Raw genomic sequence first — 56,324 nt, forward strand, 5'->3', positions numbered from 1 at the left:
GCACGATCACGATCGACGATGATGGCCACAGCGCTGACTGCCGTCGGAGCAGCAATTGTGGTCGCGACCAGCGCGTGCGGAGGAGGAGACACCGTGAGCAACGCCAGCACCCCTAAGATGCCCGCCAATCCCACGGTGTGGCAGTTCATCGACACTGCCACCGCCCACATGCCCTTGACCCAGGAATCCACCTCCAAGCTGCTGGATACCCCCGCCGAGCAGGTTCTGTCCCAACGTTGGGAAACCGAACCCATCACCCTGGGCACACACCTGAAAAACGTCGCCTCCACCATCTTCTACACCGACGACCAACAGTGGGAACGCACCTACTTGAAGTTCACCCCCGACACCTGCATCACCCTCGACGGACTCAAAGCCGAGTACCCCGACGTTGTCCTTGAGCGAATGGCCTCCGGCCACTCATCAAAGGAAGTCAGTGAGTACGGCGCAACCCGTGAGAAGACGCACTACATCTTCACAATCGAAGCCGGTAGCGGTTGCCTCACCGGAGTGGATTTGTCTCCGAAGTCGTAGCGGCCGATCCGGTCCACCCCCACAGGGATCAGATCCCTGTGGGGGTGGAGCACTTCGCGGAGTCGCGAGAATCTCTCATCTGTTTCGAGAAACCAACGGCGAAGTGCGAGAACAGAGGCGCTGAGCCGTATCTCCTGACCGGATACCGCTCAGGACAGGTGCTCGACCTCCCCGCCGGCGGTCCCTACCCCGTTGTACTCGGTCGTGAACGACCGACGCTTCCGCGAGATGTGAACATCGCGATCGTGGCTATCACAACAACCTGAAGGCCCACGTTGCACAGCGAGTTCTGGCGCCGCTCAGTGCTGTGGGTGTAAGGGGTCGGGATGCTTGTTCGTGGTTTGATCTTCGTGTCGTCGGTGTGTATTGCGTTGGCGACGTTGATATCTGATGCTGGGGTGAGTTCGGCTGCGCCGACGCCGTTGGCGACGAAGTACGACTCGCTGGTCACCGATGATGGTTGGAAGATCGAGTTGCGCGCCAGCGAGTTGGCCGTCAACCCGATGAGCAATATCGCCAACAGCTTTGCCTCACGTGAGGGTTGGGTGTCGGCACGGGTCGGTGCCCTGATCACCCCGGCGAAGGGGCGCCAACCGTCCCAGCCGGTGCAGTCGGCGATCCTCGAGCAGTTCCTCGTCGTCGGGTGCCAGGTCGATGTCAGCGACGGGGCGACGTTTGGGTTCGGTTCGTCGATCGGTCCGAACGCGAACGTCACGATCAGCGGCGTCCCCGGCGTGACGGTCGGTGGGTCGGCGTCGGTGAGCCCGTCGATCTCGGCCAAGCTCAAGCCGGGACGAATCACCGAGATCTCGTTGGGCAAGAAGACATTACAGACAAATCGTGCCTCGATCCGCGCGAAGCGGGTCCATGTGAGGGTGGATGGCTGCGCGGGTCCGACGACGGTGCGCGTGATTGTGCGGTTCTCGGCGTCGACGCCGACCGCTGACGACACGATCAACATCCACTCCGCCCGTATGTGGCTCTAATTAGCAGACGTCGATCGGGGGATCGGGACATGAGCGATGTTTGTCTGAGGAGCGCGTTCGGGCGCAGGAGAACCCCAGCGGTCGCATCAATCGTTGTGCTCGCAGTGCTGGCTGTGCTGGCCACATTGCTGGTGCCGGCTGACCCGGCGAGCGCGGAAACCCCAGCTGAGCGGTGTGCGCGTGAGACGGCCGCTTACAACAGTGCGTGGGCGCAGACTTGGGCGGCATCCAATGGCCGTCCGGCCTCGGAGGCGCCGCCACCGCCGGTCCCGTACGTCTGCCACGATCCGGGGCCGACAACGACCACGACTTCGCAGCCCCCGGTGGTGACTGCACCGACGGTGCCCAGCGACACCAACGTGCCCGACGGGCCGGGCCCCAATATGGGAGCCCACGCGCCCACTGACATCCCACTTCCCGGCTCGACGCCAATCGTGCCGATACCTACGGCCGGGGCTCGCGACCTGGGTGGTGACGGCGATCGGGAGGGTGGCGACCCGCGCCGGACTGACCCGTCTCGTGAGCGGCCTATTCCCGACCTCGGTTCGTTCCGGCACAACGTGGATGACGACTACGACACCAACGAGATCGTCGGCGGCCCATGGGAAGACACGTGCGGCAACAAGGTTCCGCTGCGGCGTGGATATTGGAATGGAAAGCGTGGCCGCGGCTGGGACAAGATCTACCACTACCACAAGATGACGAACATGGACGTTGTCCAAGAGACGATCGAATCCAACTGCGGCGAGCATGATCAGAATGACACCCGTGGCCGGACCTTGATCTATCGACAAGACTTCTACCGCCAGGAGTGCTCGTATCTGACACCCGGAACGCTCATCTGTGAGAAGAAGCCACCACCAGTCACCTATCGTGCCGTCGTCCAGATGTCGGACACGCTGCCGAACGGCGATAAGATCCCTGGCGGCGCGTCCGGTGTCACCACGGCGTACTGCGAGGGATACGTAGAGTGCCCGGGTTGGATGTCATCGCCCAAACAGATCGATAAGGTGAGCGGCATACCGTTGAATGGAAATGATGGTGGGGATGCGCCGGTCGCATGACATGAAATCTCCGACGTGCTTCGTGACGGAGGCAATCGAACTGGGCTTATCTGCATACCGGGGGGCCGACGGTGACCAATGAGGTTTCTCCGGTGGCAGCTGCGGTTGTGCGTATTGCTGCGGTTTCGGGGCCGAGCACGCGGGATGTCATTCTGCTTGCCTGCTGGTCGCACGGACCGCTCCTCTTCGTCGTCTTCCGCTCGAAAGTTCTGCCGAACCCCGGCCAGCCGGTGGGCATCGTTTGCGACCTCAGGCAGTTGCCAACTGAGGACGTGGACGCTGCTGCCTTTCACGTGCTGGCATTCGAAATGGTCGAACCGCACCACTACCCGCTTGTCTTTTCGGACAGGGCAGGTGCCATACGATGGCGTGCCGCGCTGGACACGGAGCTGGGCGATCAGACGGTCGGCTTCTTAGAAACTGTTGGAACCGTGAGAGATCTAGGGGAGTTCATGCGTAAGTCGACTGCCATGAGAACATCGATAGCAGTTGCCTTCGTTGCTTCAACAGTTTTGGCTGGGTGCGGCGGCACGCCAGATGCTGGCGAGGTCACTAACGGCGCCGCATCGCCTTCGTCGTCGCTACCGGCTCCGACGAAGTATGAGTATGTGGCCTCCGCGGTCGATGCCATGGTCGATGGTGCGCCGGTCCAGCTGAGACCCTTCCCGTTTTCCATCGGTGCTAATGCGGTTGAGGCGCGGCTATCGTCGGCACTGGGCGACGGGTGCACCGAGAACGGCTCAGACGTCAAGGGCCAGTGGGTTGTCTTGCCGCGCGGTGGCTGCACATTCGAGCGAAAGTACGAAAACGCTCGGCGTGCCGGTGCCTCGGGCCTCGTGATCACCTCGTCTGACCCGCTTCCAGATGGGCGCTGGCAGACTCCGCCGATCGATCTGACAACCATCCCCATGCTCGTAACCGACGACCAAGACTCCGTGCGCCGTCTCGTGAACGGGGCTTCTGTAACTGTGAGTTTCGACGCTTCGGTCAAACAATCACCTGCCGAATGATGTGAATTCTCGGCGGACACAAAGTTGGGGCCTGACCCCCGGTTCTTGGACACGCTGAATCCAGCACTTGGTGCTGGGGAAGCGAGATGATCCGAGAACCATGGCCAGGAAGAACTACTCCGAAGAGTTCCGTCGTCAGGCCGTCGACTTGTACGAGTCCACCCCGGGCGCGGCGCTGAAGGGCATCGCCGCCGATTTGGGGGTCGCGCGGGGCACCCTGAAGCACTGGGTGGACCAGTACGGCACGGGCAAGAAGACCGCACCCGACGGCACCACGATCCCGCGTCTCACGAGTCCGGGCGGGACACCGCCGCCGGACGGACCGGAGACGCCCGAGCAGGAGCTGGCCCGGCTCCGGGCGCGGGTGCGTGAGCTCGAGGTCGAGACCACCAAGCTCTCCACCGAGCGCGAGATCCCCTCCAGCGGGTGGCCAAGTATTTCGCCGGGGAGACGAACTGGTGAGTCGCTTCCAGTTCGTCGCCGACAACTCCACCACCTTCGAGGTGAAGCGACTGTGTGAGCTCGTCGAGATCGAACGCTCTTCCTACTACGCGTGGGTCAAGGCCGCTCCCGGGCGTGATGGCACATAGGAGCCTGACATGACCACCCAGAGTGTCGTCCGCCACATCCCAAGCACTGTCCTTCGAGCGGCCCGACCGCGACATTCGAGCCCACTCGCCGGCTCTCTTCGGGCCATTTCGGACCACAGGCCCGCGCGAACAGGCAGACACGCCGCTGCCGATATGGCGAATGGGGTGAGCGCGGTAGTAACCCCTGTCGAAGTAGACATGCAGTGCTTGACATGCAAGCTACTGCTAACCCACGCTTGGAGCGTGCCACTCACAAGACTGCCGCCAGAATGCCATCCGGAATGTGCACCTATGGCGATGGCATCTTCTTGAGCCAGAGCTCGGCCGCCGACACGAGCTCCGTTTCGCTGTCAGGGTTGCCACTGATCTTGAGTCGATATTTCCCTGCGCGAACCCACATCTCGGCGTTGACCACTCGACCATCCAGCGTTTCGATATAAGAAACCGCCTCGTCACCGAGGTCAGGAATGTCCCGCACCACGCGTGTTGTGAGCCGCCCATCGTCGGCACGAACCGGATGCGCCGCCATCCCACGCAATCTGGGCACAACGTGCGCGCCGAGCGTATCTCCCGGATCAGGAATGACCGTCAAGTACACAAACCGCGGCCCCTCTGGTGGCGTTGAGAACTCGACCCAGCAAACGACTTGCTCGGCCATGGGGTCACGCCTGGATGTAACCACGGGCTCATCCCGTACTCCCGTGGCCGCTGCGTATTCCGCGCCAGTCGGACACTGAACATCTGGCGGGATGGCATCACTGCTGGTCGCCTGGGACGTTGCGTCTGGTGACGGCGAGCCGCCGTCACCACATCCTGTCGCCATCAACAGGATTATGCCGACGCACGCCCATGCGAGCGAGTGTGGCAAGCGCCGGGGTCTCATGCTCGCTCCTGCTCTTGAGAAGAGTCGTAATGACCTGCGAGTTGTTCGATGTTCAATCGAAGGCTGGTTTGTAACGCTTGCTTTAGCGTCTGATCTGGCACCGGGTCAAGACCTACGTCGTAGACCGGACGGGGGAGATCAAGGGGGTCGGTCGCCGGGGTGGAATGGATCTCCGAACGTGTGCCGTATGCCACCATGATCGGAATCAGGCGGTGCGGATCAACATGCAGGCTGGTTGGCCACGAATCTCTCGGCCAGGACTCCCAATACGCATCGCGAAGCTCGACTCGCTTGGTCCAGTCGGGGCCGCCGAGTTCCTCGCACGAAAGGAGTGAGAACTCGCCGTCGAGTCGGTCGCATCCGTTCGTGTGCTGCAAGAGCTCCCGGACGTGCACATCGAGGCGCTCCCCGAGTCGTCCCTCGGCTTCGGCGATCTGAGCGGGCGTCGCTGGCGGACGCAGCGATGGCAAGCTGCCGTTCTCAAGCGGAGCTAGCAGCCCCAACTTCATGAGGTGCCGGGTCGACTCGATCAGTGCTGCGAGGAGACCGGCCCAGTCATCAGGCACATGCGTTCCGGCGTCGAGTGTCACGTCACGCCCCCCTGCGGAATCGGTGTACATCGGCCATCGGTCCAACGTCCAGGATAGAATTTCCGGACTCGATACCCATTCGGGTAGTCCCTGGACTGTGTACCGCGTCGACCGAGCTGTTTGCCGATAGGTCCATCCCCATAAATTCGGGACCCATACCGAACTCGGCAACCGATATGCCGAGATGGTTTACAAGGAGTGCGAGCAGACGCTAGGGAAAGGATGGTGGCGGTGATGCGGATCACTGCACGAGCAAGCCGGGACGGAAAGTTCTGGCTCGTCTACGTCCCCGAGGTTGACCAATACACGCAGGGCTGCAACTTGAAGGAGGCCCGCCTCATGGCGCGCGACCTAGCCGCGTCCCTGCGAGGAGTACCGCTCGCCGAGATCGAACTGGCACAGTTCACCGTCGAACTACCCGGTGAAGTTCGCTCCCACCTCTCACGCGCCGGCGAACTACGGAAGCGCGCACAGGAGGCGAACCGGGCAGCGGCCGAAGAGGTCCGGGTGGCCGCCCGCCAACTACGCGACAGCGGCCTCACCGTCCGGGACATCGGTGACGCGTTGGACGTGTCATACCAGCGTGCGCACCAATTGGTGACAGCGGACTGAGGGCTACGGCTGCCGTCCAGGGCGGTCTGGAGGCCGGACACGTCGCTGATCCCCACGGGGTCTAGGTGGCGGGCACCACATCCACTGACGCCTCGCGCACGGCGCCGCTGACGTAGCCGATCTCGACCCGCGCCGCCCACACGTCGAGCTGGTCCCCGTCGGCGAGGGTGACCCCCGAGACCGGGACGCTACGGGCGTTGCTGTGGTTCGCCGTCACGACGCTGCCCACATCGATGCCGTTGAGCTTCAACGTCAGCCGGACGCCGCCGAAGATGCTGCCCGAGCCGCCCACCGCCAGCGTGATGTCCGCGAGGCCGCCGCCGGCCACGATCATCGTGTCCGAGACGGCCATCGCCGGGTGCGTGGCATCGGAGGTGAACGGCACCTTGACCACCGAGGCCCCCGGGTCGCCGATGTTGGCCGTCTGGTTCATCTTCTGCCGGGCGAGATTCGCCGCCCGCCGCATGGCGCGGAACCTGTTCGCGGGTAACGCCATCCACCCGGCGTCGGCCGCAGTTTGTCTCCGGGCCACACCGGCAGGTCGTTTGGACCGCGCTGCCCACGGGTAGTCGGCGCCCCATGACCACCGTCAGCGAGTTGCTCCAGTCCCATCCGCAGCGCGACGACATCGACATCGACGTTCTCTCCGAGTGCATCGAGGCGTGCAGCGCGTGCACGCAGGCGTGTATCGCGTGCGTCGACGCATGCCTGGGAGAACGCGACGTCGACGCTCTTATCGAGTGCATCCGCACCGATCTGGACTGCGCCGACCTGTGCACGGTCACCGAGCACGTGCTGTTGCGCATGACCCATGCGAACGTCGCCGTCGTGCGCGAGACCCTCGAGGCCTGCGCGGTCGCCTGCAAGACGTGTGCCGACGAATGCGCGCAGCACGCCGAGATGCATCAGCACTGCCGCACCTGCGCCGACGCGTGTCGGCGCTGCGAGGCGGCTTGCAACCGTCTGCTCGAGATCCTCGGCTGACCGCCGGCGAACCACCCCCACCCCCGAACAGAGGAGAACCGCAATGGCCCGCTACCGCGTCCTGGACTCGAACGAGAACGTCGTCGAGGAGAAGGAATTCGACGACGCCACCGGCGCATACGACTGGTTCAAGACCGTCGCCGCTCCCGATGACAGCCTCGGCACCGTCATGCAGGTCCACGACCAGGGCGGATGGAAGAACTTCGAGGTGTCCGACGGCGGTACGAACCCGAATCCCTCCGCCGACGCCTGAGTCACTCCGGTCGCCGGGGGTCAACCGGGCGCGGTCAGCACCCCCGCGCCGGTTGCCCGGCGAACCGCTGCCCGAGGTACCCGACCGCTTCCGCGGTGAACGGGAGCAGCGCCTCGGTGTGTGACATGCCGCGGTACTCGGTGAACGTCGTGGCGACGCCCCTCCGGCAGTAGCCCGACGCCAGGGCGGCGACGTCGCCGCTGATCATCAGCCCGTCACCGATGCCGTCGGAGTTGCCGACGCCGAGCAGCATCGGCGTCCGCGGCGTCCCGAGGGTGCCCATGACGTTCTTCGCGATGGCCTGCCGCACCCCGGGCACGTCGAGAAGCCCGCCCACTCCCGGCCGGAGCAGGTCCTGGTCGGTGAGACCGGGGTACGCGTCGGCGAACTGCGCGATGCACTCATCCGAGATCTGCCTCAGGATGCGCGAGCCCTTCGGCGACAGGTAGGGCTGGATGTCCAGGTCGTAGGTGTCGTTGTAGACCGCGGTCAGGGCGGGGATGACCCCGGTCCACTGCCGCTTCCCGTTGACCTAGCCCAGGTTGTGGGCGGGGTTCACCGGTATCCCGCCGGCGGCCGCCCCGATCACGTTCAGTTCCGGCGCATAGGTGGGCGCGAGCTCCGCGCCGAAACCGGTGGGCACCGATCCGCCGGAGTAGCCGAAGAGGGCGATCGGCGTCCGGCGCGGCGCCTTCAGATACCGCAGGGTGGCCCGCACACCGTCGAGCGCGGTGTACGCGGATTCTCGGGCCATGGTCCAGCGCAGCCCTGGGCCCTCGTAGTCGGGCACCGACACCGTGAACCCGGCGGTCATCAGCGCGGTGATGGACGGCAGGTCGATGGGCTCGGTCGTCATGTTGCCTCCCCGCAGCGTGTACGAGGGATCGCACTGCGCGCCGAGGGCGTCGTAGAAGGAGTGGTAGGACACGACCCGCCGAGGCGCGCCGGGCCCGACTCCGGGCGGAGAGAGCACGGTGGTGACCGTCGCCGAGGGCCCGCCGAAGTTGTCGGTGGTGCGGTAGAGGAGCTGCGTCGCGGTGACCGGCACGCTGGTGCCGCGCCATCCGAGTGCGACCTGCCTGGTGCGCAGGATGTCCCCCGGCGCGCGGCGTTCGTAACCCGACGGCGGCGTGTAGAACGGGTCCTGGCTCGGCAAGAGCGCCGGCGCCGTCGCACTCCGCGACCGGATCGGGGCAGGTCGTCGCGGATTTCTCCCCGCCCGGACGCGCGGCGTCGGTCAGCCGGCGTCCTCGCCCGCCCGCTCGACCTGCTCGACCACCCGCCAGGTGGCGGGCCGCTTCGGGGCCCCGCGCACCGTGATGATCGGCCTGGCCCTCGAGGCGTTCGGCGTGCTGGTGTTCGCGCTCTACCTGCACCCGACGTCGGAGGCCTGGGTGCTCGCCATCCTGCTCGCCGTCTACGGCGCCGGCCTGGGCCTCGCGTCCGCGCAGCTGACCGGCACCGTCCTGGTCGACATCCCCACCGATGAATCCGGCCAGGGATCGGCGACGGAGAGCACGGCGCGTCAGCTCGGCGCAGCACTCGGCACGGCCATCCTCGGTACGGTCCTGTCGCTGTTCCTTGCGCACAGCCTCCCCGACCGTCTCGAGCCGATCGCCCTGCCCTCGCAGGTCGAGACCCCGATCGTCGACGCCACCCGCGGCTCGGCGGGCAGCACGATCCCGGCGATCCGCCACGAGGGCGACCACGGTAGCTTCGGTGCGGAGGGCCCGGCTGTCGCCAAGGCAGTCGCGGCGGCGCGACCCCGACGCCGCGCCGGTGGCCGGCTCGAGCAGCTGACGCGCGCCGGATCAGGTGTTCCGATCTCCCCGCGGGGTGTGCCCATACCCCGCGGGGAGATTCGTCGCCTCGGCGCTCTCGACCGCGGTGACCGCGCCCGAGGAGGCGAGGGCGACGCCGCCGCCGACCGCGGCGATGAAGGCCACGATCGCGACGGGTCCCCAACCGGCCCGGGTCACGTCGCCGAGGAAGGCGATGCCGACCGCGCCGGGCAGCACCGTCTGACCGACGACGAGCGCGGCGGCGGCACCGTTGACCGATCCCGTCTGCAGCGCGACGGTGAACAGGTAGAAGCCGCCGATGCCGCTGATCAGCAACGCATACAGCGCCGGGTCGGTGAACAGCACGACGAGATCGAACGGCTCGACGCCGACCAGGATGCGCGAGGCCACGGCCATCACGCCGAACACCGCGCCGGCGATGAGTCCGGTGACCGAGGCGATGTGCTTCTTCAGGCGGCGCATCAGCAACAGCCCGAGCACGATCAGCGCCGGACCTGCCACCAGGACCGCCCACCTCATCCACGTCGGGTGATCGACGCCCTCGCGTCCGGCCGACGCGGCCAGCAGCGCCAGGGACACGACGACCACCGCACCGGCGATCCAATCACGCAGCGCCAGATGCACTTTCAGCACGACCATGGCCAGCAGCGCGGTGGCGACGAGTCGCGCGGAGATGATCGTCTGCGACAGGAACAGCGGGATCAGCCGGGCCGAGGCGATCGTCGCGACGAAGCCGACGAGGTCGAAGGCTAACCCGATCAGGAACGGGACCGTCAGCATCGTCAGCGCGGTCGACTTCAGCGACGGATGCGCACCCGCGGATCGCCGGCGCTCCTCGCGGATGGCCGCACGCTGTGAGACCTGTTCGGCGCCGAGCGCCTGCAGGACAGCCGCCGCGGCGAAGGCGAGAGCCCCGATGACCGCGATGACGATCCCGAGGACCATGACGACTCAGTTCACTGCGGGGTGAGGACGTCGGTGCCGACGAACTTCGCCAGCTCGGGCGGCAGCTTCACCGAGCCGTCGGGCTGCTGGTGGTTCTCCAGGATCGCCACGAGCCAGCGGGTCGTGGCCAGGGTGCCGTTCAGCGTCGCCGCGACCTGCGGCTTGCCGTTGGAGTCGCGGTAGCGGATCGACAGGCGCCGGGCCTGGAAGGTGGTGCAGTTCGACGTAGAGGTGAGCTCCCGGTACGTGTTCTGCGTCGGGATCCAGGCCTCGCAGTCGAACTTCCGGGCCGCCGACGAACCGAGGTCGCCCCCGGCCACGTCGATGACGCGGTAGGGCACGTCGATCGCGGCGAGCATCTCCTTCTCCCAGTTCAGCAGGCGCTGGTGCTCGGCCTCGGCATCCTCGGGTTTGCAGTAGACGAAGCCCTCGACCTTGTCGAACTGGTGCACGCGGATGATGCCGCGGGTGTCCTTGCCGTAGCTTCCCGCCTCGCGGCGGAAGCACGTCGACCAGCCGGCGTAGCGCTTCGGCCCGTCGGACAGGTCGAGGATCTCGTCCATGTGGTAGCCGGCCAGCGGCACCTCCGACGTGCCGACCAGGTACAGGTCGTCGTCCTTGTCGAGGTGGTAGACCTCGTCGGCGTGGGCGCCGAGGAAGCCCGTGCCCTCCATGACCTCCGGGCGCACCAGAACCGGCGGGATCATCAGCTGGAAGCCGTTGGCCGCGGCCTTCTGCGCGGCCATGTTCAGCAGGCCGAGCTGCAAGAACGCGCCCTGGCCGGTGAGGAAGTAGAACCGCGAGCCCGAGACCTTGGCGCCGCGCTCCATGTCGAGCAGGCCCAGCGACTCGCCGAGCTCCAGGTGGTCCTTGGGGTTCTCGATCTCGCGGACCTCACCGACGTGCTCGAGGACCACGTAGTCGTCCTCGCCCCCGGCGGGCGCCTGCGGCGCGACGATGTTGGAGATCGCGCGGTGCGCCCGCGCGGTGGCCGCCTCGGCCTCGGCCTGCCGGGCGACGGCGGCCTTCACCTTCTCGGCGAGTTCCTTGCCCTTGGCGAGCAGCGCCTGCTTCTCCTCGCCCTGCGCCTTGCCGACCTGTTTGCCGAGCGCCTTCTGCTCGGATCGAAGCGTGTCGGCCTCCACGATCGCCGAGCGACGCTCCGCATCGGCCTCGAGAAGGGCATCCACCAGACCGGGGTCCTCGCCGCGGGCGCGCTGCGAGGCGCGGACCAGATCCGGGTCGTCTCGAACAATCTTCAGGTCGATCACGCTTTCAAACCCTACTTGAGCGCAGGATCCGAAACGGGCCAGGCATGATGGATCCCGATGAACACGCCCGACCCCGATCGCGCCAGGCGCGCCCCGGACGAGTCCGATCCCGGGCACGCAGCCGAGACCGCACCCATCGCCGAGTCGGTGCCGACCGACGACTTCGCTCCGGTCGACCCGTCCGGCACCCACGAGCCGCACCCGGACACCGACGGCGATGCACACGGCGCCACCGTCGCCGCCGGCACGCCGGCCCGGTCGTCCGGCCGCAGGATCGGCCGCAACCCGGTCCTCGTCGTCCTCGTCGCGATCGTCGTCGGCGCCATCGCCGCGGGCGGCGTCGCATACGCGGCAGGCGTCTTCGACGATTCCGGCAGTGTCGGCGGCAGCGACATCGGCGAGCGCAAGCTCGTGCAGAACGCCTTCACCCAGTCGGTGGCCGGCGACTGCCTGGACTGGCCCGAGGGCGATCCCGGCAATCCGTCGAAGGTGGGATGCGAGCACAAGCACCGCTTCGAGGTGGCCGGCGGCATCGACACCTCGCTGATCCCGAGTTCGGAGTTCGGCGAGGACGCGCCGTGGCCGGGCCCGGAGCGCTTCGCGGCGATCCGCGACGAGCAGTGCCCGATCGTCGTCGACCAGTACCTCGACGGCCGGCTCGACCCGCAGGGGCGGTTCGCGGTCGGCATGATGTACCCCTCGCAGGACCAGTGGGGCAAGGGCGCCCGCGAGCTGCGCTGCGGCATCCAGGAGAACGGGCCCGACGGCCTGCCCGCGCAGTTCTCCGGCCGCGTCGCCGACCAGAACCAGTCGTTCGTGTGGCCGGAGGGCACCTGCATCGGCATCGATCCCGAGGACCGCTCACCGACCGGCTTCCCGGTGAACTGCGCCGAGCCCCACGCATTCCAGACCACCGGCATCGTCGACCTCGCGGTCCGCTTCGGCGACCGGATGTCGGACAAGCCGTGGCCGCCGACCGGCGCGCAGAACAGCTACCTGGAGTCGATCTGCCCCAAGCAGGCCGAACGCTTCGCGGGCGGCGCGGACAAGCTCGACCAGACCACCCTCAACGTGCAGTGGTCGGTGCTCTCGGAGCCGAGCTGGCTGGCCGGCAGCCGCAAGGTGGTCTGCTACCTGGGCCTGCCCGACAAGCGAGGCGGTTTCGCCACCCTCGTCGGCGACGCCAAGGAGGGCACGCTGCTCATCAACGGCAAGGCCCCGGTCCCGCCGCCGGCCGCCCCGCCCGGTCGCGCGCTGCCCACGCCGGTGCCGCTGCCGCCGGGTATCGCGCCGAACCCGGCCGAAGTCCCCGCGCCGGCGGGCTGACCCATGCCGGTCAGGATGTCCGACGACGAGTTCGACGGGCTGGTCTCGGATGCGCTCGACACCATCCCGTCGGAACTCACCGACGAGATGAACAACGTGGTGATCCTCGTGGAGCCGCGCAACCCGGAGGAGCCCGACATCCTCGGGCTGTACCAGGGCATCGCGCTCACCCTGCGCGACCACGACTACGGCGGGTACCTGCCCGACACGATCACCATCTATCGCGAACCGATCCTCGCCATGTGCGATTCGCGCGAGGAGGTGGTGCACGAGGTGGCGGTGACCGTCATGCACGAGATCGCCCACCACTTCGGCATCGACGACGAGTGGCTGCACGCCAACGGCTGGGGCTGACCGGCGCGTCGATCCGCCCGCGGCAGGTTTGGCCCCGGGGCGTACGAGGAATACGGGGGCACCGGTTCAGCCCACCGTAGGAGCACACCCATGTCGACCGACGCCATCGTCATCCTCAAGGACGAACACAAGGAGATCCGCAAGCTGTTCCGCGACTTCCGGTCCGCGGGAGACAACGCCGTCAAGACCAAGGGCAAGATCGTCGACAAGATCATCGAGGCCCTGACGGTGCACACCTACATCGAGAACGAGGTGATGTACCCCGAGATCCGCAGGCGGGTCCCCGAACTCGAGGACGACATCCTCGAGTCCTACGAGGAACACCACGTCGCGGATGTGCTCGTCGTCGAACTGGCCGGGATGAGCCCGGACGCCGAGCGATTCGACGCCAAGACCACGGTCCTCATCGAGAACGTCGAGCACCACATCGAAGAGGAAGAGGACGAGTGGTTCCCCAAGGTGCGGGAAGCGCTCGGCCGCAAGGAGCTCCGGGAGATCGGCGAGGAGATGCTCGCGCGCCGCGAGAAGGCCCCGCGGCGCCCCTCCCAGCCGTCGGCGCTCAAGAAGACGGTGGACGCGATCATCAAGTAGCCGGCCCGGGGAAATCGCCCGGCCAGGCCTGCGGCCGTGGGCGACAGGTCAGCCCATGGGGTCGTCGACGAGCGGTTCGTCGACGCGCCCGAACGGCGCGGTCGTCGCACCCCACCGATGGCAGGCCCACACCCCGTCGACGTACTCGAGCTCGATGGAGCCGGTGTTGCCCAGGTGCGTCGCCGCGGCGAAGCGCGAGTCGATACCGGCCAGTCGTGCGGCGATGAGGCGGATGGCCGCACCGTGGCTGACCAGGAACACCTCCCGCCGGCGGGTACCGGTCAGGTACTGCGCGGCCAGGTCCTCGATCGTCGGGATGTAGCGCTCGTAGACCATCTCCAGCGATTCGCCGCCGGGGATGCGGACGTCGAGGTCGCCGGCGTGCCACCGCTCCATCACCTGGTGGAAGGTGTCGTGGGCCTCGCGGTCGGAACGGTCCTCGAGGTCGCCGGCCTGGACCTCGTGCACTCCGTCGATCGCCTCGGTCTCGACGTCCCACACCGAGCCGATGAGCTCTGCGGTCTGCCGGGCCCGGATGGCGTGCGAGCTGACCAGGAGCACGTCCTCGCGCGGCTCGTTCTCCAGGCCGAACCGAACCCCTTGCCGCGCACCGAAATCGGTGAGGGAGGCGCCGGGCAGGGCGGTGTCGAGGCGACGCATGACGTTCGCCGTGGTCTCGCCGTGACGGACCAGGTGCAGGCGCGCCATCAGTACTCACCTCGGCGCATCGCCGCGACCCAGGCCAGCGACTCGTCCTGATCCGGTGGCGGGGTGCCGGTGGTGCGGACCGCCGGCCACGACCCCAGGTACACCACGCGCTCACACCGTCGGTGAAGCGCCGCAAGGGCCTCGGCGACTGCGGCGTCGTCGATGTGACCGACGGCGTCGAGGAAGAAGCGGTAGCGCCCGGCGATCGCCCGGCCCTCCGCCTCGTCGCGCTGCGGTCGCGACTCGATGCGCGTGAGATCGATCCCCCGGGAGGCGAACTCGTTCATGGCCGCCATCAGGCTGCCGGGCTCGTTGGCCAGGTCGAGGATGACCGACGTGCGGTCGGTGCCGGTCCGCCGCGTCGGAGCCGCGGGGCGTCCGAGGACGAGGAATCGCGTGGTGGCCTCCTTGGCGTCGCAGACGCCGTCGGCGAGCACCGTGAGGTCCGACAGCCGCGCGGCGAGGCCGGTGGTGACCGCGGCGTCGGCCCGGCCCGCGGCGACGTCCTGGGCCGCAGCGGCGTTCGAACCCGAGGTGAGGAACTCCGCGTTCGGGAAGAGCTCGGCGACCGAGCGCCGGACCTGCGCCGAGGCCACCGGATAGGCCGCGATGGTGCGGACCTCCTCATTGGCCATCGGTGCGGCGGCGGCGATCGTGAAGGCGATGTCGAGGACCGTCTCGGCGAACACCTGGACGCGTCCGGCCGCGCCGGAGCTCGCCGGCGGCACGAGCGCGTCCATGGTCGCCGGGACCGAGCCCTCGAGGGAGCTCTCCACCGGGACGCAGCCGTAGTCGGCCTCACCGCTGCGGACCATCGCGATGGTCGCCGCGGGGCTCGACGTCGCCACCTTGGTGACGCCGCCGGTCAGGTCGAGGCCGCCGAGCGAGGGGTCGTGAGAGGCGAGAACCTCATCGAGTGCCATCTCGGCGAAGGTTCCGCGCGGGCCGAAGTAGGCGATGACAGGCACCACACGAGAGTAGTGGACGCCGGCGGATGCTCTGGTGAGGCCGCGTTCGGCCGACACATGGGTACGAGGACCCATTGACGCGCGAGGCACGGCTATTTAGGTTAGGGTTACCTTCCAAAGCACACGCCACGGTGCCCCACGACGCGCCCATCGGAGACAGACATGACGCGAACGACGACCGCCCGACCCACGGACGCCGAGATGATCCAGACGGCCTGTCGGCGACCGGGACCGGCGTTGCTCGCCGTCGAGGGCGCCGAGACCACTCCGATCGACGTCGTCCACCTCTTCGAGTCCCAGGCCTTCCTGCTCGTGCCGACCCACGGCGAGGCGATGGCCGCCGTCGACGATGCCGAGGGCACCCCGGCGATGCTCGAGGTCACCGACTGGGCGCCGATCGACCTGCGCGAACGCGTGCGCTCGGTGATCTGGCTCAACGGCACCCTGTTCCCCGTCCCGCGCGACCTCGAACGGGATCTGGCGATCGAGATCGCCGGCGAGCATCCCGACGACGGCCTGCTCGACATCGGCCACGGCGCGTCGATGCTGCGCCTGCAGGTCGAGACCGCGGTGATCGCGTCGGGTGCGGGCGCCGCGTCGGTGCCGGCCGCGGAACTCGCCGACGCGACCCCGGACCCGTTCTGGGAGTGTGAGGCCGGATGGCTGGCCCACCTCGACGCCGATCACGCCGACCTCGTCGGGCAGCTCGCCCGCCGGCTCCCCGACGACCTGCGCAGGGGCCGCGTGCGCCCGCTCGGGCTGGACCGGTTCGGCATCCGCTTCCGCATCGAGGGTCCCGCCGGCGACTCCGACGTCCGGCTCCCCTTCCCGCGGCCGGTGTCGGACGTCGTCGAACTGTCCCGGGCGCTGCGCAACCTCGCGGGTTGCCCGTTCCTGAACTCGATGCCGGACTGAGCACACACCTCGCCGGGCGCCGGATTCCCTAGGCTGTCCGGCATGCCATTGCGCGAATACCTGCGGCCGTCACCACACGGCATCCCGGTCGTCACCGATCGGACCGAACGACGCGGCCTCATCGTCGAACTCGTGATCGTCGGTGTGCTGACCTTCGCGTTCTCCGCATTGTCGGCGGCCCTCGCGCTCGCCGAGACGCAGCTGACCGCCGGCATCGGCCAGACGACGGTCGCACTCAATCCCAGTCGCTCCGACCTCGCGCTGATCGACGCGGTGCGCCAAGTGATGAGCGTCGCGCGCCTGTTCGCGATCGCCGGACTCGGCGCCTACCTGTTGTGGCGCAGCGGGATCGGGCTCAAGCGCGTCGGCCTCGGCCGCTGGTCCCCGCGCCGCGACGTCCCGGCCGGGCTCGTGCTCGCCGCGGTCATCGGTCTGCCCGGGCTCGCCCTCGTCGCGGTCGCCCGCGCACTCGGCCTCAACGCGAGCCTCGTCCCGAGCCAGGCCGACACCTGGTGGGAGTGGCCGGTCCTCGTCCTCGTCGCCATCGGCAACGCGGCCGCCGAGGAGATCGTCGTCGTCGCGTACTTCATCACGCGCCTGCGCCAGCTCGGCGCCTCCGAGACCGGGTCACTGCTCGCCAGCGCGGTGCTCCGCGGGGGCTACCACCTGTACCAGGGCTTCGGCGCCGGCCTCGGCAATGTGGTGATGGGCCTCGTCTACGGCCGGTTCTTCCAGGTCACGGGCCGGACCTGGCCGCTCGTCATCGGGCACGGGGTGATCGACGTGGTGGCCTTCGTCGGATACGCGTTGCTCCGCGATCACCTGTCCTGGGTGGGCTGAGACGCCGTCGCCGAAGCGCTGTCGGATGTCCCATCGGCATCCGTACCGCCCGGCCCCGTCTCGCCCGGCCCGGCCTCGCCTGCTCCCGCCTCGCCCGATCCGGGAGCCCGTCCACGTCCGCCGGAACCCGTGACCCGGGCCAGGACGAACAGCACCAGGCCCACGGCGATGAGGACGCCGGCACGCAACCAGGTCGCGGCGCTCTGCTGGGTCATGAGCAGGATGCACGTGCCGACGGCGAGGACCGGCACGATGGTCCACACCCGGAAGTGATCGGCGTCGACGACGTCGCGACGCAGCACCAGGACGGCGACATTGGTGCTCAGGAAGACGAACAGCAGCAACAACACGACGGTCTCGGCGAGCTCGGCCACCGAGCCGGTCGCCGCGAGGATCATCGCGATCGCGGTGGTGGCGACGATCGCGGCCCACGGCGTGCGCCGGCCCGGCAGCACGCGGGCGAGCATCGACGGGAGCAGTCCGTCACGCGCCATCCCGAACGTCAGCCGCGAGGCCATGATCATCGTGAGCAGGGCCCCGTTGGCGACGGCGATCAGCGCGATGAGCGAGAAGAGCCGCTCGGGCACGCCGACGTCGGCGATCGAGACCACCTCCAGGAGCGGGCCGCTCGAGGAGGCGAGCTGCTCCGGCGGCGCGACGATCGACACCCCGAGCCCGACCAGCATGTACACGACACCGGCGGTCAGCAGCGCGCCGAACAGCGCCTTCGGGTAGACGCGACGCGCGTCGCGCATCTCCTCGGCCATGTTCGCCGAGGTCTCGAAGCCCATGAACGAGTAGTAGGCGAGCACCGCCGCGGCGAGCACCGCGAAGGCGGGGGTGGCGGATTCGTCGAACTCGATGACGCGATGCGGCTCTCCGTCCCCGCGACCGAGGACGAGACCGGCGAGGACCACGACGAGGACGAGACCGGACACCTCGATGACCGTCATCACGACGTTGGCGCCCAGCGACTCGCGGATGCCGCGCGCGTTCAGCAGCGCCACGGCGACCAGGAACACCAGGGCCACAGGGGTCGTCGGCGAAGGCGAGCGACAACCCCCGCCGCGCTCGTGACGCCCGCGGCGAGCATGCAGAAGCCGACGAGGAAGGACACCGGCGACGAGCGGTAGGCGCGCGCGGCGAACACCGCCGCGCCCCCGGCCTGCGGGTACTTCGTGACCAGCTCGGAGTAGGAGCCGGCCGTCAGCAGCGCCATCACGAGCGCGGCGAGCAGCGGCACCCAGATGGCCCCGCCGACCTTGCCCGCCATCTCGCCCACCAGGGCGTAGATCCCCGCACCCAGGACGTCTCCGAGGATGAACAGGAACAGCAGTCTGCCGGTGATCGCCCGCTTGAGCGGGGTGGAGGTCTCGGCGTTCCCGGTCTCCGGCCGGGTGGCGACGTCGTCGGTCATGAGGGCCTGCATACCCCGTCCGAGCACGAACGATGCGTACATTGGTGAGGATGAACGAGCAGGCCCCCCCGATCATGCGGCGTGGTCGGCCGGGTCCGCAGGTGCCTCCTCCCGGTCGGCCGGGCGGTGGCACCCCGCCGCGTCATCTGCCGCCCCAGCAGCCCGCCGGATGGCCCGGTCCCCCGCCGCCTCCCGGAGGTCGGAACGCTCCCCCGCCGCCTCAGGTCGGCGCACCGGCGCCGCATCCGCAGGCGATCCCCCGCATACCCGCGCACGGACCGGTCCCCGGCCGCACGCCGCAGCGTCCCGCAGCGAGACCGGAGCCCCGTCCGATCGGGACCCATGCGCCCACGCAGAAGCCGGAGCCGATACCGCCGGCCGAGCGCGGTGGCCCACCCGCGGCCCCCCGCGACGACCGCCGCGCCGGCCGCTCCTCGTCGCGTCCGCCCGCACCTCCCGCACCGCCGGGGCCCCCGGTCACTCCGCCGAGGCCGCGGCGACGCCGGCGGCGCGTGCTGCGCGTCGGACGCGTCCTGCTGGTCCTGGTGCTCGTCGTTGTGCTCGGCGGTACCGGGCTGCTCTTCTACTACGACTCGAAGCTCGATCGCATCGACGCGCTGCGTCCCTACGCGGGCCGCCCGGCCGACACCCCGGGCAGCAACTGGCTCATCGTCGGCACCGATTCGCGTGCCGACCTCACCGCAGAGCAGCGCGCCGGCCTGTCCACCGGCGACGCCGACGGGTCACGCACCGACACGATCATGCTCGTCCACAACCCGCCGGATAGCGGCAAGGCGACCGTCGTCAGCATCCCGCGCGACCTGTACGTCGAGATCCCCGGCAACGGCAGCCTGAAGATCAACGCGGCCTACAACATCGGCGGTCCGGCGCTGCTCGCGCAGACCGTCGAGAGCGTCACCGGAATCCACATCGACCACTACGCCGAGATCGGTTTCGGCGGCTTCGACACCCTCGTCGACTCGGTGGGCGGCGTCGACATGTGCATCGACCAACCGCTCAACGACCCGAAGGCCGGCCTCCGGCTGTCCAAGGGGTGCCACCATCTCGACGGCCGGCAGGCGCTCGGCCTCGTCCGCACCCGCGCCTTCCCGCGCGCGGACCTCGAGCGCGTGGTGAACCAGCGGAAGTTCCTCGCCGCGTTGGTGAAACGGGCGACCAGTCCGGCGGTGCTGCTCAACCCGTTCCGGTTCTTCGGCTTCGTCGACGGGGCGATCGACTCGCTGACCGTCGACGAGCGGGATCACATCTGGAACCTCGCCACACTCATGTTCGCGCTGCGGGATCCGGTGACGACCACCACGCCCACCGGCGAGAGCGAGTACACCGACGACGGTCTCGCCCTTCCGGTCACACAGCAGACCGAGGACTTCTTCGCGTATCTCCGCGCAGGTCGGCCCATTCCCGAGGAACTGCTCGTCGACGCGGGCTGACACGACGAGCACAGGCTTGCCAAAGACAGGCCAGACTAGCCTCAGTAAGGCTGAACTTGCTGGTAGAAGGCGGTTTCTGCTGCCAGGATGGGGTGATGACCGAGTTCACCAAATTCCATCAGCTGCTGCACGACCAGATCGCCAACGAGTTCTACGCGTCCCAGCAGTACATCGCGGTCGCCACCTACTTCGACAACCACGACATGCCTCAGCTGGCCCAGCTCTTCTACCGCCAGGCGGTCGAGGAGCGTAACCACGCGATGATGATCGTCCAGTACTTCCTCGATCGCGACATGGACGTCGAGATCCCGGGGGTCCCCGCGCCGAACAACACCTTCGAGGACTACCAGGCGCCGATCAGACTCGCCCTCCAGCAGGAGAAGACGGTCACCCAGCAGATTGTCGACCTGGCGAAGTCGGCCCGCGACACCGGCGATTACCTCGGCGAGCAGTTCATGCAGTGGTTCCTCAAGGAACAGGTCGAGGAGGTCGCGACCATGACCACCCTGCTGACCATCGCCGAGCGCTGCAAGGGCAACCTCTTCGATCTCGAGAACTTCGTCGAGCGCGAGTTCAACGGTCCCGCGACCCCCGACCCGACCGCGCCGCCGGTCGCCGGGGGCGTCGTCTAGGGCCTCGCCCGGGGGATCGCGCAAGCGACACAGACGATTTCGGCGCCGCCACCCGCTCTCGGGTGGCGGCGCCGAAATGCAATGTCCCCAGGCGCCCTAGCGCAGGGTCACCTGCCGCCCGCGGATGCCGTCGCGCGAGCGGAGTTCGGCCGTGGTGAGCGGCGTGGTCTCGGCGAGCGCCTCGCTCAGCCACTCGTCGAGCTGGTTGAGGCCGGCGTGCCACTCCTCGTGGTGCATCTCGTTGTCGAGGTCGAAGACCGGCACCAGCAGCCCGTGGGTGCGGAAGGATCCGGCGAACCGAGAGCCCTCGCCGAGCGTCAGCCGGCCGGCGGCGTGCAGCCGGGCCATCGCCGCCACGAGGTCGTCCTCGGGCTCGGGACGGATCCACCGCAGATGGGCGCGCTCCCCCGCGTCGACCCACCACGGCGCGCCGTTGCCGCTGTCGACGACCAGCCGCGCGGTCGGCAGCACCGAGTCGTTGGCCCGCTCGAGCATCGGCTTGATCTCGGCCGGGATCTCGGTGCCCTCCGGAAACCACCATGCGAAGTCGTCGTGGACCGTGATGTCGAGCGTGGCGTCGGCCTTGATCACCTCGTCGAGCGACGGCGACTCGTCGGCGGCCTCGAGGTCGAACTCGCTGCCCGCCTCGGCGTGCGCGGCCCACGCGATCGCGGCGGCGAGCTCGATGGCCGGCGCCGCGCGGTCGGGTTCGGTCTGCAGCGCGACCAGACCCTCGGTGGCGCCGCCGTTCTCGCGCGCGAGCGCCGGCCCGGCACCCGGCAGGATCGTCACGATCGACACCTCGTTGCGCGACCCGGCGGGCTCGGCGAGTTCGAGCGGAGCGGTCGCCGACGCGACGAAGGTGCGCAGTGCGACGAGGTCGCATTCGGCCGCGAGGCCGGCGAACGGCCGCGGCGGCGGCGCCAGTGCGGCCGCCTGCCGAGCCTTGCGAGCGGCCACCCGCTCGGCACGATTGCTACCCGGACGGGGTCCACTGCCCCGCTTGCTCTTCTTGCCCATCGGTCCACTTTCTCACGGCCCGGGTTCTCTCCGGGCCGCGGTTTGTGACCGCCCGGCATCCGCGACGACGCCGGGCCCGCCTCCGGGGCGCCTCAGTCGACGGTGACGAGCCAGTCGCGCACCTTGGCGGGATGGTTCGTGGCCACCCAACGGACCCCGAGGTCGGCGCACAGCTGCACGTCGACCAATTCGTCGACGGTCCAGCAATAGGTGACCCGGCCCGCAGCGGCCGCCCGGTCCACGAGGTCCGGGTACTGACGCAGTGTGGTCACCGACGGCCCGATGCCCGTGGCCCCGACGGCGGTCGCCGCGCTGCCGCGTAGGAGGCGGGCGGTGTCGCCGAGCAGGATCGTCGGGAGCATCGGGGCGTGCCGCCGGATGCGCCACACGCCGGCGGAGGAGAACGAGATCACCACGGCCCGGCTGTGATCGGCCGACGGCGGCATCGCCACCCCGAACTCGTGCAGCATCTCCAGCAGTTTCTGCTCGACGAGGCTGCCGTAGCGCACGGGGTGCTTGGTCTCGATGAACAGCCGGACCGGCCGGCGCCAGTCCAGGGTCAGGGTCAGGAGTTCGCGGAGCGTGAGGACCGACGCCGACGCCCCGGACGGATGCCAGCTGCCGAAGTCGAGTTCGCGGAGTTCGGCGAGGGTCATCTCGCTGACGATCCCGGAGCCGTCGGAGGTGCGGTCGACGGTCCGGTCGTGGATGCAGACGAGTTCGTGGTCGGCGGTCAGCCGGACGTCGCATTCGAGCCCGTCGGCGCCCTCAGCGCCAGCTCATAGGCGGCGAGGGTGTGCTCCGGGCGGTCCCCGGAGGCGCCGCGGTGCGCGACGACCGCCGGTTTGCCCGACCTGGACACCTTCTCGACCGCGTTGACGTTCACCCGTGAGCTCATGCGACCGCCACCCACCTCTTCGTCGGGACCGGGGCCGACGACGCGTCGAAGAGGCCCGGAATCCTCCGAGCCATCCAGAACGCGAACGCCGCCGAGACAGCGGAACTGATGATGACCATCGTCAGCGAATTCGCACCGGTCTGCAGGGAATCGGACCGCCAGGCGAGAACGCGCGCCACGACGGCCGCGACCGCCACGGCGTTGACCACCGCCCACGCGACCCACATGCGGCGCAGGCGGGAACGCACCCGCCCGGCGTCGAGGGCGGGGTCGTGCCCGACGCGCACCGCGGCGACCTCGCCCAGGACGAGCGGCGCACCGACCAGGTTGACCAGCGGGACAGCGGCCAGCAGCGCGACCCACACCGGCCGTCGCGGATCGACGAGATGGGCGTCGTGATACGCCTCGGCCCGCAGGTCGAGGACCCACCGGGCGAACATCAGCGTGGACACGACGAACCCGAGCAGGGCGAGTATGCCGACGAACAGGACGAGCACCTCGGAGACCGCGATCAGCCACTCCGGCAGCGGCGTGGAACGGTTGACCGCGAGAAGCATGTAGCGGAACAGGTGGACCGCCGCGGAGGCGGCCAGGGCCGCGCCGGTCGTCACGAGGGCGAAGAGCAGCTGGGACCGCGCATGGTCGAGCCTGCTGCGCGCCGGGTCGTCGGACGCCGGCTCGTCACGGAAACCCCATGTGGGGATGTAGGTGTATCGAGGTATGCGCCGCGGGCCGGGGGGCCGGGACGGGCCGCGTCGGATCGGGATCGCCTCGGGAGGGCGTCGGGCCACCCAGCGCAGTTGCGGGGCCCGGTACAGGCGTCCGGTCACCGGCGGCGGCGCGGGACGCGAGGGCGCCGCGGCCCGGGCACCCACGGGCTCCCTGTCTCGCGGGTCGGCGTCGCGAAGGGCACGCGCGGCATCCTCCACCACGCTCAGCGGTCCGCCGCAGCGTGGACAGCGCTCCCGGCCGGGACGATGCGGCGCCTGGATGCGGCACCGCGGACAGAGGTCGATCATCGGTGGGCGTCGACCTCGGGCTCGCCGCTGCCGTACTCGACGGGCTTGCCGTGCTCCTGCCAGGCGAGCATCCCGCCGCGCACGCACATGCCGTCGTACCCGATCTGGGCCAGGTACTGCAGCACGCGCATCGACCGTCCGCTCGAGTGGCAGACGACATAGAGGTCGGTGTCGGGGTCGATCTCGTCGAGGCGCGCCGGGATCTCCGCGAGCGGGATGTGCAGGGCTCCGCGGATGTGGCCGTTGGCCCATTCGTCGTCCTCGCGGACGTCGAGCATGATCGAATCGGTCTTGCCCGTGAAGTCGTCCGGCAGGTCTGTCACCGGCACCTGCGTGATATCGCCCATGGTCACGTGTCCCATGGTGGCACAGTCGCCGCCCGCTGGGTGCCGCGTCATCACCCGGCCCGAGGAGCGATCCGCCACCGGCCTCCCGAACCGCGCACCAAATCGGATGAAACGGACTATGCCAATCGTCATAGATTTATCCACATGTGTCTGAACGGCGAGATCGGACTGTGCACATGTCAACGTCAACCTGTGGATGAGGCTGTGGAAACTGTGGAAAACTGCTGGCCAAACCCGGTTCGTGTGTGATTGGCGTCACGGAAATTGTTCGAATCGGTCGCAGGAAGTTCACGAAAGTGCATAGACGCGGTGGTCCTGCACATTCTTTCCGGTGCACACACCTGTGGATAACTTGGGGAATAACCCTTGGGGATTCCCCCGAAAGGGGGTCTGTACGGGGCCTCAGTCGCGGTGTAGGAATGCCGTCCGGACGGGCTGCGCGCGGTCGAATGCGGCCACCATCCCCGACGTCACGCTCTCGGCCAGACCGGACACCGACACCTGATCTCCGACCAGTCGGGCGATCAGCGGCCTGGGTGCCTCGACGTTGACGATCTCGGCGTCGGGGTAGCGCTCGGCCACCACCGACCGCATCACGCCGATGCCGTCGACCAGACCGAGTTCGGCGGCGCGCCGACCCACCCAGACGTCTCCGTTGAACAGCTCGCCGTCCGAGCCGGTCAGCTTCTTCCCCCGGCGCTGGCGCACCCAGGCGATGAACGCCTCGTGCAACTGCGCCTGGAGCCCCTTGATCCACTCCACGTCCTCGGGGTTCTCCGGCAGGAAGGTGTCGAGCCGGGCCTTGTTGTCGCCGGTCGCGTAGAGGCGGCGCTGCACGCCGAAGCGGCCGAGCAGTTCCGAGCAGCCGAAACCGGACGACACCACGCCGATCGAGCCGACGATGGAGGTGTTCGCGGCGAAGATCTCGTCGGCAGCACAGGCCACCCAGTAACCGCCGGAGGCCGCGACGTCCTCGCAGAACGCCAGGACGGGCACGCCCTTCTCGGCCGACAGCTGCCGGATGCGCTCGGCGATGTACTCCGACTGCGCCGGCGAACCGCCGGGAGAGTTGATGACGACGACCACGGCCCGGAGACGATCGGTGTCGAAGGCCTTCTTCAGGACGGGCTCGAGGGTATCGGTGGTGATGCCGTGCCGGCCCATCGACGCCGCGCCGATCTGGCCGTCGAGTCGGACCACCGCAACGTGTTCGGCGCGCGACCGCGCGAACTTCTTGCCCAACGCCCCCAGGGGTCCACCAGTCATCTGACCGAGTCTAGTGGCGGACCGTAGACTCGCCGACGTGCAGGTCGGGTGGCTCACCGCCTTCCTCGACCTCCCCGCAGACGCGTTCGGCGAGGAGGTCAGATTCTGGCGCGCGATCACCGGCAGCACCGTGTCCCCGCCGCGTGGGGAACACCGCGAGTTCGCCTCCCTGGAGCCGTTCACCGGAGACCCGCACCTGCGGGTCCAGCGCGTCGACGACGGTCCGGGCGGCATGCATCTCGACATCCACACCGACGACGTGGCCGGCGCCGGCGCCGAGGCGGTCGCCCTGGGCGCGACCGCCGAACACGATGCCGGCACCCACCGGATCCTGCGGTCCCCGGCGGGATTCCGCTTCTGTCTCGTCCCGTGGGAGGGCGAGTCCGAGCGGGCCCGCCCGATCCGCTGGCCGGGCGACGCGATCAGCATCGCCGACCAGCTCTGCATCGACATCCCGGCACCTGTTTTCGATGTCGAGGTCGACTTCTGGGCGACGCTGACGGGGTGGGCCCCCGTCCCGGACGACCGCGCGGAATTCGTCCATCTCACACGGCAGCCCGCGATCACCCTGGGCCTGCTGCTGCAACGCCTGGACTCCGGCCACACCGCGACGGCGCACCTCGACCTCGCGACCAGCTCGGTGCCCGACGAGGTCGTCCGTCACGAAGGATGGGGTGCGACGGTGGTCGAGCTCTTCCCGAGTTGGACGGTGATGAGCGACCCGGCAGGCGGGCGTTACTGCATCACGGCGCGCCATCCGCGTACCGGCCGGTGAGACACCGAGCCGGGTGGTCACGGTCGCCGGCATCGTGCTGCACGGGACACCAGGTGGGTTCAGCGGGCGGCCAGGAACTCCCGCAGGCGGTCCACCTCGTCGTCGACCTCGCCGCGCCCGGCCCTGCCGACCTCGCGCAGGTAGTCCACGCGGACCTCGTCACCCTCGAGACGCCATGTGCCGGCCAGGAATCCGTCGACCAGGACGAATCCCGGCGACCGGCCGTTGGCGGTGACCGTGCGGCGGAACAGTTCCGGGTCGGCGACCCGGACGCGGTCGGCGGCGATGCCGATGACGTGATCGAACGGCGCGACGAGGCGCGCGGGGGCAGGCAGATCGGGGTCGGCGAGGCCGAGGCCCTCGAGGTCGTAGAGGGTCTCGCCGTGCGGGCCGGTCAGCTTCTGCAGTTCCCAGTCCGCCTCGAGTCTCTCGACGAGCGGTCGCAGACCGGTGAGACCCGACCAGGTCTGGATCGCGTCCACCGTCGCGGGACCGAACCCGCGGAGATACAGGCGGACGAGGTCGGCGCGTGCGGAGTCGTCGGCGACGGCCGGCTCCCCCGGACCCGCCCACTCGTCGAAGAGCCGGTAGGTCGGCGTCCCGCGACCGCGCCACAGTCCGCGCGGCGGCACCTGCACCAACGGCAGCCCGCACCGGGCGATCGCGGTGAGGGTCGAGGGGTTCTCCCCGGGATGGCATTGGGCCAGTAGCCTTCCGAGCTCCCCGACGCTCAGCGCGGCGCCGGTCAGGAGCTCCTCGGCGTCGGCGACGACCTGCTCCGCGTCCGCGTCGGCGAGACGCCGTGCGTGGACCGAGAGCTCGCGACGCAGGGTGGGTCCGGCTAGCGGGCGGATCCAGCGGGCGTCCTCGGCGTCGATGAGGAAGACCGTCGAGCGCAACAGCGCCATCCGCACCACTTCACGGCCGACGAGCAGGTCGTCGAGCTCGGTCGGGTCGAATCCCTCGATGCGAGACCACAATCCGAAGAAGGCCGCCCGGGGATCCTGCGATTGGAGGCCGACGCACCGGTCGAGGACCTCGATGGCGTCCTCGTCGATCCGCCGCGCGAGGTGTTGTCGCGACAGCAGGGTCCGGTTCCACTGCCGGAGCGTGATCGCCCTGCTCACCGCGGGTTCCGGGGGCTCGGGCAGGGGCGGTCCGACACCTAGGCAGGGTAACGGATGCCGGTCGACGAGTGGCAGCGGTAACCGTTGGGGTTCTTCGCGAGGTACTGCTGGTGGTAGTCCTCGGCGTAGTAGAAGCGACCGTCACCGGCCTCGGCGAGCGGCTTGATCTCGGTGGCGATCCGGCCCGCGCCGGCGGCGTCGAGGGCGGTCTGGAACCGCTCCGCGGTGTTCTTCACGACCTCGAGGTCGGCGTCGGAGAAAGTGTAGATCGCCGATCGGTACTGGGTGCCGATGTCGTTGCCCTGGCGCATCTCCTGGGTGGGGTCATGTGATTCCCAGAAGATCTTGAGGATGCTCTCGAGATCGATCACCGCCGGGTCGAAGACGACTAGCGTGGACTCGGTGTGGCCGGTCCGCGCCGTGCACGTCTCCTCGTAGGTCGGGTTCGGGGTGAAGCCACCGGCGTAGCCGACCGCGGTCGTGTACACGCCCTCGACCTGCCAGAAGATCTCCTCGACCCCCCAGAAGCAGCCACCGGCCAACACGATCATCGCCAGTCCGTCGCCGAAGTCGCCCACCCCGCCGTTGGCGTACTCGCCGTCCGGCCCGGGTCGGCCCCGCATCGGGGTCCGCAACACCAGGTGATCCCCGGGGACGGTGATCTCGGTGTCGCGACCCGGCAGCGCGGCGTCGGAATCGATGAGCTGCTGCTTGTGCGAACTCGCGGCGAAGAGTTGGTCGAGCCAGGACATGTTCCAAGTCTACGCGCGGTGGGCAGAGGACCCCGGCCGGCGAGTTGAGTCAGCCGTCCAAGTCTGTTTATGATGGCGGTCACATTCGTGTTATGACGCCGGTCACTGTATGCGACCTCGTACGCAGGGACCGTCCACCGGGTGTGACCGCAGAGCCGATCGGTGATGAAAGGCGAACATGGCGACGCACGCGACCGGAGACCTTCGAGGAACGTTCCGGACATCCCGCGGCGTCCCACGCGCCAACTACGACGTCGCGAGGAGTTGTCGTGCGATCGCGCTCAGCATCCTCGCGATCCTCGCCCTCTTCGTCGCCGTCGTCCTTCTCTAGGAAGCATCGTCAAGAAGGTGATCTTCGACCGCACCTGCCGTCGATTGCCGTGTGTTTGTTGCAATCACCCATGCACTGCGGTTTGGTGGAACCATCCGCGTGTCACGACTTTTTCGTCGCGTACTCGCGTGAACAGGGAAAACGAATAGCACCGAACGAAGAGAACCTCAGAGAGGAACATCGTGGCTGAATACACCTTGCCGGATCTGGATTACGACTACGGGGCACTCGAGCCCCACATCTCCGGCAGGATCATGGAGCTCCACCACAGCAAGCACCACGCGACCTACGTCAAGGGCGCCAACGACACCCTGGAGAAGCTGGCCGCCGCCCGCGAGGACGAGTCCATCGCCGGCAAGGTCTACGGCCTCTCGGCCACCCTGTCCTTCCACCTGGGCGGTCACACCAACCACTCGATCTTCTGGAAGAACCTGTCGCCCAACGGCGGTGGCGAGCCCGAGGGTGACCTCGCCGCGGCCATCACCGAGCAGTTCGGCAGCTTCGAGAAGTTCAAGGCCCACTTCACCGCCGCCGCCACCACCCTGCAGGGTTCGGGCTGGGCGATCCTGGGCTACGACACCATCGGCGGCAAGCTGGTCATCCTGCAGCTGACCGATCAGAGCGGCAACATCCCGGCCGCGATCATCCCGGTCGTCATGCTCGACATGTGGGAGCACGCCTTCTACCTCGACTACCAGAACGTCAAGCCGGATTACGTCAAGGCGTGGTGGAACGTCGTCAACTGGGCCGACGCCGGCGAGCGTTACGGCCGCGCGAAGACCCAGGGCGCCGGACTCATCGTCCCGGCCTGATCCCTCTTCGCCAGAGCGAAACACACACGGCGCCGGTCACCTCGGGGTGGCCGGCGCCGTGTCGCGTCTGACGTGACGGGCGCCCCGCCTACAGCAGGACCGTCGCGGTGATCGCGATCGCGCACGCCACCCCGATCGCCAAGAGCGCCACCGCATCTGCGCGGCCCGGACCGGAGGGGTGGGCGGTGAGGCGGCCGGTGCCGCCACGGGCGGTGATCGCCTCGGCCATCTCCGAGCTGCGTCTCAGCGCCGACGACATGGCCGCGGTGATCAGGTCCAGGATCCCCATCTCGGCCGACGGGTGATCGGTGCGGCCGCGTGCCACCGGGCGCAGCTTGTGTGCCGCGCGCAGCATCCGCAGCTCCTCGATCAGCATCGGAAGTCCCCTCAGGCACAACGCGATCGACACCGCCCATTCGTCGACGGGCAGCCGGAACCACCGCAGCGGACGCATGAGCCGCGCGATGGCGGGTGCCACATCGGCCATCGGGGTCGTCCAGATGACGAGGATCGAGCTCCCGACCAGCACCAGTGCGAGCGCCGTGGCCCGCAGGAACACGAGCGCCCCGGCGAGCCCGGCGAACGACGCGTTGACCGCGACCCCTATCCCGATCAGTCCCCAGAACCACCACGGCGGCCGCGGGATGGCGCCCAACGGGATGCCGGCGATCAGCGCGGTGACGATCACGACACCGGCGACCATGCCCAGGGCGGGCCAGGACGGCAACGCCCAGGTCATGAGCCCCAGGATCAACACGATCAGCAGTTTCGTGCCCGCCCACAGACGGTGGACGAACGAGTCGCCGGGCACCTGCCGCAGCGGAACCGTGCGCATCGTCATCGGACACCTCCGTCCCGGCCCGGTAGCGGGGCGACATCGTGGGAGTCGGGCAGCAACCGCCCGTCGACGAGCCTGACGCGGCGGGTACACACCGAATCCAGGGATTCGAAGTCGTGCGAGATGATCACGATCGTCATGCCCTCGGCGCGCAGGCGCGCCAGCAGCGCCACGATCTCGTCCCGCGACACCGGGTCGAGACCGGCGAGCGGTTCGTCGAGGACGAGCATGTCCGGCTTGCGGGCGATCAATCCGGCGAGCACGACGCGACGCATCTGCCCGCCGGAGAGCGAGTCGACCTTCGACGCTGCCATCTCCCTCGGCAGTCCGACGAGTTCGAGGACGCGGGCGACCTCCGCGGTGCCGATCTTCTCGCCGCCGGCCGCCATGATCTCGTCGGCGACGGTGACCTTCTGCAGCTGCAGGCGCGCGTGCTGGAAACCGAGCCCCACTGCGCCGACATGCTCGGTGATCGGCTCCCCGGCGTCGAAACCGGCTGCCGGCGTGACCTTCCCGGTGACCCCGAGCAGATGGCAGGTGCCGGTCAGCGGGGTGAGCAGGCCGGCCATGATCCAGGCGAGGGTCGTCTTGCCGGAACCGTTGCCGCCGACGATGAGCAGTCCCTCGCCCCGGTAGACGGTGAGGTTGACGTCGGTGAGGGCCTGCACCTCCCACGGCGAGCCCGGCAGGTGTGCGTAGCTCACCTGGTCGAGGACCATGAGCGGCCCGCCGATGTGGGGCTCGGGGTCGGCGAGCGAGGAGGATTCGACCACGGCCGGGTGGTCGAGGTCCGTGGTGGGATCGGGCATCCAAAGCGGCGGGTGCGGCACGATGCGCCCGCGGTCGAGGTGGATGACGCGGTCGGCCGCGGCCGCCTCGCTGCCGCGGTGCGTGATGAGCACGACCGCGATGCCGTGCCTCCGGGGCAGGGCTGCCAACAGCTTCAGCAGATGGCCGCGTCCCTCCGGATCGACCATCGAGGTGACCTCGTCGGCGATCAGCAGCTGCGGCCGGCGGGCGAGCGCCGCCGCGATCGCGAGGCGCTGCTGCTGGCCTCCGGACAGGTCGGTGGTCTCGCGGTCGCCGAGCCCGGCCAACCCGACCTCGGCCAGCAGCGCGTCGACGTCGACCTCGGTTCCGGCCGGGAGCCCCCACACCACGTCGTCGGCGACGCGGGAACCGAGCATCTGCACCTCGGGACGCTGCAGGACGAGGGCGGTGCCACCGTGGACGCCGAGGCCCGCGAGCCCCGGCCGGTGGACGACCCCGCTCGTCGGCGTCCGGCCGGCGAGGATCTTGGCGAGTGTCGACTTCCCGGAGCCGTTGGCGCCGACGATCGCGACGAACTCACCCGGGTCGATGCGCAGGTCGATGTCGCGCAGCACCGGCGGGGCGCCCGGCGAGTAGGAGAAGCCGACGCCCTCGGCGACGATCGGCAGCGGCGCGACACCGGCCTCGACGGCGGACCGTCCGGTCGCCTGCACGTCGGAGTCGAGGGTGTCCTCGCTGGGCACGTCCCGCAGACGGTGGATCACCGGGCCGAGAATCCACCAGGCGACCACCAGCGAGATGACGGTTCCGACGGTTCCCGACACCCAGATCCAGACCCACCAGTGGGAGGCGATGCTGTCGGCGAATGCATCGAGTCCGTTGCCCACCCGGTCGAACGGCCCCCATCGGTGCATCAGCCCGGCGACGCCGTGGATCGAGTTGGTCAGCGCCTCGATCGTCAGCTCGCGCAGCGGCACCAGGATCAGCAGCAGGAGCACCGAGACGCCGCCGAGCAGGGGCGCCGCGACGAGCGTCGCAGCGAGCAGGGTCGGGAAACCGCGACGGCGTCGCTTGATGTCGCCGACGATCCCGGCGACGAGCGCCGACCCGAGGACCGTCGCCATGGCCCCGGTGCCCGCCATGGCGAAGGCGACCGCGGTGGTGGCCACCGTCGCGGTGACGAGCGCTCGCGGGCGGGTGCGCGCCGCGACCAGGGCGAGCGGGATCGGGGCCAGGAGTCCTGCCGCCTGCGCGAGCGGGATGACCGAGGCTATGACGACCGCGGCGACGGTCAGGCCACCGAAGATCGCGACGGACGCGAACTCCATCGGCCTCAGCGGAGGCGAGTTCTTCACCGTTCAAGTGTGCCTGGTGTGCGCGGGCGCCCCGGGTGTGGCCGTCGACGACCGGCACAGACCGTGCCCGAAGCGTTCCTTGTTAAAGAACCGTCACAAGTGCGCGGTTCGGGTTGTCGGTTTTGCCACGTGGGCGGATTCTTGTCCACACGGGCTGATGACGCCGCTGTCCGTGTGCGAGATGACAGGCCTCTCACCCGAATTGGAGGAGAAGCGATGAACTCGATTCCGATCGGACTCACGCCGTTCAAGCTCGACGACGGGAAGCGCAACGGCATCCTGATCTCCGGCCGCTGGCCGGAGTCGACCCTCGAGTGGACGCAGACGCTGGTCGGTTCGGTCCGCATCGCCTGCCGACCGGGGTTTCTCCCGACGACGACGGTCTTCGGCGTCGTCGAGGATCCGCCCCCGGAGGCCGGGTCGGACACCGTGGGGATGATGGTCGCGATCGGCAACGTCGTCGACGACAGCTTCGTCGAGGCCGGGAAGTTCCTGAAGAATCCCCCGGCCCTGGTGATGCTCCATCCGCCGTCGCAGACCCGTCCGTCGTTGCCGGAGTGCTCTGAGGTCGCGTCGGGCTGCGTCCTGCTGCCGGGCATCCCCGAGCTCGGTCTCGAGCATCGCGCCGGCTGGGCCGAGGCCGAGGCGGACGGCACCGTGGTCAACCTCCGCAACCAGATCGGCATCGACCCGAACGCCGACCCGGACACCGCGGTGCTGGCGATGCTCCTGGCGGCCTGACCGGCCGGGTTCGGCGGCGCGACCCAGCCGCACACGTGCCGGGACCCGAGCCGCCGGGAGCGCCCGATCGGTTCGCCCAGGGCGTCCGAACGCGGGCTTTTCGGGCACCCGAATCTTCGTTTGCGAGCCCCCTACCTGCGCGGATACGGTCAGCTGATCTGTTGCATTCGGTAGTTAGGCCTCACTAACCTGGCGACCGTGATGACCGCCCTCCTCCTGAGTTTCGGCGTGATCTTCGTGGCCGAACTGGGCGACAAGTCACAGCTGATGGCGATGACCTACGCGCTGAGGTACCGCTGGTGGGTCGTGATCCTCGCGATCACCGCCGCCACCACCGCGGTCCACGCCGTCTCGGTCTTCTTCGGGCACTTCCTCGGGATGAGCCTGCCGACCGACCTGTTGTCGGTCCTGGCCGGCCTGGCGATGCTGGTCTTCGGTCTCTGGACGCTCTACGGGGACCGCCTCGACGACGAGGAGCAGAACCGGGCGTCCCGCGCGGGCGCCTCGGTGTTCCTCGCGGTGATGTCCGCATTCTTCCTCGCCGAACTCGGCGACAAGACGATGCTCGCGACCATCACGATCGCAACCGACCACGACTGGCTCGGCGTGTGGATCGGTTCGACGATCGGCATGGTCGCCGCCGATGCGCTTGCCATCGCGGTCGGCGGGTTCCTCGGCAAGCACCTGCCCGAACGAATCATCTCGATCGGCGCCGCGGTCCTGTTCTTCGGATTCGCGGCATGGCTCACCGCCACCGGCCTCGTCGGGGCGTCCATGCCGTTGGTCGCCGCCACGATCTCGGCCGCGGTCGTGATCAGCGGGGTCGGCGCCTTCCTCATCGCTCGCGACCGCCGCTCGGCCGCGCAGGCCGACCTCCCCACCCCGTCGGTCCCGTAGGCCGGGGTCGGGTACCGATCGCCGCGCCGTTCACCGAGCGTTCACTCGGGGGTCCTGCACGGACTCTCTCCCGTGCCTGTTTATCGTGAACGTGCACATGCGCCGGCGCGCGTCTCCCGTCCGGGATCCCCGGAGGGTCACGGACCGGCGGCATCCGGCACCGCGAAAGGACTACTCACCCATGGACGTTTCTGGCGCTTCCGTTCTGGTCACCGGCGGGGCTTCCGGCCTCGGCGCGGCCACCGCCCGTCGCTTCGCCGCCGCAGGCGCACAGGTCTTCGGCCTCGACCTGCAGGACTCGATCGACAAGGCCGCCCCCACCGACGGCGTCACGCTGATCGCCGCCGACGTCACCGACGAGGAGCAGGTCCAGGCCGCCATCGACACGATCGCGGAGTCGGGCGCACCGCTGCGCGTCGCGGTGAACTGCGCGGGCGTGGGCTGGGCGTCCCGAATCCTGGGCAAGAACGGCCCGCACGATCTCGGCCTGTTCCGCAAGGTCATCGACATCAACCTCGTCGGCACCTTCAACGTCATGCGTCTGGCCGCGGCCCGCATGGCGGAGGAGTCGACCATCGACGGTGACGGCCAGCGCGGCGTCATCATCAACACCGCGTCGGTCGCGGCCTTCGAGGGCCAGATCGGCCAGATCGCCTACGCCGCGTCGAAGGGCGGCGTCCACGCCATGACCATCTGCGCCGCGCGCGACCTCGCCCGCATCGGCGTCCGCGTCAACACCATCGCACCGGGAACCATCAGCACCCCGATGCTCGCCGGCGTGACCCCCGAGTTCCAGAAGACCCTGGCCGAGGCGATCCCGTTCCCGCAGCGTCTGGGCGAGCCCGACGAGTACGCCCAGCTCGCGGAGTTCATCGTGGCGCACAACTACCTCAACGGCGAGACGATCCGCATGGACGGCGCCATCCGCATGGCACCGCGCTGATCGAGATCCGGCTCCGCCGGGGCTGATCGAGATCCGGCTCCGCCGGGGCTGATCGAGATCCGGCTCCTAGCCGGTACCGGCCGACTCGTCGGCCCCGGTCGCCAGCAGTGCCTTCGACAGTCTGATCAGCGGCGCGGCATCCGCTTCCAGACCCTCACCCTCGGCGGGGGCGAGGTCGCGGACCGCGCCGCTGATCTTTTCCCTGGACCCGTCGGCGGCGGCCATCGCCTCCACGACCGCCGCACGCAGGAGCCGCACCTGGACCTCGACCTCCGCGTACTCGAAGACCGGCGGCAGATAGGGACTGAGCTGGGTCAACGCGTCGCGCGTCTCGACGACCCGGCGGTGGAGCCGGGTGGTCGGCGGCAGGTTCCCGACGTCCGGCAGGACCACCTCGGGGATCGCATCGGTCACCACGCGCCACAGCGGCAGCAGCTCGGTGTCGAGACGACGGCGTCGCCGGTTGGCCAGGTGGGTCTGTATCCGGGAGTAGACCATCGGATAGCTGATGCCGATGAGGAAGACCACCACGCCGAGGATCGCGAGCACCCGATTGGTGGTGACGAGCCATGGCGACCGGGCGACCCTCGACGCGGAGACGATCACGAACACGATCTGGGCGATCGCGCTGGAGGCGAGAAGACCCAGACCGCCCATGAGCAGCCCGAGCGAGACGCGCAGATAGCCGTCGGCCGTCGTGTAGAACTTCCGGACGCTGTTGACGCACGCGGCGAAACCGTAGGTGAGATAGCCGCTGGCGATGAGCATGAACAGGGCGAAGCCCAGGTTCTGGACCGTCCACTCGCTGATGGTCTCGGTCCGGATCTCCTGCGGGATCACCAGCATCGTCACCTGCAGGCCGACGAGCGAGGCGACCAGCGGCAGCGCCTCCCAGCCGGCGCGCCGTTCCCTCGTCACCCGGTCGGGGAAGAAGAACACCACGACCAGGGCGGCGACGCCGATCGCGAGCAGCGCGTAGAACGCCACCCGCGAGAGTCCCTGGAAGCCCCTGGTGTTCAGGGCGTCGGCCACCGACTCGTTGACGACGACGAACGCGACCGTCAGGGACGCCACCGCGACCATCATCGCGAGCGGTTGCAGACCCCATCCGGCCCGCCGGATCTGGTCGAGACGCCAGCAGAACGCGAGCGCGAAGACGACGGCGGCGATCGTGTTGATCACGCCCACCCCGGCGTCCAGCGACGCGGCGAGCAGGAACGTCGGGTCTCCCGTCCCGGTCACAACCATCCGCGATGACCTCCGAGCAGACGCTGGAGACCTCGCAGTTCGTCGTGTCGGGCGGTCGCACCGACGCCGGTGCTCGCCTCCTCGGCCCACGCCAGGATCATCGACGCGAGCATCTCGGCCTCCCACTCGCGGTCGTCGGAGTAGCAGGTGCGACGCAGCGCGGCGTCCGACGACTCCTGGCTGAGGGCGGCGAGCCCCTCGACGGACAGCTCGCCGAGCATCTGGTGCCCGGCGATCAGGTGACCGAATTCGTGGATGATGATCTGGTCGCGGTGCAACGGCGAGGTGTTCGCCTGGTAGAAGAAGTAATCCGCATCCGCGGCCGCGAGCCAGATCCCGTTGGGGACCCCGGTCGGCAGCGGGTGCGCGATCGGCGTGACGGGTCGGCCACGGCGTTCGCCGTACCGCTCACACAGCTGGAACACGTCGAGGGGCAGATCGAGATCGAGCCCCTTCAACGTGGTGCGGCACAGCACACGCAACGCGCGCTCGGATCGACGCATGGACCCCATCGAACCACGCTCTTGTACGACCGACCCATTCGGATCCACCGCGCCGGATTCACATCACCGTCGACTCACGCCGACGGTGCACACCCGACGCCGCAGGCCAGAACGCCTCTTGGGCCGACACCCCACGGCCCACGAGTCCTCCGGCGAAACGGCTCAGTCGTCGTTCTCGCCCACCACGCGCAGTCGGGAATCCGCCGACGGCTTCTCGTCGCTGAGTCCCGCCGCGATCACATCCGGCGGATCCTTCGGCAGACCCTGCTGCTCACGAAGGACCTTGATCAGTTCGTTGACCACCGTCACCGAGTCGCTCGAAAGTCCGGCCAGGCGGAACGCCGCCAACTGCACGTTGGTGTCCGCCTGCAGGCGCATCAGATCGATCTCGTCGCGTGTCCGCTGAGCCTGTCGATCCTCGAGGAAGTAGTGGACATCCACCCCGAAAGCCGCAGCGATGCCCTCGACGGTGCGGAAAGACGGTGATTTCGCCTTCCCGGACCGAAGCTGGCTGAGGTACGACTCACCGAGCCGGAACCCCCGCTCCGTCGATCGCGCCGCGATCGCCTTGGCACTGTATGCCCTACCGTTCGGACCCGGAACGGTCCTGAACAACTCCTCGAGCCGCCGGGCGAACAAGCCCGGATCCGAATCCGAATCCTTCTTCGCCTTCGAACGCTCGGAGTCGGTGCGTCCGGTGTCGCCCATAGGCTCCTCCGCCCCTCCTGAAGTCATGACCATCTTCTCCGAAACGCAAAACTTGAACTTGCAAACATTAAAGCCCGCTGCACTCGGCCGTCGCAATGACCGGTACGCTGAAAACGTACCGGACGTCCGCACACCATGGGCATCACCTGTGGTGATGATGTAACGAACACCAGTGTGGCGTTCTTCACATTCCGGGGGGGGACCAACGTTGTCGGCACAGCAGCGGCGCGTGCACATCTGTCACCGCCGAGGTGTCGACGGCCCTTCTTCGCAAGGTCGCACACCCCCGGCGTCCACCGACGACTGTACGCGCGGAGAAGACCGATGACACACCGCATGCCGACGCATCGGCGTGACCGCACGCGACGTCGCACGCTCGCGGCGCTCCTGGCCGTCGCGGCGATGGTCGCGCTGCTCGCCATGGCCCCCGGCCTGGCCTCGCCGACGCCGACCGGCTCGGGCGGCGACTCGACCGCCGGCGCCGGATCGAACAGCGACTCCGCGGGCGATTCCGACCCGACGGGTGGTGCCGGCTCCGCGCCCACCGGCTCCGGCAGCGGCCCCACCGGCTCCGGGAACGGCACAGGCCACTCGTGGCAGGGCCGAGGCCACGGGCACGGTCACCACGGGCATGGTCATCACGGGCACGGGTCCGGTTCGACGGGCAGCCCGGGCTCTTCGGGCGCGGCCACCTCGACCGACGACGACAACGGGTTCTCGCCGCAGACCACCGGGGGATCGACCGCCCCCTCGGCGGGACCATCGTCCTCGGCAGGGCCCTCGTCCTCGTCGGGACCCTCCTCCTCGTCTTCGGAGTCCACGGAATCCTCGCCCGGGTCGACGGTCGCTCCGTCGTCCGAGCCCACCGCGTCGTCCGAGCCCACCGAGTCGAGCACATCGAGCCAGTCGTCGACGACCACGACCTCCACGAACTCCTCGTCCGTCGGCATCGTCATCGTCCCGCGGCCGGGCGGACCGCTCGTCCCGGTCGTCCCGCCCGCCGGCGGCAACGGATCTCCCTCGCCTTCGCCCGGTGGCGGCGGCTCGGGCGGCGCAACCCCGCCGGCCCCCGGCGGCGCGGTCCCGAGCGTGGCCGCACCCAGCGGCCCGCCCGTCACGGCACCCGGACTCCCCGCACCCGCGATGGCGCTGCCGGGCCGGGCGATGCCCGGCGGCACCCCGGCTCAGGTCGACGCGCCACGAGCGGAGGCCTCGGCGACGGATGATCACGACGCCGACACCGATGTCTCCGCCGTCTCCGCGTCGGCGCCGTCCGACGGCTCGGGGGGTTCGCCCCAGGCGCTGCCCGCGGCGTCGCCCGAGGCCGCCTTCACCGGCCTGAAGAAGTTCCTCTACGGCGTCGCGCCCGGCGGCCTGCTCCTGCTCGGCGCTGTCGCGATGCTCGGCAGCGGGTCGTTCCTCGACTCCCTGCGGTCCCTGCGCAGCTGACCAACTGCTCGGCCGATGCGGCGATCCGACGGTGCCGCGACCACGCTCGACGACGCGCGGGATTCAGTGTCGCGCCAGGACGTCCCGCTCGTGCGGGATCTCCTCGGCCGCACGCTCTGAGATCCATTCCCGCAGCACCTTCGTCGCGCGCACGTCGTCCTCGTTGTATTCGAGGAGCCGCTCACGCTGGCTGAGGTCGGGCCGGCCCCCGCCGAGAGCGACGGCCGCGCGGTACCACTCCATCGAGGCCTCGCCGCTGGCGTCGTCGTCACGCCAGGAGAAACCGGCGACGGGTGCGACGCGCTTGAGACCCTTGCCGCGGGGGCAGACGAAGTTCTCCCCCACGGCCTCGTAGATGTCGACCCACTCATCAGAGGCGATGAAGGCCTCCACCTCGGCGCGGGACGGGATGCCCGGTTCGCCGGCGAACCGGTCGGCCGATCCCAGCAGCCACCGGTTCTCGGCCTGCTGGGAGTAGCAGTACGCGGCGAAGGTCTTGCCCGCCGCGTGCGCGGCCTCGCGCTCTGCGGTCAGCCAGGTCCAGAATTCCGCGAACGAGCGCGCCTCGTCGCGCGTCGGCAGCGGGTCCCAGGTGACGAACGGGCGGTAGACGGCGGGCTCGTCGGGGTTCGTGGTGTCGGTCCTCAGCGTGCCCCAGAGGTAGGCGCCGTGCTCGCCGTAGCTCTCCATGTCGACGTCGATCTCGACGTCGGCGCGGTGCACCCGCGGGGTGTCGAGCCGGCGGACGAGATCGAGGTCGTCGAGCCAGGCGATGGCGCCGATGACCACGTCGGTGAACCGAACATTGCCGGGCCAGTTCTCGGGCGGGTCCCCACGCTGGGCCGCGAGCTGGTCGACCGTGGTGATACCGGCCTCGGTGAGTGCGCTCGCCTGGTTTCCGCTCGCGACCAGCGAGACGTCGCGCCGTGCCTCGAGCTCCGGGCCGCACTTGACCCACCACTGGCACGACTTGCACTCCGAAACCCGGCGCGGTTCGGTCGGAATCCGTTGGGAGGCAATGGCCCTGCGGCGGTCGAGGACCTCGAGGTAGTCCTCGAACATCGCACCGGTGTCCTGCACGACGATGCAGTCGGCGTCGACCCCGATCACTCCCCCGCGCAGTTCGGACGGCTCCGACGACGCGGCGCGGCCGATCTCCAGCAGCATCGCCGACAGATGGGCCAGGCGCAGGTTGTCCCGCCGGTTGGGACGCGGTGTCCGGTACGGATCCGGCGTCGGCGCCCACCCCCACAGCGGGCTGGTGAGCATCGACGCCGGACGCCCGTCGGCGAGCGGCGCACCTTTGACCCGCTGGGAGACCCGGTGGTTGACGACGATGATCGGGACGTACCCCTCGCCGACGCGCACCAGCAGCTCGGCGTGTCCGCGGCGCGCGTGGTCGACGTCGGTGGGCAGGGTGGCGTTCCAGATCCATTGCGCACCGGCGTCACACGCCGCGAGGGTCGCGTCGACCCGCTCCAGGGCCGGGATGTCGGCGTCGACGGTGACGAACGCGCCCGGCTGATCGCTGTGGATGCCCCGCAACAGCTCGCGGACCATGGCGCGGTGCTCGGCCGCCGCCTCCTTGCGCCGCTGCACCCCGGGCGGGTCCGGTTCGGCGCTCCGCCGGCGCTCGTGACCGAAGTCCAGGGCGACCCTGTGCTCACACCCCGCCAGATCGCGCGGCGACAACACCACTGTGGCCACGCGATCCCTTTCTCGCCTCCGACGGTCTCCACACGTGGCCGCCCAGGGCCACGTGTCATGCTTGTACTTGTTACCACGCCCGCAGCGGTCACTCGGCAGCAGCGAAAGGTCATTTGATGGGATTGTTCTCCTCCGACGGTAGGTCGCGCGCCCAGCGCCGCGCCGAGGCTAAGGCTCTCAAGACGAAGGCCAAGCTCGAGGCGAAGTTCGATGTGAAGAACCGCCGGAAGATCCAGAAGGCCCGCCACAAGGCCGAGCAGAAGAATCTTCAGAAGAAGCTGCGGGCCGAGCGCAAGACCGCCAAGCAGGTCGCGAAGGCGCAGGAGAAGGTCGCCAAGGCCGAGACCAAGAAGGTGGCCGCCGAGGCCAAGGCGGTGGCCGATGCGAGGCCGCTGAGCCCGGCCAGCGTCAAGCGGTATCTGACCGTCGCCCGACTCGTCGCACCGATCGCGGCGCCCATCGTCTACCGGGCCGCGGTCGGCGCCCGGGCCCAGATCTCCGCGCTCCAGGCCGGTCGCGCCGGTGTGTCGCCAGAAGTGTTGCGGCAGTTCAGCGGTCACGGCGCTCCGCTGAAGGCGCGGATCACCACCACGCGCACCGCGCTGGAGAAGGTCGTCGCGCAGGACACCAGCGCCGACGCCGGGGACTTCGTGGCCGCGATGACCCGGCGCCTGGACAACCTGGACATCGCCGTCGACGCCGCGGAGACGATGTCGGCCGCGCAGCGCCGCACCGCGCACAAGTCGATCGACGACGAGCTCAACGCGATCGACGCCGACATCCTCGCGCGTCTCGGCGTGCGTTCCTGACCCTGCCGTGCCGCCGGCGCCCAGCCACTAGGATGAGGTCGACGCGTCACGTGGGGGGTTCACTTGCGTGCACGCATGCGCACGACACACGCAAGGGAGCGCCGCATGACCGAGCAGGAGCCGAACCTCACGCCGTCCGACGGTGATTCGACGACACCGTCTGGTGAGAACGCCGGTGTGACCCGGCCCGACGCCGACGAACCCGCCCTGTTCCCGCTCGACGGCGCGTCTCAGGCGTCATCCGGCGCGTCGGACTCGGGCGCATCCCCGGAGAAGGCCGCCGCACCGACGCCCGCGAAGAAGGCACCCGCCAAGAAGGCGGCCAAGAAGTCCCCGGCGAAGAAGGCCCCTGCCACGAAGGCGGCAGCGAAGAAGGCGCCCGCCGAGGCAGAGAAGACCCCGCCGACGACCGCTGCCGGGAACGGTGGGGACAAGCTCCCGGCGAAGAAGGCCGCCAAGAAGTCCCCGGCGAAGAAGGCCGCACCCGCCAGGAAGACCGCTCCCGCGACCAAGCCGACCACGAAAAAGGCCCCGCCCAAGTCGGCGCCGCCTGCGGCGACGACACAAAACGCACCGTCGGCGCCGCCTGCGGCGACGACACAAAACGCACCGTCGGCGCCGCCTGCGGCGACGACACAAAACGCACCGTCGGCGCCGCCTGCGGCGACGACAGAGGGGGAACAGTCGGCGCGGCCTGCGGCAGCGACGACACCCGAGTCCACCCAACCGGTCCCGCCGACCGAACCGGTGAAGGCTGCGGGCACGACTCCCGCGCCGGAATCGGCCGAGGCCGCGCCGCAGGCCGCCGAGCCGGTGAAGCCGTCACCGGTGCCGGCCACCCCGCAGCACCTTCCCATCGACGTGGTGGCCGAATCCGACGCCGCCCAGGCGACGTTCGCGCAGCTCCGGTCGGGGCTGCCGACCGAGCCGGCCGAGCCCGACCGCACCCCGCTCTACGCGGCGCTGGCCGCGTTCGCGGCGTTCGTGGTCTTCGTCGTCCTGAGACGGGCCCTGCGCTGATTCCGGCGCCGCCCGCCCCGCGTCTCCTAGGCGTCGCGCGGCGGCGGCGACACGCGGACGCCGCCCGAGGAGTGTTCGGGACCCGCGTCGGGGTGATCCGCGGGCAGGCGCCCGCGGAAGCGGGCGGCCTCGCTGGGGCGCGGTTCCTCACCGCGCGAATGCGGCGGGCGATGGTACGGACCGGGCTTCGGGCGCGGCTTGCCGCCCGGGAGTGCCAGGCGCGCGATGGTCCGGTGGACCTGCCCCCACTGCTGCGAGAGCGGCCCGCTGTTGTACGGCAGTCCGTAGCGCTCGCAGATGTCCTTCACCTTCGGCGCGACCTCCGCGTACCGGGTGCTCGGCATATCGGGGAACAGGTGGTGTTCCACCTGGTAGCCGAGGTTTCCGCTGATGACGTGGAACAGCGGGCTGCCCTCGATGTTGGCGGCCCCCACCAACTGGCGCACGTACCAGCCGCCGCGGGTCTCGTTCTCGACCTCGTCCTGGCTGAACGTGTAGGTCTGGTCCGGGAAGTGGCCGCAGAAGATGATGCCGTGGGCCCAGACGTTCCGGATGATGTTGGCCGTGAAGTTCGCGGTCATCGTGCGCAGGAAGGTGCTCTCGGCGCCGGGCATCACCCGGTCGGCGAGGCCGGCGAGGGATGTCGTCCGACCGCGCCGTCCGCCGAACCGTCGTAGCGCGTTGCCGATCCTGGAGGTCGACGGCTGCCGGATGCCGCCCGCGGTCAGCGCCTGGGTCAGCAGGAACGCGCCGGCGCTGATCGCCGGCCAGCCGATGTAGTCCTTGACCACCTGGCGGCGCATCTTGCCCGCGATGCCCTTGAGGTCCTCGACGACCTCGGCAGTGGACTTCTCGCCCCGGCGGATCGCCTCGAGGTCGAGGTCGTGCAACGCGACGCCCCACTCGAAGAATGCCATCAGCAGCACGTTGTAGAAGGGCTGCAGCAGGTAGACCGGATGCCACTTCTGGTTCGGGTCGATCCGCATGATCTCGTAGCCGAGATCCTTGTCCTTGCCGCGGATGTTGGTGAACGTGTGGTGGACGTAATTGTGGGAGTGCTTCCATGCCTCGGCAGTGGAGGCGGTGTCCCAGTCCCATACCGACGAGTGGATGTAGGGGTCGTTCATCCAGTCCCACTGGCCGTGCATGACGTTGTGGCCGATCTCCATGTTCTCCAGGATCTTGGCCATGCCCAGGCATGCGGTGCCGGCGACCCACGCCCCGCGCGATCTCGAGTTGAGCAACACGACGCGGCCGAGCGCGGCGAGCTGCCGCTGCGTGGCGATGACCGTCTTGATGTAGCGGCGGTCCCGGTCGCCGAGGTCGCTGTAGACCTCGTCGTGGATCGCATCGAATTCCTTGCCCAAACGCTCGATGGTCTCGGCGTCGAGATGGGCCAGTGGATTGGTCACGCGTTGTCCGGAATCGGTGGCTGTCATGTTGGTCCTTCCCTGGAGAGGTCGACCGTATGGGGCCGGCCCGCTCAGAGGTCGACGTCGATGTCTCCCTCGGCGGTGTTCACGCAGATTCGGATGCTCTGGCCTTCCGGCGAGCTCACCTCGCCGGTCCGCAGATCGCGGATGTTGCCCTGTTTGAGCACCCCGGTGCAGGTGTGGCAGATGCCGATCCGGCAGCCGAACTTCAGCTGTAGACCGCTCTCCTCCCCCGCGACGAGGATGGGGGTGCCCGGCTCGCAGTCGACCTCGGTCTTGCTGCGCAGGAACCGGACGGTGCCGCCCTCGCCTTCGCCGGGGTTACCCCCGATGATCGGCTGGAAACGTTCGAGATGGATCCGGTCCCCGACGCCCTCGGACTCGAAGTGATCGACCAGGCTGTCGAGGAGATCCCTCGGCCCGGAACACATCGCCTGCCGCTCCCGCCAGTCCGGGCACAACTCGTCGAGGTCGGCCGCCTTGATCCGCCCTTCGCGGCCGGTGATGCGGAGGGTCAGTTGCAGGCCGTCGTGCCGGGAGTCCATCGACTCGAGGTCGGCGGCGAACATCACCTCGTCCTCGCTGTGCGCGGAGTGGATGACCACCACGTCGTCCATGCGGTCGCGGTGGTCGAGGTCGCGCAGCATGCTCATGATCGGTGTGATGCCGCTGCCGGCGCTGACGAACAGCATCTTCTCCGGCAGCGGATCGGGCAGCGTGAACACGCCCTCGATCTCGCCGAGCCGCACGATCTCGCCGGGCCGGATTCCGCGCACCAGGTAGGGCGACACCGTGCCGCCCTCGACGAGCTTGGGGGTCACACCGATCAGGCCGTCGCGCGGATGCGGATCGGAGGTGAGAGAGTATGCGCGCCAATGGAACACGCCATCGATGACGACTCCGAGGCGGACGTATTGGCCGGGCAGGTGGCCCGGCCACTCGTATCCGGGCTCGATCCACACCGTCGCCGCCCCGGAACCCTGCGGCTGCACCTCGACGACGCGTCCCCGTAGCTCCCGCGTGGTCCACAGCGGGTTGATCAGCTCCAGGTAGTCGTCGGGATGCAGCGGGTTGAACAGATGCCGGATGGCACCCAGAAATCCTCGCCGCAGCGGCGAGACCTTCGGTGTTGCTCCACGTTCAGCCACGGAACAGCCCCCGTCGCAAGTCGATTGGCCGCAGGTCGATTCGTGTCACGAGTCCTCGCAGCCGGTCGTCGGCCGCCTCGCCGTGCCCACTCCTTGCTCGGTGGTCACCGTTCGCGCTGTCCGCGTCCGACCATACGGTGTCGGGCACCGCGGAGTGGCTCACTCGATCAGATCGCTTCACATCACACGGGTAACCGGCGACGACGCCGTTCAAACCCGGTTTCCCGCCGCGATCTCGACACGCGGCCTATCGGCCGCCGATGCGGGTCAGGATCGCGGCGGCGACGTCCTCGGCTCGCGACTCGGGCAGCCAGTGGTCGGCGCCCGAGAGCTCGATGTACTCGTACGGCGCGTCCACCCATCCGGCGCACAGACGGGCACCGGCCCGGCCGAGGGCGATGTCGCGGTCGCCCCAGAGGTAGGTCGTGGGCACCCGGACCGGCGTCGGCGCCGCCCCCGGGTCGGGGAACACCATCGCGCGATACCAGGCCAGTGCGCCGGGCAGTGCCCCGTGGTCGAGGATGTCGGCTCTCAGGCGGGACGCGAACGGTTCCGGAAGGCCCATCCGACGGCCGAAATCCGGCCTCGTCCGCATCATCCTCCCGAGGAACGCCTCGGGCAGTCTCGGGATCTGGAACGCGGCCATGTACCAGGAGCGCAGGATCTGCCCGCGCGCCATCGCCCGCGCGAAGGCGCCCGGATGCGGGACCGACAGCGCGGTCAGGGTGGCGACCCGATCCGGATGGTGGGCGGCCGCCGTCCACGCGACCGCCGCGCCCCAGTCGTGCCCGACGAGGTGGACGCGGTCGATGCCGGCGGCGTCGAGCAGCGCGAGCGCGTCGGCGACGAGTTCGGACTGCACGTACTCACGTCGACGCGGCGGGCGGGCCCCGGGCGAGTACCCGCGCTGGTCCGGGGCCAGTGTGCGAAACCCCTTGTCGTGCAACAGCGGGACGACGCGCTCCCACGAAGTGGCCCGCTGCGGGAACCCGTGGAGCAGCAGGACCGGCTCACCGTCTCCCGGCCCCTCGTCGAGCACGTCGAAGGTGTACGGGCCGCGGCGGAACTCGCCGATCCGGGATGCCATGTGTCGGCGCGTCTCTCAGACGAGGGCGAGGACCCGCGCCGGGCCGCCCGTCCCGCCGGCGAACTTCGGCGCCCCGACGATCACGGTGGCCCCGGTCTGCGGCACGGCGTCGAGGTTCGCCATCGCCTCGACCGCGTACCTCCCGGAACCGAGAATCGCGGTGTGCGCACCGGATTCGTCGAACAGGTCGATGCTGAGGGTGTCGGTGCCGATGGCCACGACCCGCCGTTCGGCGACGAGCATCTCGACGACGCCGGGCGAATAGGCGGCCGCGTGGGCCCCGCCGGTTCTCGGCTGCCACCCGGTGTGCAGGGCGACGAGGGCCCCGCGCGGGATCTGACCGTGTCGCTTCTCCCACTCCGCGACGTCCCGTTCGGTCAGCGTCGCCCGCGGGTTCCCGCGCGCCTTCGACGCGATGCTGATGACCACGAGCGGCGCCATGAGGTCGGCGGGGTCGATCCGGGCGACGGTGATCCCGTTGCCGATCTTGTGCGACGGCGCGTCGACATGGGTCCCGGCGTGTTCGGGGAACGAGAGGTAGTTGGTCGAATACCCCGAGTTGCCCGGTCCGACGCGCGAGGTCGGGACGGTGAGCACCGGCGGCTCGCCGGGCCAGAGCGGAAACGACGGCGACAGCGTGTGGGTGAGGTCGACGATCCGCCGATTGCCCTCGGCGCCGGCGGGCGCCGCTTGGGCCAGTGCCGACATCCCCACCCCGGCGGCCACCGCTGCCGAGACCCCCGTGGTCACACCGGCCGCGACCCGCAGCGCCTTCCGCCGCGACATCCGGCGGGCCTCGTCGTGGGCGTGCTGCACGATCTTCTCGTCACACATCTGCTACTCCGTCCAACGCACGCGCAGGATGCGATCGGCGCCGCCGCCGTCGCTGGTGGTCAGCACCAGGGACCCGTCGGGAGCCACCGCGACGCTGCGCAATCGCCCGTGCTGCTCGGTGAGCGCCTCGGTCTTCGACACGACCCGGCGTCCGTCGTCGGACGGCTTCAGGAAGACCAGCCGCTGGCCCTTGAGCGCGGTGACGACCAGGCCACCGCTGTACGGTCCCCAACCGGTCTCCGGGAGGACGGCCACGCCGGGTGTCGCGATCGTCGAGTCGCCCGAGGACCACACCGGGCCGATCGCTCCGGGAATCCGGCCGGTGTCGGTCATGGGGACCGACTCGTCGTAGATGACCGGGATGCGGTCCGGTTGGTAGCCGTAGTTGCCGCCCGCGACGATCAGGTTGATCTCGTCGTCGCGGGTGGTGCCCTGTTCGGCCACGTAGACGCGACCGCCGGGCGCGATCGCGACGCCCTGGATGTTGCGGTGGCCGAGGCTGTACACGGGACTGCCCGGGAACGGGTTGCCCGGGGCCGGCGCCCCGTTGCGATCCACGTGGAGCACCTTGCCGCCCAGCGAGTTCCGGTCCTGCGGCACTCCGGGGGTGGCGGTGTCGCCGGTGCCCACCCAGATGCCGTCGGAGGTGGCGGCGAGGCCGCAGCCCGCATGCCGGCCGGACGAGGTGACCGGGATTCCGTCGACGACCGTGCGTTCCCGGACCATCTCGGTCCAGTCGTCGTTCACCCGCCACGACACGACGCGGATGGTCTGCCCCGTCTGGGGCGCGGGCAGGGGGATGTCGGCGATCTCGCCCGGGACGGTGAACGCACCGGGCCGCGTGTATTCGGCCTGGCAGGAGTACACGCGGCGGGTCTCGTCGAAGCCCGGGTCGATGGCCAGGCCCATGAGGCCGGCCTCCTTGACCGCGAAGATCTTCGACAGGTCCGCCTTGACGTTCACCTTGCGGCCGTCGGGGCGGACGGCGACGAACCGTCCGGACCGCTCCCCGGTCAGCACCGTCCCGTCGGGAGCGACCACGACGCCCCACGGGATGGTCAGCCCGTCGGCGACCGTCGTCACCTCGAGCGGCGGTTGCGCGTGCGCCGCGGGCGCGTCGGCGAGGGTCGCGGCGGCCACGGCCGACGCGGCGGCCAGCGCGGCGAACGATCGGATGGCTCTTCTGCGTGCGCGACGTGTCCGGCTCACAGGGTCACCGTAATCGCGGCCGGGCGCCGGGGCACGGCATTCCGGCGAGCGGGCCCGCCGTTTCATCCGGCCGGGGCAGGCCTGGGCACCGGGGCCGGGACCGGCGGCGGCACAACCGGCACGAACACGTCGTCGATCCGTCGCCGAGCGTCGGCGACAGCGAGTTGACGAAGCCGAGGACATCGCGCTTCTCACCGTCTCGATACGGGGTCGGCGCATAGTCGTTGAACGCCTCGGTCGACGACACCCGGGTCGGGATGACGCGGAACCCGACATCGCGGACCGAGCCGTCGACCGCGGTGAAGCGGGTCTGCAGGATGAGGGCCCGCTTGTCCGACGGGTTGCTGTTGCCGCCGAACGCGAAATTGCCGAAGGAGTAGGCGATCAGCTTTCCGCGGTAGACCTCCATGGACTGGATGACGTGCGGGTGCGTGCCGACGACCAGATCCGCGCCGGCGTCGACCGCGATGTGGGCCAGGTTCGTCTGGACCGGATTCGGCAGGTGTTCGGACTCGTCGCCCCAGTGGAAGTACGGGATGATCACCTGTGCCCCGGCCGCCCGCAAGCGGGCGAAATCGCGGTGGATGCGGCCGACCATCTCCGGCCCGTCGGTCCACGCCTGGTAGCCGACGAACCCGAACGTCACACCCTTGACCTTGCGCACCAGGATCAGGTCGTAGCCGGAACCCTCGCCCTCGTAGCCGGTTCCGAAGACCCCGATCCCGGCGTCGGCCAGCGCCGCGAGGGTGTCGTCGAAGCCGGTCTGCCCGTAGTCGAACGTGTGGTTGTTGGCGACGGTCGCGACGTCGAATCCGCCGGCTGGCAGGGTGTGCGCCAGGGCCGGGTCGCCGTGGAAGTGGTAGACCTCGCCTTCCCCCTTGTACCGCCTCTCCCGGGAGCGGGTGAACGCCACCTCGACGTTGCCGACGGTCAGGTCGTCGGCGGTGAACAGATGGCGGACGTTGCGGAAGAAGTGATCCGGCGCCCGGCCGCTGCGTTCCCACACCGCGGGCAGTCCCGACTCGGCGGCGAAGGTGTCGTCGGTCCCGAGGATGGTGTCACCGCTGAAGCTGAGCACGATCTGTTCGCCGACCGGCGTCCTCGCCGCCATCTCGATGGGCGCGTCCACCGACGACGGCGCCGCGACGAGCGGGCGCGTCGACGACGCGACGGTGAGTCCGCACACCGTCACCACGACCACGACGAAAGCGGCAAGGACCGCCGACGACTTACCGAGCACCTCAGCATCCAAACGGACGTCGCCGACTCGCGCGCGTCGAGAACGTCGCCCGTTCGGACGATTTCGCCGAAAGTGCCGGGAGTGAGGTCAGCGGCCGGGCAGGTACTTCAGCGCCCGCACGGCGGTCGGGGTGATCGCGCGGTAGATGTTCTTCGGGATCAGCGGAGCCCGGTCGATGCCGATGAAGCGCTGCTCGGCGATGGTCTGGGACTCGGTGTACTTGAGCAGTCCCTCCTCGCCGTGGCGACGGCCCATGCCCGAGATGCCCATGCCGCCCATCGGCGCGGCGGTCGACGCCCACGCGGCGGCGTAGCCCTCGTTGATGTTGACCGTGCCGGCGCGCAGCTGCTCGGCCACGGCCTGCGCCTCGGAGCTGCTGCCCGCGAAGACGCTGGCGTTGAGTCCGTACTCGGTGTCGTTGGCGAGCTTGATGGCCTCGTCGGTGGAGTCGACCGGGTAGATCGACACGACCGGACCGAAGGTCTCGTTGCGGCAGCACGTCATCTCGTCCGTGACGTCGGTGAGGACCGTCGGCTCGTAGAAGAACGGGCCGAGGTCGGGACGCCGCTTGCCACCGGCGAGGACCTTGGCGCCCTTGGCGACCGCGTCCTCGACATGTGCCTCGACGGTCTCGATCTGCGAGGCCGAGGCGAGCGAGCCCATGTCGGCGGTGAAGTCGTAGGTCGCGGCGAGCTTCATCGTCGAGACGTAGGCGGCGAACCGGTCGGCGAACTCGTCGGCGATCTTCTTGTCGACGTAGATCCGCTCGATCGAGATGCAGAGCTGGCCCGAGTTGGAGTAGCAGGCACGCGCCGCGCCCTGCACGGCGTTGGCGATGTCGGCGCTCGCGGTCACGACCAGCGGGTTCTTGCCGCCGAGCTCGGCGGAGAAGCCGATGAGGCGGCGTCCGGCCTGTTCGGCGAGCGTCGCGCCGGTCGCCGACGAGCCGGTGAACATCACGTAGTCGGTGGTGGCCATGATCGCCTGGCCGACGACGCTGCCCGGGCCGGGGACCACCGCGAAGAGCTCACGCGGGAGCCCCGCCTCGTAGAGGAGCTCGGCGACCGCGAGGGCGCAGTACGGGGTCTGGCTGTCGGGCTTGATGACCACGCCGTTGCCGGCGACGAGGGCGGCGACCGCATCCGAGGCCGCCATGGTCAGCGGGTAGTTCCACGGGCTGATGACGCCGACCACGCCCTTCGGCAGGTGACGCACCCGCACGCTGGTCACGCCCGGGAGCATGCCCTTGACCTTGCGATCGGCCAGCAGCTTGGGGCCGGCGACGGCGTAGTGCCGCGCGGTGAGCGCGACGTCGAGGACCTCTTCCTGCGCGTAGATCCGGGCCTTGCCGGTCTCGGCCTGCGCGATGTCCATCAACGACGCGGCGTTGCGGTGGACGAGCTCGGAGAACCGGTCGAGGACGGCCGCGCGCTCGGCCGGGGTCTTCGCCGCCCAGCCCTGCTGAGCCTGGCGTGCGCGGGCGACCGCGGCCTCGAGGTCCTCGGCGGTGCCGACCGGGATGGTGGCCATCTCCACCCCGCTGAAGGCCTCCAGCACCGGGCGGGTGGGCCGGGAGGCGGCGTCGTCGATGGCGACGAGGGCTCCGAGACGGTCGAAGTAATCGGCGGTGGGCTTCGGCATGGCGGGGCTCCTACGGCGTTGGTGGTCTGCTGCGGCGGGTGGGACGACCTGCGGAGAACTCAGTTCTCGGGGCTGACGATCACGATGCCGTCGTCGTCGGAGTAGACGATGTCGCCCGGGTTGAAGGTCTCGCCGCCGATGGTCAGCGGCACGTCGCGCTCGCCCGCGCCGGTCTTGGTCGACTTGCGCGGGTTGGTGCCGAGTGCCTTCACTCCGATCGCCATGCCGCCGATGGTCTTGGCGTCGCGGATGGCGCCATTGATGATGATGCCCACCCACCCGTTGGAACGGCCGAGCTCGGCGATGACGTCGCCGACCAGCGCGGTGTGGACCGAGGCGTCACCGTCGACGACCAGCACACCGCCCGGGTTGGACTCGCTCAGGACCGACTTGAGCAGGGCGTTGTCCTGGAAGCACTTGACGGTGGTCACCCGCCCGACGAACTCCCGGTTGCCGCCGTACTGCGTGAACTGGGTGTCGCAACTGCGGACGTCGGCGCCGATCTCGTCGACGAGATCTGCCGTCGGGGTGAAGGTCAACTCGCTCATGCCGACCAGTTTAGGTGTAACCGCAAGTTCCGGGTTACCGCCGGGTAGAGATCCGGCGGCAACCCCCGCACACCCGCCTTCGCACCCGGCGTCAGGGGGTGCAGATCTCCGTGCCGCGGTACCAATGGCCGGCCCAGTGCGTCATCTCCTTCGTCGAGGGGTTGTACAGCGGGGCCGGTGAGTACATGAGCAGCACGCACCCGCTCTCTGTCGTCAGCCGCTCCTTCGCGATGGTCGTGCGCACCACCCTGGCGATCTCGCTGACGTCCCCCATGCGTATCCCTGCATTCGCCACGACGGGCAGGATCCCGGAATCGTTCAGTTGTCGCGTCTGGCCGACACTCAGGATGAAGGCGTAGGGGAAGACCAGCTTGCTGTCGGTGTCCCGGACGTTCGAATAGACGGTCGGCAACGGCTTCCACTTCGCCGAGGCCACCTGACTCGCAGGCCCGGACGGCGCCGCTGCCGCCGGCGCGTGGGCACCCACGCCCACGATCAGACCCGCGAGCATCGACGCCGATGCGGCTGCCGAGATCCCCACTCTTCGCGCACTTTTCATCTCTCAGCCTTCCGACGACAGTGTGTTGGACGAGATTCGTTGCGCTGCACAGCCTCCACAGCATCGCACACCCGAAGTGTGGTGTACATCACGCTTACTCCGGCTAACCAATCCCGCTCTGCGCACCCGACCTCCCGGTGGCGGACACCGCCGGCCTCGGTCTCGCCGCGCAATCGAGTAGCACGACCGCCGCGCAGAACCGCCCCGTGCTCACCGGACGTCGTCGATGATCTCCGCCACCTCGTCGGGCCGCTCGGAGACCAGGAAGTGCTTCGCCCTGGGCAGCACCGTGATCCGGTCGGCGCCGAGAACATCGGCGTAGCGCTGCTGCTTCCACTCCCAGAACAGCCGCCAGCCGGGCAGCGTCGACGACGCGACCACGACGGTGACGGGCACGCGCGGCATCGGACTGCTGCGCCGCAACTGCCGCAGGGTCTTGTTCATCGCCCCGAAGGCCGCATTCTCCACCAGCATCGCCAGCAGGAACTCAGGCTGACCGAACAGCCGTGCGCCCCAATGCCGTTGACTCTCCCCGCGACCCTCCGGGGGCGCGGGCACGACCCGCGTCCACACGCCCAGGCTCGGCCACCGGCGAAGCCCCACGCGGCTCGTCACCGCCCGGGCGGTCCCCACCAGCCGGTGCGCGTTGCCGACCCGGAACGACAGCGGCACCAGCCGCCACGGGACCAGCACGTAGGAGCCGTCGAGCACCACCACCCCCGCGGTCCGCTCGGGATGGCGGCGCGCGAACGCCTCCACATACAGCGAGGCCAGCGAATGACCGACCACCACAACGGGTTCGGTCACCCCGCGCGCGTCGAGGACCTCGACCATCCGGTCCACCTCGCCGAGCAGCGTCGGGAGGTGTTGCCGCCCGACCGGGCTCGACAGCCCGTACCCGGGCCGGTCGTAGCGGATCACGCGCCACGACGAGACCAGCCGGGAGACCAGCGGGTCGAGGTCGAACCAGTTGCTGCCCAGCGCCGCCATCAGCAGCAGCGGCGGGCCCGCCCCCTCGTCGAGGACGTGCAGCCGGTGGTCGCCCACGGTGACGAATTCACCGGGGGCGTCCTCCGTGTGCGGAATCGGGGTCACCCGGCCAGTGTGCCCGAGGTCAGGCGTCCTGCGGCTTGGCCAGCGGGAACGCCAGGGATTCGCGGATCGACTGGCCGGTGATCAGCATGACCACGCGGTCGACGCCGACACCGAGACCGCCGGTCGGCGGCATGGCGTACTCGAGGGCCTGCAGGAAGTCCTCGTCGAGCTCCATCGCCTCCGGGTCGCCGTCCGCGGCCAGGATCGACTGCTCGGTGAGGCGCTTGCGCTGCTCCACCGGGTCGGTCAGCTCCGTGTACGCGGTGCCGAGCTCGACGCCCCACGCGACGAGGTCCCAACGCTCGGCGACACCCGGCTTGGACCGGTGCGCACGCGTGAGCGGCGACACCGACGTCGGGAAGTCGGTGTAGAACGTCGGGAACGTCGTCCGGTCCTCGCCGAGGTGCTCGTACAGTTCGAGCACGATCTGGCCGGCGTCCCAGTCGGGGCGGTAGTTGATGTCGAGGCGGTCGCACACCGCGCGCAGTTGCTCGACCGGGGTGTCCGGGGTGATCTCCTCCCCCGCCCCCTCCGACACGACCTCGTGCACGGTCTTCACCGGCCACTCGCCGGAGATGTCGATGCGTTCCTCGTTGCCGTCGGCGTCGGTCCTCACGATGACCGGCTCGCCGTAGGCCGCGGTCGCCGCGTGCTGGATCATCTCGCGGGTGAGATCGAGCATCTTCAGGTAATCGCTGTGCGCCTCATAGGCTTCCAGGCTCGTGAACTCCGGGTTGTGGCTGAAGTCCACGCCCTCGTTGCGGAAGTTGCGGCCGATCTCGAACACCTTCTCCACGCCGCCGACGCACAGCCGCTTCAGGTACAGCTCGGGGGCGATGCGCAGGTACAGGTCGAGGTTGTAGGCGTTGATGTGCGTCTGGAACGGGGTGGCGTTCGCGCCGCCGTGGATCTGCTGCAGGATCGGCGTCTCCACCTCGAGGAAGCCGCGGGCGGACAGGAAGTCCCGCAGCGACTTCACCACGATGCTGCGCGTGGCGAGCAGTTGGCGGCTGCGCTCGTTGATCGCGAGGTCGACGTAGCGCTGGCGGACGCGCGCCTCCGGGTCGGTCAGGCCCGCCCACTTGTCGGGCAGCGGCCGCAGGCACTTGCCGTTGAACCGCCACGCGTCGATGAGGATCGACAACTCGCCGGACCGGCTCGTGCCGACCACGCCGCGGGCCTGGATCAGGTCGCCGAGATCGACGTCGCCGCCGAAATCGGGGGTGCCCGGGATCAGGCGGGACTCCTCGACGAGCACCTGCACCTCGCCCGACCAGTCGTGGACGTCGGCGAAGACGACCTTGCCGAAGTCGCGCAGGCGTGTGACGCGGCCGGCGATGGTGACCACCGTGCCCTCCGGTTCGGAGCGGGCCTGCGCGATCGTGTGCGTCGGGGCGTCGGCCGGCGGGTACGGATCGAACCCCTGCTCGACGAGCCGGTCCATCTTCTCCAGGCGGACCCGCACCTGCTCGGGCCGGTGGACGACGGCGACGTCGCGGGTCTCGGCCTCCTCCTCGAGCCGGGCGATGAGCGCCGGCGCGTCGACACCCGGCGGGATCGACGAGCGCCCGCCCTCGTAGTGCTTGTCGCGGCCGAACTTCGGGAGGGTGACGAAACCTTCGGTGACGATCGCGGCCAGGCCCACCCGCGGCAGGATGCGGCTGTCCTCGAAGCACAGGTAGCGCGGCTGCCAGTCCGGCAGGTACTTGGCGTTGGACTTGTACAGCGACTCCATCTGGAAGAACTTCGAGCCGAACATCAGCACCGAGTACCCGAAGCGCATGATCGGGCCCGCGCCGATCTGCGGTCCCTGCTCGAAGAACGCGCGGAACGCCGCGAAGTTGAGGGAGACCTCGGTGATGCCGAACTGCTCGGAGTTGCGGCACAGCTCGGAGACCATCGTCTCGACGACGCCGTTGGGGCCCGAACGGTCGCGGCGCATCAGGTCCAGCGACGCGCCCCGCCGGCCCCACGGCACGAAGGACAGCATGCCGACGACCCGCTCGCTCGGCGTGCCCTCGTCGATGACGGCCTCGACGAGCAGGCACTCGTCGTCGGCACGGTCGCCGAGCCGCGACAGCGCCATCGCGAAACCGCGCTCCTCGTCGGTGTCGCGCCACTCGTCGGCGCGGGCGATGACCTTCTGCATCTCGGCGTCGTCGATGTCGGCGTGCCGGCGGATGCGGACCGTGACCCCGGCCCGCCGGGTGCGCGTCACGGCCTGCCGGACCGCCTTCATCGCCGGACCGCTGAGGCTGTACTCGCGGGTGTGGATGATCGCCTCGTCGCCGATGTTCAGGGTGACGAAACCGGCTGCGTGGTAGGCCTCCGCGCCGTGCGCGCTCGCGCCGATGGCCGCCGGGTGCCAGCCGTACTTCTCGCAGAGGGCGACGAATTCGGCGATGGCGTCGGGCCACGACTCCGGATCGCCGATCGGGTCGCCGCCGGCCATGCCGACGCCGACCTCCACGCGGTAGGTGATCGCGGCGCGGCCGTCCGGGGAGAACACGACCGCCTTGTCGCGACGGGTGGAGAAGTAGGCCAGCGAGTCGTCGTCGTTGAACCGCTTGATGAGGGCGCGGATGAGCGACTCGTCCTCGGCGGTGATGAGCCAGCGCAGGCGCTGCGACCGGAAGAGGACCGCGGCCGCCGCGATGAGGGCCAGGGCGCCGAACAGGCCGAGCAGGCCGTTGACGAAGACCGGCGCGTGCCGGCCGTCGAAGGAGGCGTCGGCGTCGATGGCGCCGAAGGCGACGACCCGGTTGAAGGCGTAGGCGAGCCGCTCGCCGTGGGTCAGGTTGTGGGGGAAGGCCCAGACGAGCGCCCAGCCGAGCAGCGTCGCGATGCCGAGGCCGACGATCAGGGTGGCGATCGCGGCGGGCACCGCCCCGCGGCGAACCCGGGTGTAGAACTGCTTGTACGTCGCGATCAGGAAGATCAGCGCCGCGAGGTCGATCACCACGCCGATCCACAGGTTGGTGCGGTCCCAGGACGTGACCTCGAGATCGTCCTCGAGCGCCGGTATCAGGAAGACGAGGTTGCCGGCGATGAACAGCACGAGGTAGATGACGCTGATCCACCAGGCGATGCGCTTGCGCGCCGACAGCGCGATGGCGATGAGGGCCAGGACGAACGCCCACGCGAAGCTCGTGTCCGGCAGGGTGATGATGTAGTCGTCGACGTACCGGCGGGGGTCGTGGATCAGCCGCCGGAAGGCCGGGATGAGGCTCGACAGCAACGAGATCGCGGCCAGGACGCCGACGACCGTGCCCGCCACCTTGGGGGCGTTGCGGCCGAATCCGGCGGGTCGCCTGATCTGGTTCAGCAGTGCGAGGGATCGCCGGTCGGCGGCGGTGGGTTCTCGCCGCGCCGGGGCGTTCCCGGGAACGGCGGCATCGGGATTCGCGGGGTCGACCGGCGCGAGTGGGGAGTCGGTGGCCATGCGTCGAAGGTAGTCGCAGAACAGTC

At 69.3% G+C, this 56,324-nt stretch carries 54 protein-coding genes and 4 pseudogenes; 24 read left to right on the top strand and 34 right to left on the bottom strand.

The genetic code is table 11. The features are described from left to right. The first annotated feature begins 93 nt into the window (after positions 1–93). The 5 genes and pseudogenes from E1P53_RS11665 to E1P53_RS11685 all read left to right on the top strand — a co-directional run. The gene (locus tag E1P53_RS11665; RefSeq protein ID WP_230825340.1) at positions 94–534 is read left to right on the top strand and encodes a hypothetical protein; all 441 of its coding nucleotides are present in this window, start codon (positions 94–96) and stop codon (positions 532–534) included. Between the two features lie 326 nt (positions 535–860). After that, positions 861–1,520: an MspA family porin gene (locus tag E1P53_RS11670; RefSeq protein WP_131734389.1), complete on the top strand. Its 660-nt coding sequence runs from the start codon at positions 861–863 to the stop codon at positions 1,518–1,520. 341 nt (positions 1,521–1,861) lie between these two features. Beyond that, on the top strand, positions 1,862–2,584 hold the full coding sequence (locus E1P53_RS11675) for a hypothetical protein (protein ID WP_131734390.1): 723 nt from the start codon (positions 1,862–1,864) through the stop codon (positions 2,582–2,584). Positions 2,585–2,676: 92 nt separating this feature from the next. Then, entirely contained in the window at positions 2,677–3,594 is a 918-nt protein-coding gene (locus tag E1P53_RS11680) for a PA domain-containing protein (protein ID WP_131734391.1), read from the top strand. 100 nt (positions 3,595–3,694) lie between these two features. Continuing rightward, positions 3,695–4,175 (top strand): annotated as a pseudogene (locus E1P53_RS11685) (transposase); the annotation flags it as partial. Between the two features lie 298 nt (positions 4,176–4,473). On the opposite strand, the gene E1P53_RS11690 reads toward E1P53_RS11685, so the two are convergent. Together E1P53_RS11690 and E1P53_RS11695 are read right to left on the bottom strand one after the other, a co-directional pair. Further along, positions 4,474–4,842, bottom strand: a complete 369-nt coding sequence (locus tag E1P53_RS11690) for a hypothetical protein (protein WP_131734393.1) — start codon at positions 4,840–4,842, stop codon at positions 4,474–4,476. Between the two features lie 221 nt (positions 4,843–5,063). Next, positions 5,064–5,687 (bottom strand): SMI1/KNR4 family protein, encoded by a 624-nt coding sequence (locus E1P53_RS11695; RefSeq protein WP_131734394.1) that lies wholly within the window; start codon positions 5,685–5,687, stop codon positions 5,064–5,066. A gap of 204 nt (positions 5,688–5,891) precedes the next feature. On the opposite strand from E1P53_RS11695, the gene E1P53_RS11700 reads away from it, so the two are divergent. Further along, positions 5,892–6,269 (top strand): hypothetical protein, encoded by a 378-nt coding sequence (locus E1P53_RS11700; RefSeq protein ID WP_131734395.1) that lies wholly within the window; start codon positions 5,892–5,894, stop codon positions 6,267–6,269. Between the two features lie 61 nt (positions 6,270–6,330). On the opposite strand, the gene E1P53_RS11705 is transcribed toward E1P53_RS11700, so the two are convergent. Next, the gene (locus E1P53_RS11705) at positions 6,331–6,765 is read right to left on the bottom strand and encodes a hypothetical protein (RefSeq protein WP_131734396.1); all 435 of its coding nucleotides are present in this window, start codon (positions 6,763–6,765) and stop codon (positions 6,331–6,333) included. An 83-nt stretch (positions 6,766–6,848) separates the two neighbouring features. Between E1P53_RS11705 and E1P53_RS11710 the strand changes: the two genes are divergently transcribed. Continuing rightward, positions 6,849–7,253 carry a four-helix bundle copper-binding protein gene (locus tag E1P53_RS11710; protein WP_131734397.1) on the top strand — a complete coding sequence of 135 codons (405 nt, stop codon included), beginning with the start codon at positions 6,849–6,851 and terminating at the stop codon, positions 7,251–7,253. A gap of 43 nt (positions 7,254–7,296) precedes the next feature. Further along, positions 7,297–7,506 (top strand): hypothetical protein, encoded by a 210-nt coding sequence (locus E1P53_RS11715; protein WP_131734398.1) that lies wholly within the window; start codon positions 7,297–7,299, stop codon positions 7,504–7,506. A 34-nt stretch (positions 7,507–7,540) separates the two neighbouring features. On the opposite strand, the pseudogene E1P53_RS11720 reads toward E1P53_RS11715, so the two are convergent. The 3 genes and pseudogenes from E1P53_RS11720 to serS form a co-directional block, all read right to left on the bottom strand. Continuing rightward, positions 7,541–8,695, bottom strand: a pseudogene (locus E1P53_RS11720) (lipase family protein). A 622-nt stretch (positions 8,696–9,317) separates the two neighbouring features. Then, positions 9,318–10,253 carry a DMT family transporter gene (locus E1P53_RS11730; protein ID WP_131734399.1) on the bottom strand — a complete coding sequence of 312 codons (936 nt, stop codon included), beginning with the start codon at positions 10,251–10,253 and terminating at the stop codon, positions 9,318–9,320. Positions 10,254–10,264: 11 nt separating this feature from the next. Further along, on the bottom strand, positions 10,265–11,524 hold the full coding sequence (gene serS, locus E1P53_RS11735) for a serine--tRNA ligase (protein WP_006902095.1): 1,260 nt from the start codon (positions 11,522–11,524) through the stop codon (positions 10,265–10,267). 57 nt (positions 11,525–11,581) lie between these two features. Between serS and E1P53_RS11740 the strand changes: the two genes are divergently transcribed. The 3 genes from E1P53_RS11740 (at position 11,582) to E1P53_RS11750 (ending at position 13,795) form a co-directional block, all read left to right on the top strand. Beyond that, entirely contained in the window at positions 11,582–12,850 is a 1,269-nt protein-coding gene (locus tag E1P53_RS11740; RefSeq protein ID WP_040527442.1) for a septum formation family protein, read from the top strand. 3 nt (positions 12,851–12,853) lie between these two features. Further along, complete coding sequence (locus E1P53_RS11745; RefSeq protein WP_040527443.1) at positions 12,854–13,204, top strand: metallopeptidase family protein; 351 nt, start codon at positions 12,854–12,856, stop codon at positions 13,202–13,204. A gap of 90 nt (positions 13,205–13,294) precedes the next feature. Then, positions 13,295–13,795, top strand: coding sequence for a hemerythrin domain-containing protein (locus E1P53_RS11750; protein WP_109239014.1), 501 nt, complete (start codon positions 13,295–13,297; stop codon positions 13,793–13,795). A 48-nt stretch (positions 13,796–13,843) separates the two neighbouring features. Here E1P53_RS11750 and E1P53_RS11755 read toward each other — a convergent pair whose 3' ends face one another. Both E1P53_RS11755 and pheA read right to left on the bottom strand, forming a co-directional pair. Next, positions 13,844–14,503, bottom strand: coding sequence for a histidine phosphatase family protein (locus E1P53_RS11755; RefSeq protein WP_006902099.1), 660 nt, complete (start codon positions 14,501–14,503; stop codon positions 13,844–13,846). Beyond that, the gene (gene pheA / locus E1P53_RS11760; RefSeq protein WP_131734400.1) at positions 14,503–15,474 is read right to left on the bottom strand and encodes a prephenate dehydratase; all 972 of its coding nucleotides are present in this window, start codon (positions 15,472–15,474) and stop codon (positions 14,503–14,505) included. The genes E1P53_RS11755 and pheA overlap by 1 nt, the downstream gene beginning before the upstream one ends. Positions 15,475–15,633: 159 nt before the next feature. Here pheA and E1P53_RS11765 point away from each other — a divergent pair, with 159 nt between their 5' ends. Together E1P53_RS11765 and E1P53_RS11770 are read left to right on the top strand one after the other, a co-directional pair. Next, a complete protein-coding gene (locus tag E1P53_RS11765) occupies positions 15,634–16,386 on the top strand; it encodes a DUF2470 domain-containing protein (RefSeq protein ID WP_131734401.1) in 753 nt (250 codons plus the stop codon). 42 nt (positions 16,387–16,428) lie between these two features. Further along, the gene (locus E1P53_RS11770) at positions 16,429–17,226 is read left to right on the top strand and encodes a CPBP family intramembrane glutamic endopeptidase (protein ID WP_006902102.1); all 798 of its coding nucleotides are present in this window, start codon (positions 16,429–16,431) and stop codon (positions 17,224–17,226) included. A gap of 113 nt (positions 17,227–17,339) precedes the next feature. Here the strand turns inward: E1P53_RS11770 and E1P53_RS11775 are convergent. Next, a pseudogene (locus E1P53_RS11775) lies at positions 17,340–18,643 on the bottom strand (APC family permease); the annotation flags it as partial. A 512-nt stretch (positions 18,644–19,155) separates the two neighbouring features. Here E1P53_RS11775 and E1P53_RS11780 point away from each other — a divergent pair. After that, positions 19,156–20,094 carry an LCP family protein gene (locus tag E1P53_RS11780; RefSeq protein WP_443667742.1) on the top strand — a complete coding sequence of 313 codons (939 nt, stop codon included), beginning with the start codon at positions 19,156–19,158 and terminating at the stop codon, positions 20,092–20,094. Positions 20,095–20,189: 95 nt separating this feature from the next. Further along, a complete protein-coding gene (locus E1P53_RS11785; protein ID WP_131734402.1) occupies positions 20,190–20,726 on the top strand; it encodes a ferritin in 537 nt (178 codons plus the stop codon). A gap of 96 nt (positions 20,727–20,822) precedes the next feature. Here E1P53_RS11785 and E1P53_RS11790 read toward each other — a convergent pair whose 3' ends face one another. The 5 genes and pseudogenes from E1P53_RS11790 to E1P53_RS11810 form a co-directional block, all read right to left on the bottom strand. Beyond that, positions 20,823–21,746 carry a DUF5926 family protein gene (locus tag E1P53_RS11790; RefSeq protein ID WP_131734403.1) on the bottom strand — a complete coding sequence of 308 codons (924 nt, stop codon included), beginning with the start codon at positions 21,744–21,746 and terminating at the stop codon, positions 20,823–20,825. Positions 21,747–21,838: 92 nt separating this feature from the next. Beyond that, positions 21,839–22,644: pseudogene (locus tag E1P53_RS11795) on the bottom strand (glycerophosphodiester phosphodiesterase family protein). Further along, positions 22,641–23,663, bottom strand: coding sequence for a DUF4328 domain-containing protein (locus E1P53_RS11800; RefSeq protein WP_131734404.1), 1,023 nt, complete (start codon positions 23,661–23,663; stop codon positions 22,641–22,643). The pseudogene E1P53_RS11795 and the gene E1P53_RS11800 overlap by 4 nt, the downstream one beginning before the upstream one ends. Next, positions 23,660–24,010 (bottom strand): rhodanese-like domain-containing protein, encoded by a 351-nt coding sequence (locus tag E1P53_RS11805; protein WP_006901855.1) that lies wholly within the window; start codon positions 24,008–24,010, stop codon positions 23,660–23,662. Before E1P53_RS11805 ends, E1P53_RS11800 begins: the two co-directional genes overlap by 4 nt. 402 nt (positions 24,011–24,412) lie before the next feature. Next, on the bottom strand, positions 24,413–25,276 hold the full coding sequence (locus E1P53_RS11810) for a S49 family peptidase (RefSeq protein WP_040527349.1): 864 nt from the start codon (positions 25,274–25,276) through the stop codon (positions 24,413–24,415). A gap of 37 nt (positions 25,277–25,313) precedes the next feature. Between E1P53_RS11810 and E1P53_RS11815 the strand changes: the two genes are divergently transcribed. Then, positions 25,314–26,051, top strand: coding sequence for a VOC family protein (locus E1P53_RS11815; RefSeq protein WP_131734405.1), 738 nt, complete (start codon positions 25,314–25,316; stop codon positions 26,049–26,051). Between the two features lie 59 nt (positions 26,052–26,110). Here the strand turns inward: E1P53_RS11815 and E1P53_RS11820 are convergent, their stop codons facing one another. Both E1P53_RS11820 and msrA read right to left on the bottom strand, forming a co-directional pair. Further along, a complete protein-coding gene (locus E1P53_RS11820) occupies positions 26,111–27,178 on the bottom strand; it encodes a winged helix DNA-binding domain-containing protein (protein ID WP_131734406.1) in 1,068 nt (355 codons plus the stop codon). Positions 27,179–27,216: 38 nt separating this feature from the next. After that, positions 27,217–27,930 (bottom strand): peptide-methionine (S)-S-oxide reductase MsrA, encoded by a 714-nt coding sequence (gene msrA / locus E1P53_RS11825; protein ID WP_131734407.1) that lies wholly within the window; start codon positions 27,928–27,930, stop codon positions 27,217–27,219. Between the two features lie 178 nt (positions 27,931–28,108). On the opposite strand from msrA, the gene E1P53_RS20460 reads away from it, so the two are divergent. Together E1P53_RS20460 and E1P53_RS11830 are read left to right on the top strand one after the other, a co-directional pair. Continuing rightward, entirely contained in the window at positions 28,109–28,261 is a 153-nt protein-coding gene (locus E1P53_RS20460; RefSeq protein WP_165484424.1) for a hypothetical protein, read from the top strand. A gap of 182 nt (positions 28,262–28,443) precedes the next feature. Beyond that, entirely contained in the window at positions 28,444–29,073 is a 630-nt protein-coding gene (locus E1P53_RS11830; protein WP_006901861.1) for a superoxide dismutase, read from the top strand. 88 nt (positions 29,074–29,161) lie between these two features. Here the strand turns inward: E1P53_RS11830 and E1P53_RS11835 are convergent, their stop codons facing one another. Together E1P53_RS11835 and E1P53_RS11840 are read right to left on the bottom strand one after the other, a co-directional pair. Then, positions 29,162–29,914, bottom strand: a complete 753-nt coding sequence (locus E1P53_RS11835) for an energy-coupling factor transporter transmembrane component T family protein (RefSeq protein ID WP_006901862.1) — start codon at positions 29,912–29,914, stop codon at positions 29,162–29,164. Continuing rightward, positions 29,911–32,010: an ABC transporter ATP-binding protein gene (locus tag E1P53_RS11840; RefSeq protein WP_131734566.1), complete on the bottom strand. Its 2,100-nt coding sequence runs from the start codon at positions 32,008–32,010 to the stop codon at positions 29,911–29,913. Before E1P53_RS11840 ends, E1P53_RS11835 begins: the two co-directional genes overlap by 4 nt. A gap of 243 nt (positions 32,011–32,253) precedes the next feature. Between E1P53_RS11840 and E1P53_RS11845 the strand changes: the two genes are divergently transcribed. The 3 genes from E1P53_RS11845 to E1P53_RS11855 all read left to right on the top strand — a co-directional run bounded on the left by E1P53_RS11845 (position 32,254) and on the right by E1P53_RS11855 (position 34,618). After that, positions 32,254–32,778: a hypothetical protein gene (locus E1P53_RS11845; protein WP_006901864.1), complete on the top strand. Its 525-nt coding sequence runs from the start codon at positions 32,254–32,256 to the stop codon at positions 32,776–32,778. 198 nt (positions 32,779–32,976) lie between these two features. Further along, positions 32,977–33,675, top strand: coding sequence for a TMEM165/GDT1 family protein (locus E1P53_RS11850; RefSeq protein ID WP_040527351.1), 699 nt, complete (start codon positions 32,977–32,979; stop codon positions 33,673–33,675). 181 nt (positions 33,676–33,856) lie between these two features. Next, positions 33,857–34,618, top strand: coding sequence for an SDR family NAD(P)-dependent oxidoreductase (locus tag E1P53_RS11855; RefSeq protein ID WP_006901866.1), 762 nt, complete (start codon positions 33,857–33,859; stop codon positions 34,616–34,618). 66 nt (positions 34,619–34,684) lie between these two features. On the opposite strand, the gene E1P53_RS11860 is transcribed toward E1P53_RS11855, so the two are convergent. From E1P53_RS11860 to E1P53_RS11875, 4 genes are all read right to left on the bottom strand, one after another. Continuing rightward, positions 34,685–35,866 carry an MAB_1171c family putative transporter gene (locus tag E1P53_RS11860; protein WP_006901867.1) on the bottom strand — a complete coding sequence of 394 codons (1,182 nt, stop codon included), beginning with the start codon at positions 35,864–35,866 and terminating at the stop codon, positions 34,685–34,687. After that, positions 35,857–36,369 (bottom strand): hypothetical protein, encoded by a 513-nt coding sequence (locus E1P53_RS11865; protein ID WP_040527353.1) that lies wholly within the window; start codon positions 36,367–36,369, stop codon positions 35,857–35,859. The genes E1P53_RS11860 and E1P53_RS11865 overlap by 10 nt, the downstream gene beginning before the upstream one ends. Positions 36,370–36,531: 162 nt before the next feature. Beyond that, positions 36,532–37,104, bottom strand: coding sequence for a helix-turn-helix transcriptional regulator (locus tag E1P53_RS11870; protein WP_040527376.1), 573 nt, complete (start codon positions 37,102–37,104; stop codon positions 36,532–36,534). A gap of 611 nt (positions 37,105–37,715) precedes the next feature. Next, complete coding sequence (locus E1P53_RS11875; RefSeq protein ID WP_040527355.1) at positions 37,716–38,033, bottom strand: hypothetical protein; 318 nt, start codon at positions 38,031–38,033, stop codon at positions 37,716–37,718. Positions 38,034–38,166: 133 nt separating this feature from the next. Between E1P53_RS11875 and E1P53_RS11880 the strand changes: the two genes are divergently transcribed. Further along, entirely contained in the window at positions 38,167–38,526 is a 360-nt protein-coding gene (locus E1P53_RS11880; RefSeq protein WP_131734408.1) for a hypothetical protein, read from the top strand. Between the two features lie 63 nt (positions 38,527–38,589). On the opposite strand, the gene E1P53_RS11885 is transcribed toward E1P53_RS11880, so the two are convergent. Continuing rightward, a complete protein-coding gene (locus tag E1P53_RS11885; protein WP_006901872.1) occupies positions 38,590–40,233 on the bottom strand; it encodes a TM0106 family RecB-like putative nuclease in 1,644 nt (547 codons plus the stop codon). Between the two features lie 116 nt (positions 40,234–40,349). Between E1P53_RS11885 and E1P53_RS11890 the strand changes: the two genes are divergently transcribed. Together E1P53_RS11890 and E1P53_RS11895 are read left to right on the top strand one after the other, a co-directional pair. Then, entirely contained in the window at positions 40,350–41,042 is a 693-nt protein-coding gene (locus E1P53_RS11890) for a DUF6474 family protein (protein WP_006901873.1), read from the top strand. 105 nt (positions 41,043–41,147) lie between these two features. Then, a complete protein-coding gene (locus tag E1P53_RS11895; protein WP_131734409.1) occupies positions 41,148–42,062 on the top strand; it encodes a hypothetical protein in 915 nt (304 codons plus the stop codon). A gap of 26 nt (positions 42,063–42,088) precedes the next feature. Here the strand turns inward: E1P53_RS11895 and E1P53_RS11900 are convergent, their stop codons facing one another. The 11 genes from E1P53_RS11900 to lysX all read right to left on the bottom strand — a co-directional run bounded on the left by E1P53_RS11900 (position 42,089) and on the right by lysX (position 56,298). Continuing rightward, complete coding sequence (locus E1P53_RS11900) at positions 42,089–43,501, bottom strand: fatty acid desaturase family protein (protein WP_006901876.1); 1,413 nt, start codon at positions 43,499–43,501, stop codon at positions 42,089–42,091. Positions 43,502–43,545: 44 nt separating this feature from the next. After that, positions 43,546–44,643, bottom strand: coding sequence for a ferredoxin reductase (locus E1P53_RS11905; protein ID WP_131734410.1), 1,098 nt, complete (start codon positions 44,641–44,643; stop codon positions 43,546–43,548). Positions 44,644–44,890: 247 nt separating this feature from the next. Next, the gene (locus E1P53_RS11910; protein ID WP_131734411.1) at positions 44,891–45,730 is read right to left on the bottom strand and encodes an alpha/beta fold hydrolase; all 840 of its coding nucleotides are present in this window, start codon (positions 45,728–45,730) and stop codon (positions 44,891–44,893) included. A 15-nt stretch (positions 45,731–45,745) separates the two neighbouring features. Further along, on the bottom strand, positions 45,746–46,564 hold the full coding sequence (locus tag E1P53_RS11915) for a cyclase family protein (protein WP_006901879.1): 819 nt from the start codon (positions 46,562–46,564) through the stop codon (positions 45,746–45,748). 3 nt (positions 46,565–46,567) lie between these two features. Then, positions 46,568–47,773: a PQQ-dependent sugar dehydrogenase gene (locus E1P53_RS11920; RefSeq protein WP_131734412.1), complete on the bottom strand. Its 1,206-nt coding sequence runs from the start codon at positions 47,771–47,773 to the stop codon at positions 46,568–46,570. 4 nt (positions 47,774–47,777) lie between these two features. Then, a complete protein-coding gene (locus E1P53_RS11925; RefSeq protein ID WP_244941167.1) occupies positions 47,778–49,013 on the bottom strand; it encodes a CapA family protein in 1,236 nt (411 codons plus the stop codon). 87 nt (positions 49,014–49,100) lie between these two features. Then, a complete protein-coding gene (locus E1P53_RS11930; RefSeq protein WP_006901883.1) occupies positions 49,101–50,654 on the bottom strand; it encodes a succinic semialdehyde dehydrogenase in 1,554 nt (517 codons plus the stop codon). Positions 50,655–50,713: 59 nt separating this feature from the next. Next, positions 50,714–51,202 carry a ribonuclease E activity regulator RraA gene (gene rraA / locus E1P53_RS11935; protein WP_006901884.1) on the bottom strand — a complete coding sequence of 163 codons (489 nt, stop codon included), beginning with the start codon at positions 51,200–51,202 and terminating at the stop codon, positions 50,714–50,716. 91 nt (positions 51,203–51,293) lie between these two features. Further along, on the bottom strand, positions 51,294–51,743 hold the full coding sequence (locus E1P53_RS11940) for a hypothetical protein (RefSeq protein ID WP_109239034.1): 450 nt from the start codon (positions 51,741–51,743) through the stop codon (positions 51,294–51,296). A 228-nt stretch (positions 51,744–51,971) separates the two neighbouring features. Further along, positions 51,972–52,856 (bottom strand): alpha/beta fold hydrolase, encoded by an 885-nt coding sequence (locus E1P53_RS11945; RefSeq protein ID WP_109239035.1) that lies wholly within the window; start codon positions 52,854–52,856, stop codon positions 51,972–51,974. A gap of 19 nt (positions 52,857–52,875) precedes the next feature. Further along, a complete protein-coding gene (gene lysX, locus E1P53_RS11950) occupies positions 52,876–56,298 on the bottom strand; it encodes a bifunctional lysylphosphatidylglycerol synthetase/lysine--tRNA ligase LysX (RefSeq protein ID WP_109239036.1) in 3,423 nt (1,140 codons plus the stop codon). Between the last annotated feature and the right edge of the window lie 26 nt (positions 56,299–56,324).

Source organism: Gordonia paraffinivorans, assembly GCF_900683595.1.
Classification (GTDB): domain Bacteria; phylum Actinomycetota; class Actinomycetes; order Mycobacteriales; family Mycobacteriaceae; genus Gordonia; species Gordonia paraffinivorans.

Bases quoted from the DNA above. Each gene is read 5' to 3' on its own strand.
- E1P53_RS11765 (WP_131734401.1), top strand. From the start codon at position 15,634: ATGACGCGAACGACGACCGCCCGACCCACGGACGCCGAGATGATCCAG.
- E1P53_RS11740 (WP_040527442.1), top strand. From the start codon at position 11,582: ATGAACACGCCCGACCCCGATCGCGCCAGGCGCGCCCCGGACGAGTCC.
- E1P53_RS11870 (WP_040527376.1), bottom strand. From the start codon at position 37,104: ATGACTTCAGGAGGGGCGGAGGAGCCTATGGGCGACACCGGACGCACC.
- E1P53_RS11900 (WP_006901876.1), bottom strand. From the start codon at position 43,501: ATGACAGCCACCGATTCCGGACAACGCGTGACCAATCCACTGGCCCAT.
- E1P53_RS11890 (WP_006901873.1), top strand. From the start codon at position 40,350: ATGGGATTGTTCTCCTCCGACGGTAGGTCGCGCGCCCAGCGCCGCGCC.
- E1P53_RS11930 (WP_006901883.1), bottom strand. From the start codon at position 50,654: ATGCCGAAGCCCACCGCCGATTACTTCGACCGTCTCGGAGCCCTCGTC.
- E1P53_RS20460 (WP_165484424.1), top strand. From the start codon at position 28,109: ATGGCGACGCACGCGACCGGAGACCTTCGAGGAACGTTCCGGACATCC.
- E1P53_RS11915 (WP_006901879.1), bottom strand. From the start codon at position 46,564: ATGTGTGACGAGAAGATCGTGCAGCACGCCCACGACGAGGCCCGCCGG.
- E1P53_RS11750 (WP_109239014.1), top strand. From the start codon at position 13,295: ATGTCGACCGACGCCATCGTCATCCTCAAGGACGAACACAAGGAGATC.
- lysX (WP_109239036.1), bottom strand. From the start codon at position 56,298: ATGGCCACCGACTCCCCACTCGCGCCGGTCGACCCCGCGAATCCCGAT.
- rraA (WP_006901884.1), bottom strand. From the start codon at position 51,202: ATGAGCGAGTTGACCTTCACCCCGACGGCAGATCTCGTCGACGAGATC.
- E1P53_RS11805 (WP_006901855.1), bottom strand. From the start codon at position 24,010: ATGGGCGATATCACGCAGGTGCCGGTGACAGACCTGCCGGACGACTTC.
- E1P53_RS11790 (WP_131734403.1), bottom strand. From the start codon at position 21,746: ATGGGCAAGAAGAGCAAGCGGGGCAGTGGACCCCGTCCGGGTAGCAAT.
- E1P53_RS11835 (WP_006901862.1), bottom strand. From the start codon at position 29,914: ATGACGATGCGCACGGTTCCGCTGCGGCAGGTGCCCGGCGACTCGTTC.
- E1P53_RS11745 (WP_040527443.1), top strand. From the start codon at position 12,854: ATGCCGGTCAGGATGTCCGACGACGAGTTCGACGGGCTGGTCTCGGAT.
- E1P53_RS11865 (WP_040527353.1), bottom strand. From the start codon at position 36,369: ATGCGTCGATCCGAGCGCGCGTTGCGTGTGCTGTGCCGCACCACGTTG.
- E1P53_RS11810 (WP_040527349.1), bottom strand. From the start codon at position 25,276: ATGACTGGTGGACCCCTGGGGGCGTTGGGCAAGAAGTTCGCGCGGTCG.
- E1P53_RS11910 (WP_131734411.1), bottom strand. From the start codon at position 45,730: ATGGCATCCCGGATCGGCGAGTTCCGCCGCGGCCCGTACACCTTCGAC.
- E1P53_RS11840 (WP_131734566.1), bottom strand. From the start codon at position 32,010: ATGGAGTTCGCGTCCGTCGCGATCTTCGGTGGCCTGACCGTCGCCGCG.
- E1P53_RS11700 (WP_131734395.1), top strand. From the start codon at position 5,892: ATGCGGATCACTGCACGAGCAAGCCGGGACGGAAAGTTCTGGCTCGTC.
- E1P53_RS11670 (WP_131734389.1), top strand. From the start codon at position 861: ATGCTTGTTCGTGGTTTGATCTTCGTGTCGTCGGTGTGTATTGCGTTG.
- E1P53_RS11715 (WP_131734398.1), top strand. From the start codon at position 7,297: ATGGCCCGCTACCGCGTCCTGGACTCGAACGAGAACGTCGTCGAGGAG.
- E1P53_RS11755 (WP_006902099.1), bottom strand. From the start codon at position 14,503: ATGGCGCGCCTGCACCTGGTCCGTCACGGCGAGACCACGGCGAACGTC.
- E1P53_RS11785 (WP_131734402.1), top strand. From the start codon at position 20,190: ATGACCGAGTTCACCAAATTCCATCAGCTGCTGCACGACCAGATCGCC.
- E1P53_RS11705 (WP_131734396.1), bottom strand. From the start codon at position 6,765: ATGGCGTTACCCGCGAACAGGTTCCGCGCCATGCGGCGGGCGGCGAAT.
- E1P53_RS11875 (WP_040527355.1), bottom strand. From the start codon at position 38,033: ATGACGATGCCGACGGACGAGGAGTTCGTGGAGGTCGTGGTCGTCGAC.
- E1P53_RS11845 (WP_006901864.1), top strand. From the start codon at position 32,254: ATGAACTCGATTCCGATCGGACTCACGCCGTTCAAGCTCGACGACGGG.
- E1P53_RS11895 (WP_131734409.1), top strand. From the start codon at position 41,148: ATGACCGAGCAGGAGCCGAACCTCACGCCGTCCGACGGTGATTCGACG.
- E1P53_RS11860 (WP_006901867.1), bottom strand. From the start codon at position 35,866: ATGGTTGTGACCGGGACGGGAGACCCGACGTTCCTGCTCGCCGCGTCG.
- E1P53_RS11695 (WP_131734394.1), bottom strand. From the start codon at position 5,687: ATGTACACCGATTCCGCAGGGGGGCGTGACGTGACACTCGACGCCGGA.
- E1P53_RS11800 (WP_131734404.1), bottom strand. From the start codon at position 23,663: ATGATCGACCTCTGTCCGCGGTGCCGCATCCAGGCGCCGCATCGTCCC.
- msrA (WP_131734407.1), bottom strand. From the start codon at position 27,930: ATGTCCTGGCTCGACCAACTCTTCGCCGCGAGTTCGCACAAGCAGCAG.
- E1P53_RS11855 (WP_006901866.1), top strand. From the start codon at position 33,857: ATGGACGTTTCTGGCGCTTCCGTTCTGGTCACCGGCGGGGCTTCCGGC.
- E1P53_RS11690 (WP_131734393.1), bottom strand. From the start codon at position 4,842: ATGGCCGAGCAAGTCGTTTGCTGGGTCGAGTTCTCAACGCCACCAGAG.
- E1P53_RS11770 (WP_006902102.1), top strand. From the start codon at position 16,429: ATGCCATTGCGCGAATACCTGCGGCCGTCACCACACGGCATCCCGGTC.
- E1P53_RS11710 (WP_131734397.1), top strand. From the start codon at position 6,849: ATGACCACCGTCAGCGAGTTGCTCCAGTCCCATCCGCAGCGCGACGAC.
- E1P53_RS11730 (WP_131734399.1), bottom strand. From the start codon at position 10,253: ATGGTCCTCGGGATCGTCATCGCGGTCATCGGGGCTCTCGCCTTCGCC.